The sequence below is a fragment of the Cupriavidus sp. FW305-27 genome, assembly GCF_058787995.1.
The window spans coordinates 1-43,167 of the sequence record NZ_JBYTAG010000062.1 but is presented as its reverse complement, the minus strand read 5'-3'; the positions used below and the strand labels follow the sequence as shown (position 1 = coordinate 43,167).

At 66.7% G+C, this 43,167-nt stretch carries 39 protein-coding genes and 2 pseudogenes; 22 read left to right on the top strand and 19 right to left on the bottom strand.

Going from position 1 to position 43,167, the window contains the following annotated elements; genetic code table 11:
- From AC3WRI_RS25525 to AC3WRI_RS25490, 8 genes and pseudogenes are all read right to left on the bottom strand, one after another.
- Positions 1 to 1,037, bottom strand: a 1,037-nt coding sequence (locus tag AC3WRI_RS25525) for a porin (protein WP_492294304.1), incomplete at its 3' end; no start/stop codon positions are given.
- A gap of 55 nt (positions 1,038 to 1,092) precedes the next feature.
- Positions 1,093 to 1,485 carry a 5-carboxymethyl-2-hydroxymuconate Delta-isomerase gene (locus AC3WRI_RS25520; RefSeq protein ID WP_011614610.1) on the bottom strand — a complete coding sequence of 131 codons (393 nt, stop codon included), beginning with the start codon at positions 1,483 to 1,485 and terminating at the stop codon, positions 1,093 to 1,095.
- Positions 1,486 to 1,521: 36 nt separating this feature from the next.
- On the bottom strand, positions 1,522 to 3,231 hold the full coding sequence (locus AC3WRI_RS25515; RefSeq protein ID WP_492294302.1) for an amidohydrolase: 1,710 nt from the start codon (positions 3,229 to 3,231) through the stop codon (positions 1,522 to 1,524).
- A gap of 58 nt (positions 3,232 to 3,289) precedes the next feature.
- Positions 3,290 to 4,270 (bottom strand): tripartite tricarboxylate transporter substrate binding protein, encoded by a 981-nt coding sequence (locus AC3WRI_RS25510; RefSeq protein ID WP_439671286.1) that lies wholly within the window; start codon positions 4,268 to 4,270, stop codon positions 3,290 to 3,292.
- A gap of 46 nt (positions 4,271 to 4,316) precedes the next feature.
- Positions 4,317 to 5,411 carry a porin gene (locus tag AC3WRI_RS25505; protein WP_492294300.1) on the bottom strand — a complete coding sequence of 365 codons (1,095 nt, stop codon included), beginning with the start codon at positions 5,409 to 5,411 and terminating at the stop codon, positions 4,317 to 4,319.
- A gap of 482 nt (positions 5,412 to 5,893) precedes the next feature.
- Positions 5,894 to 6,238: pseudogene (locus tag AC3WRI_RS25500) on the bottom strand (alginate export family protein); the annotation flags it as partial.
- A 14-nt stretch (positions 6,239 to 6,252) separates the two neighbouring features.
- Positions 6,253 to 6,879 (bottom strand): isochorismate family cysteine hydrolase YcaC, encoded by a 627-nt coding sequence (ycaC, locus tag AC3WRI_RS25495; protein WP_010811221.1) that lies wholly within the window; start codon positions 6,877 to 6,879, stop codon positions 6,253 to 6,255.
- 316 nt (positions 6,880 to 7,195) lie between these two features.
- Complete coding sequence (locus AC3WRI_RS25490; protein WP_011614607.1) at positions 7,196 to 8,251, bottom strand: medium chain dehydrogenase/reductase family protein; 1,056 nt, start codon at positions 8,249 to 8,251, stop codon at positions 7,196 to 7,198.
- 141 nt (positions 8,252 to 8,392) lie between these two features.
- Between AC3WRI_RS25490 and AC3WRI_RS25485 the strand changes: the two are divergent.
- From AC3WRI_RS25485 to AC3WRI_RS25475, 3 genes and pseudogenes are all read left to right on the top strand, one after another.
- Positions 8,393 to 8,566, top strand: a pseudogene (locus AC3WRI_RS25485) (integrase); the annotation flags it as partial.
- Between the two features lie 386 nt (positions 8,567 to 8,952).
- Positions 8,953 to 10,251, top strand: a complete 1,299-nt coding sequence (locus AC3WRI_RS25480) for a carboxylesterase/lipase family protein (protein WP_492294298.1) — start codon at positions 8,953 to 8,955, stop codon at positions 10,249 to 10,251.
- Between the two features lie 41 nt (positions 10,252 to 10,292).
- Positions 10,293 to 10,874, top strand: coding sequence for an NAD(P)H-dependent oxidoreductase (locus AC3WRI_RS25475; protein WP_010811218.1), 582 nt, complete (start codon positions 10,293 to 10,295; stop codon positions 10,872 to 10,874).
- A gap of 331 nt (positions 10,875 to 11,205) precedes the next feature.
- On the opposite strand, the gene AC3WRI_RS25470 is transcribed toward AC3WRI_RS25475, so the two are convergent.
- Together AC3WRI_RS25470 and AC3WRI_RS25465 are read right to left on the bottom strand one after the other, a co-directional pair.
- Positions 11,206 to 11,973: an HpcH/HpaI aldolase family protein gene (locus AC3WRI_RS25470; RefSeq protein ID WP_492294296.1), complete on the bottom strand. Its 768-nt coding sequence runs from the start codon at positions 11,971 to 11,973 to the stop codon at positions 11,206 to 11,208.
- 651 nt (positions 11,974 to 12,624) lie between these two features.
- Positions 12,625 to 14,133, bottom strand: coding sequence for an efflux transporter outer membrane subunit (locus tag AC3WRI_RS25465; RefSeq protein ID WP_052181670.1), 1,509 nt, complete (start codon positions 14,131 to 14,133; stop codon positions 12,625 to 12,627).
- A 101-nt stretch (positions 14,134 to 14,234) separates the two neighbouring features.
- Between AC3WRI_RS25465 and AC3WRI_RS25460 the strand changes: the two genes are divergently transcribed.
- The 3 genes from AC3WRI_RS25460 (at position 14,235) to AC3WRI_RS25450 (ending at position 19,241) form a co-directional block, all read left to right on the top strand.
- Positions 14,235 to 14,852, top strand: a complete 618-nt coding sequence (locus tag AC3WRI_RS25460; protein WP_010811215.1) for a TetR/AcrR family transcriptional regulator — start codon at positions 14,235 to 14,237, stop codon at positions 14,850 to 14,852.
- Between the two features lie 103 nt (positions 14,853 to 14,955).
- Complete coding sequence (locus tag AC3WRI_RS25455) at positions 14,956 to 16,143, top strand: efflux RND transporter periplasmic adaptor subunit (RefSeq protein ID WP_011614603.1); 1,188 nt, start codon at positions 14,956 to 14,958, stop codon at positions 16,141 to 16,143.
- A complete protein-coding gene (locus AC3WRI_RS25450) occupies positions 16,140 to 19,241 on the top strand; it encodes an efflux RND transporter permease subunit (RefSeq protein WP_492294294.1) in 3,102 nt (1,033 codons plus the stop codon). Before AC3WRI_RS25455 ends, AC3WRI_RS25450 begins: the two co-directional genes overlap by 4 nt.
- 186 nt (positions 19,242 to 19,427) lie before the next feature.
- Here the strand turns inward: AC3WRI_RS25450 and sodB are convergent, their stop codons facing one another.
- Together sodB and xseA are read right to left on the bottom strand one after the other, a co-directional pair.
- Complete coding sequence (sodB, locus tag AC3WRI_RS25445) at positions 19,428 to 20,009, bottom strand: superoxide dismutase [Fe] (protein ID WP_010812260.1); 582 nt, start codon at positions 20,007 to 20,009, stop codon at positions 19,428 to 19,430.
- Positions 20,010 to 20,220: 211 nt separating this feature from the next.
- The gene (gene xseA / locus AC3WRI_RS25440) at positions 20,221 to 21,606 is read right to left on the bottom strand and encodes an exodeoxyribonuclease VII large subunit (RefSeq protein ID WP_041687163.1); all 1,386 of its coding nucleotides are present in this window, start codon (positions 21,604 to 21,606) and stop codon (positions 20,221 to 20,223) included.
- A gap of 1,072 nt (positions 21,607 to 22,678) precedes the next feature.
- Here xseA and AC3WRI_RS25435 point away from each other — a divergent pair.
- The 7 genes from AC3WRI_RS25435 (at position 22,679) to AC3WRI_RS25405 (ending at position 28,035) form a co-directional block, all read left to right on the top strand.
- Positions 22,679 to 23,299: a MotA/TolQ/ExbB proton channel family protein gene (locus AC3WRI_RS25435; protein WP_010812258.1), complete on the top strand. Its 621-nt coding sequence runs from the start codon at positions 22,679 to 22,681 to the stop codon at positions 23,297 to 23,299.
- A gap of 21 nt (positions 23,300 to 23,320) precedes the next feature.
- On the top strand, positions 23,321 to 23,752 hold the full coding sequence (locus tag AC3WRI_RS25430) for an ExbD/TolR family protein (RefSeq protein ID WP_010812257.1): 432 nt from the start codon (positions 23,321 to 23,323) through the stop codon (positions 23,750 to 23,752).
- Positions 23,753 to 23,902: 150 nt separating this feature from the next.
- Positions 23,903 to 25,006 (top strand): tetraacyldisaccharide 4'-kinase, encoded by a 1,104-nt coding sequence (lpxK, locus tag AC3WRI_RS25425; RefSeq protein WP_010812256.1) that lies wholly within the window; start codon positions 23,903 to 23,905, stop codon positions 25,004 to 25,006.
- On the top strand, positions 24,987 to 25,193 hold the full coding sequence (locus AC3WRI_RS25420; RefSeq protein WP_439668562.1) for a Trm112 family protein: 207 nt from the start codon (positions 24,987 to 24,989) through the stop codon (positions 25,191 to 25,193). Before lpxK ends, AC3WRI_RS25420 begins: the two co-directional genes overlap by 20 nt.
- Before the next feature lie 9 nt (positions 25,194 to 25,202).
- Positions 25,203 to 26,012: a 3-deoxy-manno-octulosonate cytidylyltransferase gene (kdsB, locus tag AC3WRI_RS25415; RefSeq protein WP_010812254.1), complete on the top strand. Its 810-nt coding sequence runs from the start codon at positions 25,203 to 25,205 to the stop codon at positions 26,010 to 26,012.
- 382 nt (positions 26,013 to 26,394) lie between these two features.
- Positions 26,395 to 27,060, top strand: coding sequence for an adenylate kinase (gene adk, locus AC3WRI_RS25410; protein WP_010812253.1), 666 nt, complete (start codon positions 26,395 to 26,397; stop codon positions 27,058 to 27,060).
- 216 nt (positions 27,061 to 27,276) lie between these two features.
- Entirely contained in the window at positions 27,277 to 28,035 is a 759-nt protein-coding gene (locus AC3WRI_RS25405; RefSeq protein ID WP_011614598.1) for a 3-hydroxyacyl-CoA dehydrogenase, read from the top strand.
- An 18-nt stretch (positions 28,036 to 28,053) separates the two neighbouring features.
- Here AC3WRI_RS25405 and AC3WRI_RS25400 read toward each other — a convergent pair whose 3' ends face one another.
- Positions 28,054 to 28,866, bottom strand: coding sequence for an MmyB family transcriptional regulator (locus AC3WRI_RS25400; protein WP_010812251.1), 813 nt, complete (start codon positions 28,864 to 28,866; stop codon positions 28,054 to 28,056).
- 155 nt (positions 28,867 to 29,021) lie between these two features.
- Here AC3WRI_RS25400 and AC3WRI_RS25395 point away from each other — a divergent pair, with 155 nt between their 5' ends.
- Positions 29,022 to 29,801, top strand: a complete 780-nt coding sequence (locus AC3WRI_RS25395; RefSeq protein ID WP_010812250.1) for a class I SAM-dependent methyltransferase — start codon at positions 29,022 to 29,024, stop codon at positions 29,799 to 29,801.
- Between the two features lie 15 nt (positions 29,802 to 29,816).
- Here the strand turns inward: AC3WRI_RS25395 and AC3WRI_RS25390 are convergent, their stop codons facing one another.
- Positions 29,817 to 30,734: a LysR family transcriptional regulator gene (locus AC3WRI_RS25390; RefSeq protein WP_010812249.1), complete on the bottom strand. Its 918-nt coding sequence runs from the start codon at positions 30,732 to 30,734 to the stop codon at positions 29,817 to 29,819.
- A 103-nt stretch (positions 30,735 to 30,837) separates the two neighbouring features.
- Between AC3WRI_RS25390 and AC3WRI_RS25385 the strand changes: the two genes are divergently transcribed.
- Entirely contained in the window at positions 30,838 to 31,863 is a 1,026-nt protein-coding gene (locus tag AC3WRI_RS25385) for a bile acid:sodium symporter family protein (protein ID WP_010812248.1), read from the top strand.
- Positions 31,864 to 31,920: 57 nt separating this feature from the next.
- On the opposite strand, the gene AC3WRI_RS25380 is transcribed toward AC3WRI_RS25385, so the two are convergent.
- Both AC3WRI_RS25380 and tsaE read right to left on the bottom strand, forming a co-directional pair.
- Positions 31,921 to 33,423 carry an N-acetylmuramoyl-L-alanine amidase gene (locus AC3WRI_RS25380; protein ID WP_010812247.1) on the bottom strand — a complete coding sequence of 501 codons (1,503 nt, stop codon included), beginning with the start codon at positions 33,421 to 33,423 and terminating at the stop codon, positions 31,921 to 31,923.
- A complete protein-coding gene (tsaE, locus tag AC3WRI_RS25375) occupies positions 33,417 to 33,929 on the bottom strand; it encodes a tRNA (adenosine(37)-N6)-threonylcarbamoyltransferase complex ATPase subunit type 1 TsaE (RefSeq protein ID WP_010812246.1) in 513 nt (170 codons plus the stop codon). Before tsaE ends, AC3WRI_RS25380 begins: the two co-directional genes overlap by 7 nt.
- A 16-nt stretch (positions 33,930 to 33,945) precedes the next feature.
- On the opposite strand from tsaE, the gene queG reads away from it, so the two are divergent.
- Entirely contained in the window at positions 33,946 to 35,151 is a 1,206-nt protein-coding gene (queG, locus tag AC3WRI_RS25370) for a tRNA epoxyqueuosine(34) reductase QueG (protein WP_492294292.1), read from the top strand.
- Here the strand turns inward: queG and AC3WRI_RS25365 are convergent.
- Positions 35,148 to 36,041: an AEC family transporter gene (locus tag AC3WRI_RS25365; RefSeq protein ID WP_010812244.1), complete on the bottom strand. Its 894-nt coding sequence runs from the start codon at positions 36,039 to 36,041 to the stop codon at positions 35,148 to 35,150. The two genes, queG and AC3WRI_RS25365, sit on opposite strands and share 4 nt — an antisense overlap.
- A 187-nt stretch (positions 36,042 to 36,228) precedes the next feature.
- Between AC3WRI_RS25365 and AC3WRI_RS25360 the strand changes: the two genes are divergently transcribed.
- From AC3WRI_RS25360 to plsY, 6 genes are all read left to right on the top strand, one after another.
- Positions 36,229 to 36,900, top strand: a complete 672-nt coding sequence (locus AC3WRI_RS25360; RefSeq protein WP_234788248.1) for a chalcone isomerase family protein — start codon at positions 36,229 to 36,231, stop codon at positions 36,898 to 36,900.
- A 103-nt stretch (positions 36,901 to 37,003) separates the two neighbouring features.
- On the top strand, positions 37,004 to 37,972 hold the full coding sequence (locus tag AC3WRI_RS25355; RefSeq protein ID WP_010812242.1) for a tripartite tricarboxylate transporter substrate binding protein BugE: 969 nt from the start codon (positions 37,004 to 37,006) through the stop codon (positions 37,970 to 37,972).
- A 106-nt stretch (positions 37,973 to 38,078) separates the two neighbouring features.
- Positions 38,079 to 38,558: a methylated-DNA--[protein]-cysteine S-methyltransferase gene (locus AC3WRI_RS25350; protein WP_492294291.1), complete on the top strand. Its 480-nt coding sequence runs from the start codon at positions 38,079 to 38,081 to the stop codon at positions 38,556 to 38,558.
- On the top strand, positions 38,555 to 39,493 hold the full coding sequence (gene xerD / locus AC3WRI_RS25345; RefSeq protein ID WP_010812240.1) for a site-specific tyrosine recombinase XerD: 939 nt from the start codon (positions 38,555 to 38,557) through the stop codon (positions 39,491 to 39,493). The genes AC3WRI_RS25350 and xerD overlap by 4 nt, the downstream gene beginning before the upstream one ends.
- Positions 39,494 to 39,516: 23 nt before the next feature.
- Complete coding sequence (locus AC3WRI_RS25340) at positions 39,517 to 40,008, top strand: aminoacyl-tRNA deacylase (RefSeq protein WP_058698355.1); 492 nt, start codon at positions 39,517 to 39,519, stop codon at positions 40,006 to 40,008.
- Positions 40,009 to 40,118: 110 nt separating this feature from the next.
- Positions 40,119 to 40,727 carry a glycerol-3-phosphate 1-O-acyltransferase PlsY gene (plsY, locus tag AC3WRI_RS25335; protein WP_058698356.1) on the top strand — a complete coding sequence of 203 codons (609 nt, stop codon included), beginning with the start codon at positions 40,119 to 40,121 and terminating at the stop codon, positions 40,725 to 40,727.
- 29 nt (positions 40,728 to 40,756) lie between these two features.
- Here the strand turns inward: plsY and AC3WRI_RS25330 are convergent, their stop codons facing one another.
- A complete protein-coding gene (locus AC3WRI_RS25330) occupies positions 40,757 to 42,028 on the bottom strand; it encodes an ATP-binding protein (RefSeq protein WP_010812237.1) in 1,272 nt (423 codons plus the stop codon).
- 52 nt (positions 42,029 to 42,080) lie between these two features.
- On the bottom strand, positions 42,081 to 42,824 hold the full coding sequence (locus AC3WRI_RS25325) for a response regulator (protein WP_011614591.1): 744 nt from the start codon (positions 42,822 to 42,824) through the stop codon (positions 42,081 to 42,083).
- Positions 42,825 to 43,167: the final 343 nt, after the last annotated feature.

The following is a 43,167-nucleotide window of genomic DNA, read 5'->3' as shown; positions in this document are numbered from 1 at the left end:
GGATTGGACCCCGCCGCCCCGGCACTGACTGACTGGGCAAGCTGCCCACCGTTATCGATGAATCCAGCCGTGGCATAGACCGAAGTCCGCTTGGAAAAGGCATAGGCACCGCGCAGCGCATACAGCATGGCCTTGTTGGCGCTGTCATGGAACTTGAGGTAATAGACCTGCCCGGCCAGCGTGAAGGCCGGCGTGATGTCGTAGGCCATGCCGCCATACCAGAGCTCGCTGCGCGGCGTCGCGCTGCCTTCGTTGTCGCGGCGGATCACGCCCACGCCCAGCTTGGCGCGCGACAGCAGTACATAGCCGCTCAGCGACAGGCGGTCGTCGGTCAGCGACTTGTTGCCAAGCCCGCCGAATGCGCCGGGCCCGCCGCGCAGCGAGTCATAGGCAGCGGTGACGCCCCAGCCCTTGTGCTCATACCGGATCAGCGCCGACCATTCCCGGCAGGCAGACTTGCTGGCAGGGTTCTCGCCCGCGCAATTGGTGCCGGCCGGGCTGGGGCCGGCGTTGATCGCATCGCGCCCGAAGCTGTAGGTGGCACCGACGGTCAGCCCGCCGAAGGTGCCCTTGTAAGCCACCGCATTGTCGGCACGCGTATTCGGCAGGTAGCTGTCGAGCGACGCCGCGCCGTACACGTTGGGGCCGAGGATGTCCGAGTCCAGGTTGGCCCAGAACAGCATGGTGTACTGCCGCCCCAGCGACAGCTGGCCCCACTTGCCACTCAGCCCCACCAGCGCCTGCCGCCCGAACAGCCGTCCGCCCTGGTTGGCACCGCCGGTATCGGGGGCGAAGCCGGACTCCAGCACGAACACGCTCTTGAGCCCGCCGCCCAGATCCTCGGTGCCGCGCAGGCCCCAGCGCGACGGCACGGTGCCGGTGAGGGTCGGCATGCGCACCAGGCTGTCGCCGCCCGCGCCGACCTTGTTCACGTATTCCACGCCGGTATCGATCACGCCGTACATCGTCACGGACTGCGCCGCGGCCAGCGTCGGGCTAAGCGCAAGCAGCGCGGCCCCCATGGTTCCGATCTTCATTTGCTGTCTCCTCCGTGGGTCTTTCTTGTCGTTGTGGTGGTACGCGGCCGCCGCCCTATGCAGCCGTGGTGTTGTAGCGCTGATGGATGTTGTTGAGGCTCCGGTAGGCACCGGCAAACTCCCGCAGCTCCAGCGACAAGGCCAGGTAGCGGCGCCGGTATGGCTCGGCGAAATGCGCGGTCAAGGTATCGAACAAGGCGCTGACGGTACGGTCGAGCACGTCCTGCGAGCGCCCCCGCGCGACGGCCAGCGTCACGTGCACGAAGGCATCGTCGCTGCTGCCGTCGGCCATGCGGTAGGACTCCAGGCATAGCGCGCGCGCACGGATGCCGCCCACCGGAAACGCGCCGTCCTGCGCGATCAGGACCGCGCTCAGTCCGGCCAGCAAGGCATCGATGCGCACGACCGGCGCGAGGTTGTGGGTGTATTCGACGATCAGGTGCGGCATGGCGTATTCCCTCCTGTGCGCTTGCGGCGCCGATGGCTAGCGCGCCTTGCGCGCGGCAAAGCCGCCGTCGGCATGGACCACCTTGCCGTCGACCATCGTCAGCACCGAGCGGATGCGGTGGATGTCTTCAACGGGGACGGTCAGGTAGGGCTTGTCGAGCACCGCCAGGTCGGCCAGCTTGCCGGCCTCCAGCGTGCCGCGCGAGGCCTCGTCGAATGAAATCCACGCGGCATTGGCGGTGTACAGCCGCAGCGCCTCCAGCCGCGACAGCCGGAAGTCCTCCTTGCGCCTGACTTCCTTGCCGATCGAATAGCCGCCGACGTGGAACTCCAACGCGCGCCAGACGCCGGGGATGCCGATGCGCGTGGCATCCGTGCCGCCCGCCACCTTCAGCCCGTGCCGCAGGGCCAGGCGCACGGGCGGCGCGGCCTCGGCCACATGGTGGTCGTTGGCGTGGCCGATGGCGCCGGCCTCGAAGTACGGCCCCATCTGCACCGTGTAGGAAAGCCCAAGCGCCTTCATGCGCCGGAACGTCTCCGGCTTGCCGGTATTCAGGTGGGCCATGGCCCAGCGCAGCTTGCCCAGGTCATGGCGCTTGCCCACTTCCTCGAAGACATCGAGGATCGCGCTGGCGGCATCGTCGGTATAGGCATGGATCTCGACCGGATAGCCGCGGCTGGCGGCGAACGTTGCCACCTTGAGCAGTTCCTCGCGGTCCTTCGCCGACGGCTGGAAACCAGGTCCCATCTTCACGCCGTCGTCCATGCCGAACACCAGCATCTCGCCCGGGCCGAGGAAGCGCAGCTTGCCGTCGCCCAGGCGCGGCGGCAGGTAAGCCAGCGTATTGCGGAACCATTCGGCCTCGTTGCCAGCGACCACGGTCGGGATGCGGTAGCCGACCCGCAGCGACAGGCTGTCCTCGCGCCACAACGCGTACAGCGGATCGTAGGCGGGGCCCGGTCCCGCGGTGGGATCGATCAGCGCGGTGACTCCCAGGCTGTTGAGGCGGCTGAAAAAGGACTGCAGGCTGGCCTTGGCGTCGACCTGGCTCTGCGCCAGGATGCGGCCGAACAGCGCCGACAGCGGCCGGATCGCGCCGAAGATCCGGCCGGTGGGGCGCCCTTCGCTGTCGCGCTCCACGCGGATGCCCGGCGGCAGCGCATCCGGCTGGTCGAGCTTGAGCGCTTCGATCGCCCTGGCGTTGACCAGTGCATAGTCGTACAGGTACTGCACATAGGCCGGATTGTCAGGCAGCAGCGCGGTCAGCTCGGCAGGGGTCGGCGCGCGCTTCTCGGTGAACTGGTCGGGGTGCCAGGAACCTGTCACGGCCACCCATTTGCCGGGGCCACGCGACAGCGCGGTCTTGCGCAGCAGCTCCAGCCCCGCGGCCAGGCTGGTAGTCTCGCCTTCATACCAGTAAGTCTCGAAGGCATAGCTCTGGCCGCCGCGAATGGCGTGGATATGGGTGTCGATCAGGCCGGGGATGACCGTGCGCCCGCCCAGGTCGATCACCTCCGTGCGCGGGCCGGCCAGGCGCCGGATGTCCCGGCTGGTCCCCACCGCGGCAATGCGGTCGCCGCGGATGGCCAGGGCCTGCGCCACTGTGTCCGTGGCGTTCATGGTGAGTACCGTGCCATTGACCAGGATCCGGTCGGCATACGCGCCGGCTTGCGCCTGCGCTCCCGAAGCCGCCACCAGGCAGCCGACGGCCATGGCATGCGCCAGGGCCCGTGCAATGCAACGCATATCGATGTTTCCTTCGTGCAGGAGAGGTGGCGCCCGGCCCCCGGGCGCCGTGGCGGCGTTACTGGCCCGGCTGTGCGCCCGAGCGCTTGACGATGGGCTCGAGCTTGGCGATGTCGGCGGCGATCAGCTTGTCGAAGGCAGCCGGCGTCGAGGGCTTGGCCTCGGCGCCTTGCGCAATCAGCTTCTCCTTGGTCGCCGGCGCGCTGAGCGCTTGCTGCATCGCCGTGTTCAGGCGGGCGACGACATCCTTGGGCGTGCCCGCGGGCGCCAGCACGCCGAACCAGGCATCGAAGACATAGCCCGGCACGCCCGCTTCGGCGATGGTGGGCACGTCCGGCAGCGACGGCACCCGCGCCGCCGTGGCCACGCCCAGGATGCGCAGCTTGCCGTCCTTGACGAACTGCAGCGCAGTGATGGACGGCGCGAAGAACATGTCGACGCGCCCGCTCATCACATCGGTGATCGCCGCCGGCGCGCCCTTGTACGGGATATGCCGGGTCTGCACGCCCGCGGTCACGTTGAACAGCTCGCCGCTCAGGTGCGAAGAGCTGCCGCTGCCCGCCGAGCTGTAGGTGACGGAATCGGGCCTGGCGCGCGCAGCCGCCAGCAGGTCCTTGAGCGTGCGGTAGGGGCTGGAGGCGCTGACCACCAGCAGGTAGGGCATGGTCGCCACCGTGGAGATGCCCTTCAGGTCGCGGGCGGTGTCGTACGGCAGCTTGGGATAGAGCGTGGGATTGACCGCATGCCCGGCGGAGGTCAGCAGCAGCGTGTAGCCGTCCGCGGGCGCCTTGGCCACCACCGCGGTGCCGATGGTCCCACCCGCGCCGGGGCGGTTGTCCACCACGATCTGCATGTTCGAGCTGGTGCCGATCTCGGCGCTGACGATGCGTGCGAGCAGGTCGGTGGCGCTGCCGGCAGCAAACGGCACGATCATGCGGATCGGCTTGTCGGGATACGCTTCGGCTTGCGCCGCGCCGTGCAGCAGCGGCAGGCAGAGCGCCGTGGCAAGCGCCGCGCGCAGGATGTTCTGGAATTTCATTGGGGTACTCCTGGAATCGTGGGGGATGGCCTGACGTGCGCCGTGCTCAGAAGACGTGGCGCATGCCCAGCGCAACGGTCTGCGGATCGGCGCCGGCGGAAATGCCCAGCTCATTGATCGCAAAGTCGTAGGTGGCATTCTTCTTGTTGAAGATGCGGCTGTAGAAGCCAAACACCGAGGTGCGCTTGGACAGCGGGTACTCATAGCCCAGGGTGGCCTGGACCGCGCCGGTATCCGCTCCGCTGCGGAAGAAGCCGACAGTCTCGGTGGCGTTGCCACGGCCGTTGCCGGCCACGCCGACGCCGGCGCGCAGGCTGCCCGCCCATAGCTTCTGCACCACAGACGCGTAGTAGGCATCGCGCTTCAGGTCGCCGGTGGCGGTGCGGTAGTGCAGCCGCTCATAGATGGCCGAGACCTTGGTGGTCGGGAACTGGTACGACAGCCCGATCTTCATACCTTCGTCGTCGCGTCCCGCGGTCTGGTAGTTGTTGTGGCGCTCATAGGCCAACACGACATTGAGCGGGCCGTTGTCATAGGCCCCCGCGAACGACCACAGGCTCGGGTTGCGCGGCACCGTAATGCGCTCTTCGTTGATACCCCAGGTCACGCCGCCGCTGAAGCCGTTCCACTTCGGGCTGCGGTAATGGACACTGTTCTTCTGGCGGCGATCGAAGGAGCTGGTGTCCTGGACATTGTCGGAGGTCGGGGTCGAGCCATTGCCGATCAGCGCCATGTAGCCGGCCGTGGTCGGATAGAACGGATCGTAGGACGAGGTGGCTTCCAGGTAGGGCGTGGTCCAGTTGCCCATGAAAAAGCTGCCAGCTGAGCCGGCCAATCCAATGCGGGTGTTGCGGCTGGCCAGTTGTCCGCTGCCCGTATCCAATGAGATATTGCTCTCGATCTGCCAGATCGCCTTGAGGCTGCCATACAGCGATTCCTCGCCGCGCATGCCGAAGACCGAGCGGTTGTTGGTCAGCCGGCCGGTGCCGCCCAGCTTGGTGCCGTCGGAAGCCGTCGACGCATCGGAATACTCCATCGATGTATTCAGCCGGCCATAGAGCGTGACATTGCTCTGTGCGAAGGCGCCGGTGCAGCAGGCCGCAAGCGCCGCAAAGGCGGCACCCGCAAGGGGGTTCTTCATATTGTCTCCAGTGTCTTGCGCCTGTCCGAACCGATACGGGGATGCCTGCCCCGCCCTGTGCACGAAACCGCGGGCAACAACGACCCCTGCCCCATTTACGGCATCAGCATCTGGTGGATTCTTGGTGGCGCTCTTTTAGTGCGGCGGATTTACGCGACCATTCAGCGTGAGGTGATTCTAGAAATGGCGAATCACAGCGTCCATTCGCATTTTCTTTTCGTCACCATACCGATTTGTTATTGGAATACCGGGCCCGCGCCACGCCTTGCCAGTGCCGCAAAAGCCGACGCTGTCGGGCTTGAGCATAGGTACTTGGGGACGTGCCTGGTAGCGGGTGTGGCTGTACCACTGCGTTCCAGGCATAGGACGCTGGACGCCGGAAGCCGTGCGCTATGCCGCGCATTCCCAGGCGCGGCCGCAGGCAGCCATGACCGCTCGTCGCGCTCAATAGCTTGTGGATGTGTCGCATGGCACCCGCCGCATCAGAACGTATAGCCGAGCGCCAGGTAGAGAAAGCGCGTGTTGTGTCCGCCAACGGCCTTCAGCGTGCGGCTCTCATCCACATACACGGCGCCGCCATTGACCAGCACATGCCGGCTCGCCTGCCATGCAACATCCACAGAGAGCTGGCTGCTGCTGTACTGGCCGGAGCGGCCCGCGGTGCCGGGAACCGGGATGCCCGCCGAGGTGTAGACCGCGTCGTGCGTGGTTGCCCGCCAGATGAAGTCACAGGCGAAGGTCAGCTTGATGCCGGCCGCGGGAACCAGCGTCAGCGACGGCTGGATATCCAGCACGTTGGAGGCGCCGATCAGGCCGGCTTGATTGAAGTAGGCCTCTTGCGTTACTGGCCTGCCTTTACGGTCGTGTAGCTCGTGATCAGATTTCGATAATCAGGGATGTGATTCGAAAATAGCGTTCCAAGTCCCTCGATATCATTCCTCCAGTCGCGGTGCAGTTCGCAGGCGATACCAAACCACGTCATCAACTGTGCCCCAGCCTCTGCCATCCTGTTCCACGCCGAGTGGCGCGTTACTTCATTGAACGTACCCGATGCATCCGTGGCGACGAACACATCATAGCCTTCGGCCATCGCGGAAAGCGCTGGAAAGGCAACGCAGACCTCAGTGACCACGCCGGCAATTATCAACTGCTTCCTTCCCGTGGCCTTCACTGCTTTGACAAAGTCCTCGTTGTCCCACGCATTGATTTGTCCTGGCCGAGGAATGAAAGGTGCATCGGGAAAAATCTGCTTCAACTCCGGGACCAGTGGGCCATTTGGTCCATCCTCGAAACTGGTGGTCAGAACGGTGGGGAGCTTGAAATACTTGGCAAGGTCTGCAACGGCCAGAACATTGTTCTTGAACTTGTCTGGCTCGATATCGCGAACGAGGGAGAGAAGACCGGCCTGATGATCGACCAAGAGAACGGCTGCATCATTCTTGTCCAACCGCTTGTAGGGCTTGCTCATGGCAATCTCCTTTGTAGCAGGATTGAGCCAAATTCGGCACTTTCTGTGGGTGACGGCGACTCACCGCCGACTCCTATTCTTGTCGATCGAACCAGAATTTGAAAGCCGGGGCGGCCGTGGATCTTTCCTCCGACTAACGGGGTATGATCATTTGTCCGTAGAGACGGCATGAACGGTCGTTGAATCGACACCCAGTCGATGGCGGAGATGGGTCGCAAACGGAAGTCTGTGGTTGCGGCAGGCCAGCGTTACATGCTCGCCCTTTCCGCCTCAGTCAGGCCAATCCTGACTTGCGAGTTTTCGGGCTTGGCGTCGGTCACCCCATCAATGCCTCGTTGGTCATGAGCACGATTTTGCCGGCCACGCCTTTCTCACCGAGCAACTCGTGCGCAAGTTTTGCCTCGCTAAGAGAGAATTTCCGAGCAATCAGCGGCTTGATTCTCTCTTGTTGAAGTAGGTCCAGCAGAACAGTCAAGTCCTGCCGGAACAATGCCGGTTTCATCCGCTTGAGCCATTGAATGCTGTAGGGGACCACCCGCTTCCGGCCCGGGAGGAGCCAGCCTCCAACAATGCACACACCGAAAATCGCAAGTCGCTGGAAGCGGTTACGACGCCCCGAGCGACCTGATGCCAGGCGTCCCCCACGTAGCGAGGCAGTAAGGCCATAGGCTACGACTTTCCCGCGGGGATGGAGAGCGTCGCGGGAACGCCAGATGTTGCTGCCGCCGATCCCGTCGAAGACGACGTCTACGCCGTCACCCGTCAGGCGGCGTATCTCTTCCACGAAATCAAGCCTTTGATAGTCAATGGGTATGCCGCCCAGGCCAGAAACCGCCATCGCATCTTGCGATGAACAGGTCCCGTACATTTGCAGCCCGGCGAGGCGCCCAAGCTGCAATAGTGCCGAGCCAACTCCGCCCGCCGCACCGTGAATCAAGACCTGCTGACCCGGCTCGACTTTGGCGCAGCGATGCAACATCTGGTACGCAGTAACGTAGTTCAGTACGAGGCTGACAGCCTCGGCCACGTCCACTCCCGGAGGCACGGGAACCAGTTCGCGCTGAGCCAGACAGACGAACTCGGCGTATGCGCCGCTGATCGGCAAGGCTGCAATGATCTGACCGGGTTCAACCCCGGAGACCCCACTGCCTAGTTTGTCCACCATGCCGACCAGATCCCAACCGGGCGTAAAAGGCAGCGGGGGCGTTTCGGGGTGAAAGCCCTCGCGCATCATTAGGTCCGGTTGGCCCACACCGGCTGCCAGCACCCTCACCCGCACTTCGCCGACCTTGGGTTCGGGGCATTCCTCCTCCACTACGTGAAGCGCATCGGGCCCGCCGTAGTTGGTGACTATGATGCGCCTGTGTTTCATAGCGTTGGAGAGTATCCGTCTCGTACCACAACAACGTCGCAGATCGGCGACACTAGCGACAAAGCCTTGAGACTAGCGGCTCGTATGTACGCAGCCTCTGCATTAAAACTAGGTGCTATCTCGCCAGCGCGGTTGACCTAAGTCAACGGGGTTGGCCTTGACGATTCAGCCTACAGAATGCATTCCATCCGACGCACCAAAGAGCATCACTGATCTATCGACGGACCAAGAATCTGCGTGCCGTTCAATTGTTTGTCGGCCATACCACTTGAGAGCACAGCGCGCTATCTTGGAGTGAGGTGCGTGGCCGGATAGCGGTCGCTTGCCGGCCTAGTAACTGCCAGTTTCTGCCATCCAACAGGTGGCACCCAACGGCGGAAGCTCCTTCTAATGTGGCCACTCGCGCGACCGCCCTGAGTTCGTCCCCAAAGCGTACGCCGCCAATACCGTTGAGGCGGGCGACTTGCGTGGACAAGCAAGAATTCAGGGCAAGCCAGGCCAATTCTGTCCTAATGGGTTTTTCAAAACGGTGCGAAGCGCCGTTCCCGACCTTGAAACGGTCGGTGATCCGCAGCAATTGGAACGCGCCGATGTCGGAGCGGGGACATCCAGGACTCGCTTTCTCTTGATCCGGCGCAAAGCAGCCACGGCCCTTCATGACTATTCACTATCCAAGTGCCAACCTTTCGGGGGAGCCGGCCATGTACCCGATTGTCGAAACGCGTCTTGGCAAGGTGCGAGGCCTCCGCTGCGATGGCGTGTACGCGTTCAAGGGCATCCCATATGCTGGCCCACCGTTCGGCATGAACAGGCTGCGGCCGCCGCAATCCGCAGCACCCTGGCGTGGCGTGCGGGATGCGCTCTCGTTTGGGCCGAAATCGCCACAGATTGCGTACCCGCCCGGCATCGCGGAGGCACTCGGACAACTCGTTGGCGGCGGCGAGGATTGCCTCGGCGACGGTCTCGCCAATCTCGGACTACTTGACCAGATCGCCGCGCTCGAGTGGGTGCAGCAGAACATTGATGCATTTGGCGGGGACCCAGGTCAGGTCACTATTTTTGGGCAGTCGGCCGGCGGGATGAGCGTCGCAACCCTCCTTACCGTGCCACGCGCGCAAGGGTTGTTTCGGCGGGCAATCGTGGAAAGCGGAAACACACCCCGTGTCACTTCGGCCAACACGGCGAAACGCATTGGCCACAGGCTGGCGGCGCTCCTGAAGGTCGATCCCACCAGGGAGGCGATTGCCTCAACCACGCCCGCGCAGGTTCTGCAGGCACAGGCGCAATTGCGCGAGGAACTGACTGCCGATCCGGACCCGGCTTTCTGGGGGGAGGTTGCGCTTAGCAGCCTCCCGTGGGCGCCTACGGTCGATGGAGCAATTCTTCCTGCCCCCCCAATCGACGCCATTCGCGCGGGCGTGGCCGCGAACACAGCACTGTTGGTCGGTTCGAATACCAAGGAGACCCGGCTCTTCCTGGTCCCCAGCGGAGCCATAGATCGCATTACCGAGGCCTCCGTCCTGGCGCTGGTGGCCGCGTACGGCCTGTCGGCCGGAGGCCTGAGCGGCTACCGCGCAGCACATCCCACGGCCACCGCTGGTGAGCTGTTCTCGGAAATCCAGACGGATTGGTACTGGCGCATCCCTGCCGTTCGACTCGCAGACGCCCACGCGGCGAATGCCCGGATTTCGACGTACATGTATGAGTTCGCGTGGCGTTCGCCTCAGTTGGGAGGTCGTCTGGGCGCGGCGCATGGGGTGGAGATACCATTCATCTTCGATACTTTGGGCCCCGGAGCAGAGGCGCTGGTCGGCCCAACACCGCCACAGTCGCTCGCCGACGCGATGCACCGGGCCTGGGTTGCGTTCGCCGTCAACGGCGATTGCGGCTGGCCCACCTACGATCCGGTCCACAGGTCAACGATGCGCTTCGACACGCCGTCTGCCGTGGTAGACGACCCGTTGGCCGTGAGGCTTGCCCTCTGGCACGGCGTGCCTTAGTGCGTCGTACCGCTGGCCTTCCGAACAGCTCCACCCGCAACATGTCCAAGCGCATCGTGATCATCCAGGGGCATCCAGACCCATCGGGCCAGCGCTTGCTGCATGCGCTGGCGGACGCCTACGCTCAAGGCGCGACCACGGCAGGACACGGCGTACGGCGCATCGAGGTGGCGAAGCTCGACTTCCCGCTGCTTCGCACGCAGGCTGAGTTCGAGACTGGCACACTGCCTCCTGCATTGGAGCAGCCAAGGGAGGACATGCGCTGGGCGGAGCATTGGGTTTTCCTGTTTCCGCTATGGCACGGAACCATGCCGGCGCTATTCAAGGGTTTTCTCGAACACATCTTTCGGCCCGGATTTGCCATGGATTACAAGGAGAAAGGGTTCCCCAGACGACTGCTCGCCGGCCGCTCGGCACGCATCATCGTGACCATGGGAATGCCGGCGCTGCTGTATCGCTGGTACTTTGGCGCATACGGAGTCCGCGGCTTCGAGCGCAGTATGCTGAGTTTCGCCGGGATCAAGCCGATCCGCGAGAACCTGTATGGGCTTACCTTTGCCAACGAGAGGACACGTACCCGGTGGCTGGAAAACATGCGTGCACATGGTGCGCACGGGAACTGACCGGAACTCGGCAGACACATGCGCGCTCCTGGGCGGTTGCCGTCGTTGTGGTGGCTCCCTGCCACCGTCCGTTCATCGGCCAAACCGGCCCTTCGCCTTCGGGAGTCTGAATGGCTCAGAAGGGTCGGTGGCCTAAACCGCTCGCGCGGTAACCCTCCGGCCATCAAGAGACGGTCGCCGACCGAAGCCTAAGGGCTGTTGTGCGGCCATCACGGTCACTGATAACCCACGGCTGAGATGCCGAGTATGGCGGCTTCGCGAAGCGATGGGCGAGGACTCGCCGCTTAGGGAGGATTTGTTGATTGTGACGAACTTCTACCGACTGATGCCGTCAACGACTGATGCTAGCCCCCTTTGGAGCAGGGACCAGTCCATACCGATGACGACCGCGGTAGCCGCGTGCGATCATGGCATTTGCCAGGTCGGTAGTCGGCGCGACGCCGCCGAGCAAAACCCGGCTCTTTAGAATTGGGGTCTCAAGTTGTGCGATTACCGCTTGCACCTCGGGGAGATCCGTCCGGCCCCGGTATCCCATGCTGGTGGCAAGGTCCCCGGGACCGATGAAAACAAGGTCAAGTCCGGGCGTTGCGACAATGTCTTCAATATTGCCAATGGCATCGACGTGTTCAATCGTGCCAATGGCAAGCACCTCGCCATCTGCGCAATCCAGATATTCGCGCATGGTTAGACCCCATCGCGGCGGGGCATAGAACGGGCCCCAGAAGCGATCTCCTTCGGGCGGGTAGCGGACAGCCCGCACTGCCGCCTCTGCAGCGGCCCGGGTCGTCGTCATCGGAAAGCAGACTCCCAAAGCGCCGAGGTCAAGAGGGACCTTGGCCTGCCACGCATTGGTTGATGCAACCCGGACCAGCGGCACGAGCGGGGTGCCGGAAGTCGCGCAAATCATCGCGTGAGCAGTGCCGGCATCGATTGCGCCGTGCTCCATGTCGATGAGGACCCAATCGAGACCGGCATGAGCCATGATCTGGATGGTCTGAACCGAAGGTATGGTCGCGATGGCGCCAAGCGTTGCTTGGCCATTTCGCCACATCGATTTCAGCCGGTTGATTCCTTTGGCGGCAGGGACGGTAGTTGTCATGATGGCTCCTGGGCACGGGCGCCATCGTAGTCTATGTATCTCGTGCCGGCCTTGCCAAGGAGACCTGTTGGGTCAAAAGCTGATATAGAGGAAAGCTGCAGTTTCCGCGAAAGGGTGGCGTCGGATATGGGCCCGCAGATTCTGCCGTTCAGCGCGTTGCCTCGAACGCCTCTTTGGGGTCGCCTTCTGTCCTATGTGGATCGGTGCAGGACGAGCACTCGGCTGTGTTCAGCGTCGGGCCGTAGTCGGCCAATTTGAGTCAGTCATCCCAACATTTTGGGTGACCGCGTCGGCCGATTCACGGCCCTTCGCGAATTACCAAGCTTCGGCCGGTGTCGGGCCATGATGTGACATTCGTCCACGCCAGCGCGTCGAGCGTCCAAGCGTCGCTTCTCGCTTCCAGGCGGCCGTAGTGGGTGCGGCGAGTCAACCCGGTTCCTGAACCGGCACGCCCGTCAACTGTTGAGTCGCACGCCCGCTACAGACCACCCACAGTCGGCAGGAATGATGGCGCCGGTAACATAGGCTGCAGCCTCGAAGGCCGGAAACAAGCGTTTGCCTGATAAAGATAGTGAACCTCGGACGAGACAGTATGGCGCGAGTCATGTCATGCCGTGCCCTCAACACACGCGCAGGCCGGTCGCAGCCCGCCTACAGCACCGTACCCCCCGGCGCCGGCGGCACCGCAGCCGCCTGCCACCCCCCGCCCAAGGCCTTGAATGCCGCGATGGCCGCGCGGGCTGACTGCGCTTCGGCCTGCGCCTTCGCATCGGATGTCTTCAGCAGGTTCTCGTCGGCGAGCAGCACCTCGATCAGGCGGACAACGCCCTTCTCGTAGGCCGCGAACGACGAATTCCGCGCCTGCCGGAGCGCCTGTTCCCCACGTTCAAGGGCATTGGTCTGTTCCTCGCGCTTGACCAGCGCCGTGAAGGCATTCTCGACATCCTCCGACGCATGCAGCACGGCCAGTCGATAGCCCGCCAGCGCCTCGGCCTCCTGCCCCTTCGCTTGGTCGATCTGCGCCCCGATGCGCCCGAAGTCGAACAGTCGCCAGCGCAGCCCGGCCACGCCGGCAGCCTGGTTGGCACTGGCCGAGAACAGGTTGCCGCTGGCCACGGTCGTCGCGCTGCCCAGCAGCCCGCTGAGCGAGACCTTCGGGTAGTACTCGGCGATGGCCGCGCCGATGCGGGCATTCGACGCCGCCAGCCGGCGTTCCGCCACGATCAGGTCGGGGCGCCGCCGCAGCAAGTCGGCGGGCGTGCCGGTGGCTTCGATCCGCGGCGCGGCCGGGATCACCTTGATGTCGGCGAGTTCGGCGCGGTAGGTGCCCGGCTGGCTGCCGAGCAGCACGTCCATCGCGTTCAGCGCGGCGTCGAGTCCGGCTTCGAGTTCCGGAATGGTGGCCTCCACCTGCGCGAGGGCACCTTCCGCCTGCTGCACCTCCAGCGCGGCGGCCAGTCCCTTGGCGTAGAGCAGCCTGACGGTCGAGACCAGCTTCTGCTGCGTATCCACCTGCTGCCGCGCGATCGACAGCCGGGCCTGCAGGCCACGGATGGTCACGTAGGTGTCGGCGGCCTGTGCCGCCACCTCCACGCGGGTGGCAGCCAGCCCGGCCTCCGACGCCTGATACTCCGCCTGCGACGCCTCGCGCTCCCGCCGCAGGCCGCCGAAGATGTCGATCTCCCAACTTGCGGTGAGGTCGGCCTCGTACAGGCTGCCATGCCGGTCGAAGTTTGGCGTTGCATTCAGCACCCGGCCCAGCGGCGTCTCCAGGGACTGGTACTGCTTCGCGGCCTGGGCGCTGACGGCGCCCGAGGGCAGTAGCGCGGCCGTGGCGAAGCGCAGTCCGGCCCCGGCCTGCGTGACCCGGGCGGAGGCGACCGCCAGGTTGAGGTTCTGGTCGAGCGCCAGCCGCACGAAGCGCGTCAGTTGGGGGTCGCCAAACCCTTCCCACCAGACTTCGAGATCCGCCCGGGTGGCGGCCCGGCGCTGCTCCACGTCGCGTTGCCCGAGGAAGCGGTCGGCGGTGGGCACCTCGGGCTTGCGGTAGTCGGGGCCGACGGCACAGCCGGCGAGCGCCGCCAGAGCAGTCACGGCGGCAACGAGGCCGGACAGGTGAGTGAGCGATCGGGAACGGGAAGGGAGGCGTCGGGAATGCATGGGCTGCCGGAATAACATGGTCGAACTTTTTTCGTGACTTGTGACCATAATACAAACTGGTCACTCTTTGTCAATGACGATTCAACGTGTAAGCTCACGACATGACCGATACCCAACCCACCACTCCCCAGCCGCGCGGTCCCGTGGACCACGGCGTGCGCAACCAAATCGTGGAGGCGGCCACCGAGCACTTCAGCCTCTACGGATATGAAAAGACCACGGTGTCCGACCTGGCCAAGGCCATCGGATTCTCGAAGGCCTACGTCTACAAGTTCTTCGACTCTAAGCAGGCAATCGGCGAGGTCATCTGCTGCAACTGCCTCAACCAGATGCGGCAGGCCGTGGACGAGGCGGTGGCCGGCGCCGACTCGGCCTCCGAGCGGCTGCGACGCCTCTTCGGCACGCTGGCGGAGGCTGGCAGCCGGCTTTTCTTCCAGGACCGCAAGCTGTACGCCATTGCCGTGGTGGCCTGCGAGGAACAGTGGGCTTCGGCCCGCGCCTACGATGCCCATATGCAGCAACTGATCCTGCAGATCGTGCGCGAGGGGCGCGAGTCGGGTGAGTTCGAGCGCAAGACGCCGCTCGACGAAACGGCTCACGCCATCTACCTCGTGATGAAGCCCTACCTCGACCCGCTACAGCTCCAGCACAACCTTGACTTCGTCGAAGTGGCGCCGGCGCAGCTCAGCAGCCTGATCCTGCGCAGCCTGGCACCCTGATCCCTCCGAGTGTGCGCAGGTCCTCGGGCGCGAAAATGAGAGTGACCATTGACTAAATTGGTCACTGTTACTACAGTGAAGGCCATCTGTATGGAGGGCCCTCATGCTTCAGCGCCGATTTTCCGCATCCACCGTCACCCACGCCGCCACCAGTGCTCCTGCCTTCGCGGCCATGTGCCTCCTACCGCTCGCACTTGCGGCATGTAGCGGCAAGCCACAGCCCGATCCCCGCGTGCAAGCGCCACTGGTGAGGGTGGAAAATGTGCAGGACGCGTCAGCCGCCCGGCGCGCCTTCACCGGCATCGTCGCCGCACGGGTGCAGAGCGACCTGGGCTTCCGCGTGTCGGGCAAGGTGCTGGAGCGCCTGGTCGACACTGGCCAATCCGTGAAGCGCGGCCAGCCGCTAATGCGGCTCGACCCCGTCGACCTGAAGCTGGCAGCACGCGCGCGGCAGGAAGCCGTGGCCGCCGCCAAGGCGCGCGCCACGCAACTGGCGGCTGACGAGGAGCGCTACCGCGACCTCGTGGCGGCCGGGGCGGTATCGGCATCTGCCTATGACCAGATCAAGGCCTCCGCCGATTCGGCGCGGGCGCAGCTCAGGGCGGAAGAGGCACAGGCCGACGTGGCGCGCAACGCGTCCGACTACGCCGTGCTACTGGCCGATGCCGACGGCGTCGTGGTCGAGACCCTCGCCGAACCCGGGCAGGTCGTGAATGCCGGCCAGGTGGTGGCGCGGCTGGCCCGCGCCGGACAACGCGAGGCCATCATCCACCTGCCCGAAACCCTGCGCCCGCCGGTAGGCTCCACAGCCCGCGCGACGCTCTACGGCAAGGACGGCATGGCAGTCACCGCGACCCTGCGGCAGCTTTCCGACGCCGCCGACCGCCAGACCCGCACCTATGAGGCGCGCTACGTGCTTGGCGGCGCACTGACCGATGCGCCGCTCGGCGCCACCGTCACGCTGCAGGTGGCCGATCCACAGGAAGCGTCGCAATCCGGCCTGCAGGTTCCCATCGGCGCGCTCCACGATCCGGGCAAGGGCCCCGGCGTCTGGGTGCTCACCGGCACCCCGGCGCACGTGACGTGGCGGCCGGTCACCGTGCGCGCCATCAGCGACGATGCCGCGAAGGTCGAGGGCCAGATCCAGCCCGGCGACCGCGTGGTGGCGCTGGGGGCGCACCTGCTGAACGAAGGGCAGCAGGTCAGGTTGGCGTCGGAGGTGAAGGTGGCCGAAGCCGCCACCGATGGTAAAGGCCGCAACCCCGTCAACGGCGTGCGGGAGCAGCAATGAGTGGCTTCAATCTCTCGGCACTCGCCGTGCGCGAGCGTGCCGTCACCCTCTTCCTGATCATCCTCATCTCGGTCGCCGGCTTCGTCGCCTTCTTCCAACTCGGCCGCGCGGAGGACCCGCCATTCACCGTCAAGTCGATGATCTTCATCACGGCATGGCCCGGCGCGACGGCGCAGGAAATGCAGGACCAGGTCGCTGAAAAGCTGGAAAAGCGCATGCAGGAACTGCGCTACTACGACCGCACGGAAACCTACACGCGGCCCGGACTGGCGTTCACCACCGTCACGCTGCTCGACAGCACGCCGCCAAAGAAAGTCCCCGAGGAGTTCTACCAGGCCCGCAAGAAGCTCGGCGACGAGGCGCGTTCCCTGCCGGCCGGCGTCATCGGCCCGCTCATCAACGACGAATACTCCGACGTGACCTTCGGCCTCTTCGCGCTGAAGGCCAGGGGCGAGCCGCAGCGGCTGCTGGTACGCGAGGCGGAGACCATCCGCCAGCGCCTCCTGCATGTGGCCGGCGTGAAGAAGGTCAACATCATCGGCGAGCAGGCGGAGCGCATCTACTTGTCGTTCTCGCACGACCGGCTGGCCACGCTCGGCGTGACGCCGCAGGACATCTTCGCCGCGCTCAACAGCCAGAATGTGCTCACCCCCGCGGGTTCCATCGACACTGACGGGCCGCAGGTCTTCGTGCGGCTCGACGGCGCGTTCGACAAGCTGCAACGCATCCGCGACACCCCCGTGGTGGCACACGGCCGCACGCTGAAGCTGTCTGACATCGCCACCGTCGAACGCGGCTACCAGGACCCGGCCACCTTCGTCGTGCGCAACAAGGGCGAGCCGGCGCTGCTGCTCGGCATCGTGATGCGCGACGGTTGGAACGGCCTCGACCTCGGCAAGTCGCTCGAAGCGGAAGTAGCGAAGGTCAACGCCGAGCTGCCGCTGGGCATGGAACTGAGCAAGGTCACCGACCAGGCCGTCAACATCAAGTCGGCCGTCGAGGAGTTTATGGTCAAGTTCTTCGCCGCGCTGATCGTGGTGCTGGTGGTGAGCTTCGTCAGCATGGGCTGGCGGGTGGGTATCGTGGTCGCGGCGGCCGTGCCGCTGACGCTGGCCGCCGTCTTCGTGGTCATGGCCGCGACCGGAAAGAGCTTCGACCGCATCACGCTGGGCTCCCTGATATTGGCCCTCGGACTGCTGGTGGACGACGCCATCATCGCCATCGAAATGATGGTGGTGAAGATGGAGGAAGGGTATGGACGGATCGCGGCGTCGGCCTATGCCTGGAGCCATACAGCCGCGCCGATGCTGTCTGGCACGCTCGTCACCGCCGTGGGCTTCATGCCGAACGGCTTTGCAAAGTCTTCCGCAGGCGAGTACACCGGCAACCAGTTCTGGATCGTGGGGATCGCGTTGATCGCGTCGTGGATCGTCGCGGTCGTTTTCACGCCCTATCTCGGCGTGAAGCTGCTGCCCGAGATGACGAAGGTGGAAGGCGGCCATGGCGCCATCTACGCCACGCCGAACTACCAGCGCTTTCGTGGGCTGCTGGGGCGGGTCATCGGGCGGAAATGGCTCGTGGCGGCAATCGTCGTCGGACTGTTCGCCACGAGCGTGGTCGGCATGGGCGCCGTGCGCAAGCAGTTCTTCCCGACCTCTGACCGTCCCGAGGTGCTGGTGGAGGTGCAGATGCCCTATGGCACGTCCATCGAACAGACCAGCGCCGCGGCGGAGAAGGTGGAAGCGTGGCTCGACAAACAGCCAGAAGCGAAGATCGTGACGTCCTATATCGGCCAGGGGGCTCCGCGCTTCTACCTGGCGATGTCGCCGGAACTACCCGACCCGTCCTTCGCCAAGATCGTGGTGCGCACCGACAACCAGGAAGAACGCGACGTGCTCAAGGGCCGGCTCCGCCAGGCCATCGCCGAAGGCCTTTCGCCGGGCGCGCGGGTGCGCGTGACGCAACTGGTGTTCGGGCCCTACTCGCCCTTCCCGGTCGCGTTCCGCGTCATGGGCCCGGACCCCGACAAGCTGCGCGCCATCGCGGAGCAGGTAGAGGGCGTGATGGACGCCAGCCCGCTGATGCGCACCGTCAACACCGACTGGGGCCCGCGGGTGCCGGGGCTGCACTTTACGCTCCAGCAGGACCGGCTGCAGGCGGTCGGCCTGACCTCCCACGACGTGGCGCAGCAGCTTGAATTTCTGCTGACCGGCGTGCCGGTGACCGAGGTGCGCGAGGACATCCGCTCGGTGCAGGTGGTGGCGCGCGCCGCGGGCGACATCCGCCTCGACCCGGAGCGCATCGCCGGCTTCACGCTGATCGGCGCCAACGGCGGGCGCGTTCCCCTCTCGCAGGTCGGCACGGTGGACGTGCGCATGGAAGATCCCATCCTGCGCCGACGCGACCGCACGCCGACCATCACCGTGCGGGGCGACATTGCCGACAACCAGCAGCCGCCCGACGTATCGAAGGCCATCCTGGCGCAACTGCAGCCGGTCATCCAGAAGCTGCCCTCCGGCTACCGCATCGAGATGGCCGGTTCCATCGAGGAATCGGGCAAGGCGAACAAGGCGCTGGCGCCGCTGTTCCCCATCATGCTGGCGATCACGCTGCTGATCATCATGTTTCAGGTGCGGTCGATGGCGGGCATGGTCATGGTCATCCTGACGAGTCCGCTCGGCCTGATCGGCGTGGTCCCGACGCTACTGCTCTTCCACCAGCCGTTCGGCATCAATGCGCTCGTGGGGCTGGTGGCGCTGTCCGGCATCTTGATGCGGAACACGCTGATCCTGATCGGGCAAATCCAGGGCAACCTGAAGGAGGGACTGTCGCCGTACGACGCGGTGGTGGAAGCTACCGTGCAACGGGCCCGGCCGGTGCTACTGACGGCCGTGGCGGCCATCCTCGCCTTCATCCCGCTCACGCACTCGGTGTTCTGGGGCACGCTGGCCTATACGCTGATCGGGGGGACGCTCGCCGGCACGCTGTTGACGCTGGTGTTCCTGCCGGCGATGTATGCGATCTGGTTCCGGATCCGGCCGCCGGCGCAGGTGGCGGTGCAGGAGGCCCCCGTGGGCGAGGTGGCGGAGGTGGCGTAAGCGGCTTGCATTGCAAGCATGCGATGGGGCATCACTTGCGAAATTCGGATACCCAAAAAAAACAAGGCCCTCTGCTTATGGAGGGCCCTGCTCTGATTGCACTTTCTCGACTTTAGCGCGACAGCCAGCTTGGTTTTTCCAAACTATTGCGCCGCTTTCCAAACTAAATTGTCACGCTACAGCGGATCAGCCAGCGAAATTCTTGCCGGCGAAGTCCCAGTTCACGACATTCCAGAATGCCTCGACGTACTTCGGGCGGGCATTGCGGTAGTCGATGTAGTAGGCGTGTTCCCACACGTCGCAGGTCAGCAGCGCCTTGGCGTCGGTGGTCAGCGGGGTGGCGGCGTTGGAGGTCGAGACCAGGTCCAGCGAGCCGTCGGCCTTCTTGACCAGCCAGGCCCAACCCGAACCGAAGGTGCCCACGGCGGTCTTGGTGAACTCTTCCTTGAACTTGTCGAACGAGCCCCACTTGGCGTTGATGGCATCAGCCAGCGCGCCGGTCGGCTGGCCGCCGCCGTTGGGCTTCATCGAATCCCAGTAGAAGGTGTGGTTCCACACCTGGGCAGCGTTGTTGAAGATACCGCCCGACGACTTCTTGACGATCTCTTCCAGGGTCGAGTTCTCGAACTCGGTGCCCTTGATGAGGTTGTTCAGGTTGGTGACGTAGGTCTGGTGGTGCTTGTCATGATGGAACTCCAGCGTCTCCTTGGAGATATGCGGAGCCAGGGCATCATGCGCGTACGGCAGCGGGGGGAGCTTGTGTTCCATTGTTCTGTCTCTGTGGGTTGGGGTTGTGGGTCCGGAATTGGCGATTGTAGGGGACTTGCAATACCCGCGCAAACCGCGGGACAAAGCCCCCAGCTCCGATGTTAGTTTGTCCTGGCAGGGGTTTCCGGGGGGATTTCCGCCCGGCTTGCCTGAGCGTTTCGCGCCCGCCGCGGCATCGCGAATGGGAGGCGTTCCCGGGCCGCGCAGGCGCTCAGAAATCCGGCAGCTTGGCCTGCACGCCGGCAATCGCCAGGTCGGCCACGCCCTTGGCCAGGTGCGCTTCGACCACGCTGCCCGCGCGGATCTCGGCGGGCGAGCGCAGCGCGCGTCCGCGCTGGTCCAGCAGCACCGCATAGCCGCGTTCCAGCGTACGCTGCGGCGCCAGCAACTCAAGCGCGCCGGCGCTGCGCGCCAGGCGCTGGCCGGCGCGCTCGTGCTGGCGCACGGCGGCGGCCTGCAGGCGTTGCCACAGGCGGGCCACGTCGGCATGGGCGGCGCTGGCATCGGGACGGCACGCGCTCCAGCGCATCGCCAGCAATTGCTGGCGGTGGCGCTGCGACACCACCGTGTCGCGCAATGCCGAGCGCAAGTGTCGCGCCAGATTGTCGACGCGCGCGCGCCGCTCCTGCAGCTGCGCCTGCGGGCTGCGCACTCGCCGCGCCAGCCAGTCCAGGTGCTGCGCGCGCAGGTCCAGCCCGCGCCGCATGCACTGCGTGAGCGCGTCGCGCGCACGCATCGCCTGTGCCAGCAGGTGCGCGCGATCCGGGCTGACCAGCTCGGCCGCGCCGGTCGGCGTGGGCGCACGCACATCGGCGACAAAGTCGGCGATGGTGAAGTCGGTTTCGTGGCCCACTCCGGAGATGACCGGCAGCGCGCAGCGCGCAATCGCCTGCGCCACCACCTCTTCGTTGAACGACCACAGGTCTTCGATGCTGCCCCCGCCGCGGCACAGGATCAGCACGTCGCACTCGCGCCGCGCGCTGGCCGCATCGAGCATGTCGGCGATCTTCTGCGCCGCGCCCGCGCCCTGCACCGGTACCGGATAGACCAGCACCGGCACATGCGGCGCGCGCCGGCGCAAGGTGGTCAGCACATCGCGCAGCGCCGCCGCCTGCAGCGAGGTGACCACGCCGATGGTGCGAGGATGCGCCGGCACCGGGCGCTTGCGCTCCGGCGCGAACAGCCCCGCCTGCGCCAGCTTTTCCTTCAGGCGCAGGAAGGCTTCGTACAGGTTGCCCAGCCCGGCCCGGCGCATTGCCTCCACGCCCAACTGCACCTCGCCGCGCGCCTCATACATGGTGACCACGGCGCGCACCTCCACCGCTTCGCCCTCGCGCGGCTGGAAGTCGACATGCTGGTTGCGCCCGCGGAACATCACGCAGCGGATCTGCGCGCGTGCATCCTTGAGCGAGAAATACCAATGCCCGCTGGCGGCGCGCGTGAAATTGGAAATCTCGCCGCGCACCCAGGCCAGCGGAAAACTGCGTTCAAGCAGCCTGGCGATTGTGTGGTTCAGCTCACCGACAGGGATGACATCGCGGCCGCTGCGCGGCGCGGTGGAGGAAGGGTCACGCGAAAAATTCGGCAAGTCTGGCATGGCGCACTGGTGGCAAGCGGCGTGAATGGGACATGTCCACAGCATAACCTCTATGTCAAGGGGGTAGCGCTGATGCCGGCGGCCTCCCCCGAAAGGCGCATGGGTTCGTGCAACCCTTTGATTCTTATGAGCTTTACGCGTAAAACAAAAATTAGGCAATATAACCAATTCTCTTTTGCATCAATCACTTACAAAGTGCCCGGCAGGCTTGTTCACAAAGTTATCCACAGCTTCTCTGGATAAAACGGGCCGCAAACCACACTTTTCCAGCACAAGTGGCCCCAACCCCGCTTGCGGTCCCATGGAAAGCGACCAACGCGGCGCGTGGCGTATCGCAGCGTTGCCGGCCGTCCGCGGCGCAGCGTCCATGCTGCATTTGCACAATTTCTGAGCAGGACCCTGTGAGGCTATAAAAATCAATGGGTTAACCGGCTTCTCCCGGATTTGTCCACAGGCCGTCCACAGTGCTCTCCCTGCGGAATGTGGAAAAATCCGGTTTTTGTCCTGCCTGCCGCCACATCGACCGCGCGCTGCACTGATACACCCCTTTGCCTGTTTTTTAAGCAATCCATGGTGCCACCTTATAAATCAACGACTTAGATGACCTCTCAGGCAGCTTTCCACAAGCGCTCCACAATCCTGTCCCGGCGCTGTGTGGAAAGCCGCACCGCAAGGTGCGCCAGCACACCGACGCGCCTCCTCAGGTTGTGGAGAGCGGTGCCTGGCTGCGTGCACCATGCGCCGCAGGGCTTGCGGCGGGCATTTGCACAAAATTTAGGCAGGAACATCTTTGCCCTTATGGATCAATGTGTTAGCACGCTTGTCAGGCGGCTTTCCACAATCGATCCACAACACTGTCCCGCTTTGCTGTGGAAATGGACCGGCACGAGCGATGCGTGGCCGAGACAGCGCCGGGTGCCGTCTTGCCGTGCGACAGGGCGCAGGTTAGAGTGGCGCCTGATTTTTCAGAGCAATGCCGGAGCGCGCGCCGCCAGCGGCCAGACGCGCATCAAGGCATGCCGTCCAGGTGGTTTGGGGTTTTGTTATTCGGTTGTCGATCCCGGGGGTCCAATTGTTTTCCATCATTCAAGCGGCCGGCTGGCCGATCTGGCCGCTGTTGCTCGCCTCGGTCATCGCGCTGGCGCTGATCGTCGAACGTTTTCTTACCCTCAAGCGCAGCAGGGTCCTGCCCGCCAGGCTCTATGAAGAGGCGCTGGCGGCCGCGCAGCAGCGCCGCGCCACGCCGGAAGTGGTCAACACGCTTGAGCAGAACTCGCCGCTGGGCCGGGTGCTGGCCGCCGGGCTGCGCCACGTGGTGCTGCAGCCGCACACCTCGCGCGATGCCGCCAAGGACGTGGTGGAGGAAGCCGGCCGCGTGGTCGCGCATGAGCTCGAGCGCTACCTGAACGCACTCGGCACGATCGCCTCGGTGGCGCCGCTGATGGGCCTGCTGGGCACGGTGATCGGCATGATCGAGATCTTCGGCAGCCAGGGCGGCACCGGCGCCAGCCCTGAACAGCTGGCGCACGGCATCTCGGTGGCGCTGTACAACACCGCCTTCGGCCTGATCGTGGCAATCCCGGCGCTGATCTTCTGGCGCTACTTCCGCCGGCGCGTGGATGACTACGTGGCCGAGCTGGAATTCCGCGCCACGTCGTTCCTCGACGCGATCCTGCCGCAGCGCCGCGCCTGATCGCCGAACGGAACGAACGCCATGCACTTCCGTTCCCGCCAGCGGCGCGAAGAGCCAGAGATCAACCTGATCCCGCTGATCGACGTGCTGCTCGTGATCCTGATCTTCCTGATGATCACGACCACCTACTCGCGCTTTACCGAGCTGCAGATCCAGCTGCCCACCGCCGACGCCGAGCGCGCCCAGCAGCGGCCGCAGGAGATCGTGGTGTCGGTGTCATCGCGCGGGGTCTACTCCGTCAACAGGCAGGTGATGGAGCAGAAGGACGTCACCAGCCTGGCCGACCAGTTGCGCGCCGCCTCGGGCACCAGTGCCGGCGGCCAGCCGCCGGTGGTGATCGTCAATGCCGACGCGCAGGCCAGCCACCAGGCCGTGATCAACGTGATGGAGGCCGCGCGGCTGGCCGGGCTGTCGCGCCTGACCTTCGCCACGCAGAGCGCGCAGCCGCGCTGACCCCGGGCGCCGTGGCGCATGCGGCCGGCGGGCTTGCCGCATGCGCTGTGCAATGCCCATAATGGTTGAGCCGCCTGCGCCCCCAGGGAGCGAAGCCGCGGGCGCACTACAATCCCATCCCAACCACCGACTCCACCGCCCGCCGCGCCCATGCCCGTTCCCCGACATGCCCTTGCCGACTTCGTGACCGCCCAGTGGCAACGCCGCGGCTGGTTCGCGTGGGCGATGCTGCCGTTCTCGCTGCTGTTCGGGCTGATCGCGCGGGTGCGCCGCCATGGCTACCAGCGCGGCTGGTTCAAGTCGACGCGGCTGCCGATGCCGGTGGTGGTGGTCGGCAACGTGACCGTGGGCGGCACCGGCAAAACGCCGGCGGTGATCGCGCTGGCACAAGCGCTGACCGAGGCGGGACTGCGCCCCGGCGTGGTGTCGCGCGGCTACGGCGTGGAACTCAAGCACCCGCGCCGCGTGAAGCCGACATCAAAGGCGTCCGACGTAGGCGATGAGCCGCTCCTGATTGCGCGCGCCACCGACGTGCCGGTCTGGGTCTTCCCCGACCGCGCGCTGTGCGCGCAGACCATGCTGGTATCGCACCCGGGCGTCAATGTGCTGCTGCTCGACGATGGCCTGCAGCACTACAAGCTACAGCGCGACTTCGAGATCGTGATGTTCGACTCGCGCATGGGCGGCAACGGCCTGCTGCTGCCGGCCGGCCCGCTGCGCGAGCCGCTTTCGCGCCCGCGCGACGCGACCCTGATCAACGACCCCAACTTCCGCGCCACGCCCGACCGCCCCGGCATGTACGGCATGCGGCTGGAGCTGGACGATGCCTGGCAGCTGGCCGACCCCACCATGGCGCGGCCGGTCAGCGCCTTTGCCGGCCGGCGCGTGCTGGCCGCGGCCGGCATCGGCAACCCCGAGCGCTTCTTCGCCAGCCTGCGCGGCGCGGGCCTGACACCGAAGACGCTGCCGCTGCCGGACCACTATGACTTTGTCGCCGACCCGTTCGTCGACCATCCCGACGCGCTCGACGCCGACGTGATCCTGATCACCGAGAAGGATGCCGTAAAATGCGAGCGCTTCGACGACCCCCGCATCTGGGTCGTCCCCACCAGGCCCGTGATCGATGCCGGCCTGATCGAAAAAATCCGCCGCGCCGTGCTGGCGCAAATCAAACCCGCGCCGACCGCGCCGGCAACCACGCCCGGCGCCGCAGGGCGCAACGAGGAACACCGAGATGGACAACCGGCTGCTTGAAATCCTGGTCTGCCCGCTGTGCAAGGGCAAGCTGGAATACGACCGCGCCGCGCAGGAGCTGATCTGCCACGCCGACAAGCTGGCGTACCCGATCCGCGACGGCATCCCCGTGATGCTGGCCGACGAGGCCCGCCAGTCGGTGCCGGGCCGCGCGGTCAACCCGGACGCCCCTGCCTCCGGCAACTGAGTGCGCGCCATGACCGTCCCGGCGTTCACTGTTGTCATTCCCGCGCGGCTCGCTTCGACGCGCCTGCCTGACAAGCCCCTGGCCGATATCGGCGGGCGTCCGATGATCGTGCGCGTGGCCGAACGCGCGCATGCGTCGTCGGCGCAGCGCACCGTGGTCGCCACCGATGCGCCCGCGGTGGCGCAGGCCTGCGCCGCGCACGGCATCGAAGCCGTGCTGACCCGCGCCGACCACCCTTCCGGCACCGACCGCCTGTCTGAAGTGGCCGCCCAGCTGGGGCTGGCCGACGACGCCATCGTGGTCAATGTGCAGGGCGACGAGCCGCTGATCGAACCGTCGCTGATCGACGAGGTGGCGCTGCACCTGGCGCACCACGCCGACTGCGCCATCGCCACCGCGGCGCATCCGCTGCAGGACATCGCCGAAGTCTTCAATCCCAATGTGGTCAAGGTGGTATGCGACGCCGCCGGCCGCGCACTGTACTTCTCGCGCGCACCGATCCCGTGGGCGCGCGATGCCTGGTCGGGCGTGCCGGCCGTGCCCGCGGCGCTGGCACAGGTGCCGCTGCCCGGCATGCCGGTGCTGCGCCATATCGGGCTGTACGCCTATCGGGCGGGCTTCCTGCGCCGCTTCCCGACGCTGGCGGCGGCGCCGCTGGAGCAGACCGAGGCGCTGGAGCAACTGCGCGCCATGTGGCATGGCGAGCGCATTGCGGTGCTGCAGACCAGCGCCGCGCCGGCCCCCGGGGTCGACACCCCGGCCGACCTGGAACGGGTGCGCGCGCTGTGGGCGCAGTCGATGGCCCAAGAAGGGCCCTGACCAAACCGCCGGAAAGTGACCCGCGCGGGCGCCTGCCCGCTCAGGTTCATACAGCTGCAACCTGAACCAGGGGGCGGATTTCGGGCCGATTTGGCGCCGCCTCATGGCATAATGCTTGCCGATACAGAGCCGCCCGGCCGGCATGCGCAAGCGTGCCGCCGGCCAAGGCTCGGTGGGGAGATAAAGATAGAGCCCGTCCGGTTTGCCGCGCCGCCATCCCCCTGGCAGCCGCCGCCGGCCGTATGCGTGGGTACGCCTGAGCAGTGCCCGCGCTGAACGCAGTCAGAACGCATCAGGACCGCAGTAAGTCCTGCGTCAAGTTACGGCGTTACCCTCCTTCTGATCTCCCGCCATACAGATTAAAAACTCTGAGGACCCGTAAATGCGTTTGATCCTGTTGGGTGCGCCCGGCGCCGGCAAAGGCACGCAAGCCAAGTTCATCTGCGAGAAGTTCGGCATTCCGCAAATCTCCACGGGCGACATGCTGCGCGCCGCGGTAAAGGCCGGCACCCCGCTGGGCGTAGAAGCCAAGAAGGTCATGGACGCGGGCGGACTGGTGTCGGACGACATCATCATCGGCCTGGTGAAAGACCGCCTCAAGGAAGACGACTGCAAGAACGGCTACCTGTTCGACGGCTTCCCGCGCACCATTCCGCAGGCCGAGGCGATGAAGGAAGCGGGCGTGGCAATCGACTACGTGCTGGAAATCGACGTGCCGTTCGACGCCATCATCGAGCGCATGAGCGGCCGCCGCGTGCACGTGGCCTCGGGCCGCACCTACCACGTCAAGTACAACCCGCCCAAGACCGAGGGCGTGGACGACGAGACCGGCGAGGCGCTGATCCAGCGTGACGATGACAAGGAAGAGACGGTCAAGAAGCGTCTTGATGTCTATTCGCAGCAGACACGTCCGCTGGTGGATTACTACTCGGAGTGGGCTGCCAAGGGAGATGCCTCGGCCAAGGTGGCGCCGCCTCAGTATCGGAAGATCCTGGGGGTGGGTAATGTCGATGAGATTACTGCGCGGGTGTTTGAGGCGTTGAAGTAATCGTTTCGACTGCTCAGTTTTATGCGTCATGAAAGCGGCCTTTGGGCCGCTTTTGTTTTGGCGATTGAATGGGGTCGCGCCTGGCAGGGATGGTTTCTGGCTTGGCGCCTAGCAAACCCACCCCTTGCACATCCCCCACCACCCCGTAAAATACCGCCAACGAATTGACGTTTACGTAAACGGCAACAAATACCCAATCCAAGGAGACAAGCCCAAATGCAAATCCAAGGCAACGTATTCATCGTCACCGGCGGCGCCTCGGGCCTGGGTGCAGGCACCGCCCGCATGCTGGCCGAAGCCGGCGCCAGGGTCGTGATCGCCGACCTGAACGAGTCCGCCGGCCAGGCACTGGCAACTGAACTGGGCGGCCAGTTCGTCCGCTGTGACGTCACCTCCGAAGCCGACGGCCAGGCCGTGGTAGCGGCCGCCCAGGCACTGGGCCGGCTCTCCGGCATCGTCAACTGCGCCGGCATCGCCACCGCCAACAAGACCGTCGGCAAGAACGGCCCGCATCCGCTGGAAGCCTTCGACAAGACCATCCGCATCAACCTGGTCGGCACCTTCAACATGATCCGCCTGGCCGCCGCGGCCATGGTGCAAAACACCCCCGACAGCGAAGGCGAGCGCGGCGTGATTATCAATACTGCCTCGGTGGCGGCCTTTGACGGCCAGATCGGACAGGCCGCCTATGCCGCATCCAAGGGCGGCGTGGTGGCGATGACGCTGGCGATCGCGCGCGACCTGTCGCGCGACGGCGTGCGCTGCATGACCATCGCCCCCGGCATCTTCGAAACGCCGATGCTGCTGGGCATGCCGCAGGAAGTGCAGGACGCGCTCGGCAGGATGGTGCCGTTCCCGCCGCGCCTGGGCCGCCCGGCTGAATACGCCAAGCTGGCCCGCTCGATCATCGAGAACACCATGCTCAATGGCGAAGTAATCCGCCTGGACGGCGCGATCCGGATGCAGCCCAAGTAAAGCCCCGGCGCTGCCCGCTCAGCCGGGCAGCAGCATTACCAGCATCAAACCGGGCGCCGCCGCCGGCACCAGCGTCAGCTGCTCGAACTGCAGCGCGCCCTGCTGCGGATGGTGAAAGCCGCGGCGGCCGCCCTCGCGGTCTTCCACGTCCTGCGACAACCAGGCATCGCGGAAGGCCGCGCTCTCAGCCATCAGCCCCTCGATCAACGTACGCGTCGGCGCCTCGTCCGCATGGCGGATGCTGTGCGCGCGGAATTCCGCCACCAGCCGTGCCGCGCGGTGCGGCCAGTCTTCCACCAGCGCCATCAGCCCCGGCGACACGAACATCGCGCGCAGCAGGTTGCGCTCGGCGCTGGCGGCATCGAGCCAGCCGATAAACAGGTCCGCGGCGGCGTCGTTCCAGGCCAGCGCGGTCCATTGCCGGTCGAGCAGGTAGGCCGGCCCGCCGATGGCATGCACGCTGGCCAGCACCACCGGCGGCACGGTTTCGTCCGCGGCCTGCTGCGGGTCGCGGCGGCCCGCCAGTTCGAACAGGTAGGCGCGCTCGGCGCGCGACAGCCGCAGCGCGGCAGCCAGGCTGGCCAGCGCGCGTGCCGACAGCGATACCGGCCGCCCCTGCTCCAGCCACGTCACCCAGGTCGCGCTCAAGCCCGCCAGTTGAGCGACTTCCTCGCGGCGCAGGCCGGGGGTGCGGCGGCGCCGGCCCGGTGCGAGCCCGACATCGGCCGGCGCCAGCCGTTCACGGTGCGCACGCAGGAAAGCGCCCAGCACGGATTCGCGCGACGATGGCGATGCAGACGGGACAACAGCGGGATCGGCAGACAAGGGCATGACAGGCTGGTGCCGCTTATACCAGGATAAATCGGTAACTTGTACCGGGAAAACTGCCCGCCTACAGTATGCCGAACCCGCCTCGCGGGCAAGTCCCCTCCCCCAACAAAGAAGGCCGCCCGCCGATCTGGGCGTGGCCCAAGGAGCCCAGCACCATGCAACAGCAGGAACTCGTCGCCGCCCAGTTCGGCGCCACCGCCAGCGCCTACCTCACCAGCGCCGTCCACGCCAGCGGCGCGGACCTGCAGCAACTGAAAGACGAACTGGCCGCGCTGATCCCCGCAGCCAGCCGCCCGCGCAGCCGCGTGCTGGACCTGGGCTGCGGCGCGGGCCATGCCAGCTTCGCCGCGGCAGCGATTGCGGGCGAAGTGACGGCTTACGATCTGTCGGCGGACATGCTGGCCGTGGTCGAGGCCGCGGCGCGCGAGCGCGGGCTGGCCAATATCCGCACGCGCCAGGGCGCTGCCGAGCAGCTGCCGTTCGACGATGCCAGCTTCTGCGCGGTGGTCTCGCGCATGAGCGCGCACCACTGGCGCGACGTCCCGTCGGCACTGGCCGAGATCCGGCGGGTGCTCAAGCCCGGCGGCAAAGTGGTGCTGATCGATATTGCCGGTGCGCCGGATCCGCTGCGCGATACCTGGCTGCAATCGGTGGAACTGCTGCGCGATCCCTCGCACGTGCGCGATTACACGCCGGCGGGGTGGCAGTCGATGTTCGAGGCGGCAGGCTTTGGCGCCGATGGCATCGCCGTATCGGACATCTGGCGCATCGGCATCGAGTTCGACAGCTGGGTCAGGCGCATGCGCACCGCGCCGGTGGCCGTGGAGGCCATCCGCCACCTGTGGCAGATGGCGCCTGCGGAAGTGCGCGCGCACTATCGCGTACAGGCCGACGGCAGCTTTGAACTGGAAGCGGTGATGGTCACCGCGCGTTGACAGAGTGTGACCGGGTCAGGCCGCGGCGCTCATTGCGGGAGCCTCGGCGCGCACGGTCAGGCGGCGCACCAGGTCCCACACCGCCGCCGCGGCCGGCGACAGTGAACGGTCCTCGCGCCGGACCATGACGATGCTGCGCTCCTCGCACGGCACCAGCGGGCGCCACACCAGCGGCGACGCCGCCGGCAGCGGCAGCGAGAACGACGGCAGCACCGATGCGCCGATGCCGGCCTCGACCATGCCGAACACGCTCGCCGAGTGGCCCAGCTCCTGCACCACCAGCGGCACCACGCCATGCCGGCCGAACACGCGGTCGATCAGCGGCCGGCTGCCGGAGGCAAAGTCCAGCAGCACCAGTTGCATTCCATGCAGCGCCGCCCATGGCACCGAAGGCGACTGCGCCAGCGGATGGTCGCGCCGGCAGACAAAGCAGAACGGGTCGGTCGCCACCGGCTCCACCACCAGCCCGTCGCGCACCAGCGGATCGATCAGCACGCCAAAGTCCACGGCGCCGGCGCGCACCTGCTCCAGGCCGTCGGCCTGCACGTTGTCACGCACGGTCAGGCGGATCTCGGGGTACTGGGCGGCGCAGGCGGCCACGTACAGCGGCATCAGCCGGGCCGAGATCGTCGGCGCACCAGCTATCACTACGCGACCGCGATAGCGTTCACCAAGCTGGCGCGTCTCTTCCAGCGTGTCGTCGAGCTGCCCGAGCAGCCGCTCCAGCGCTGGCGCCAGCGCGTGGCCGGCCTCGGTCAGCACCACCTCGCGCGTGGTGCGGTCCAGCAGGCGCACGCCAAGTGCCTCTTCCAGCTCAGCCACGCCGCGGCTGACCGCAGGCTGGGTCAGGCCGACCACATCGGCGGCCCGGCTGAAGCCGCCGGTATTGGCCACGGCCAGGAAGACGCGCAACTGGCGCAGTGTGTAATTCATGCAACGGCCGGATAAATAGATTCTATAAATGAATTTGCATTCTAGACTTGGCTGGCGTCCAATACTAGGCAAAACCCTAACATCGCAGGATCCACCCGCAGTCATGTCTCGCATTGTCCGCAAGCTCAAGAAACTCTATGACCTGATCGACGGCTTCGTTCTCGTCATGTTGACGGCCATCGCCATTGCGCTGGCCGCCCCTGAAATCGGCGCCGGCGACGGCCCGCTGCACCTGGGCGTGGTGACCAGCCTGGGCGTGGCGCTGGTGTTCTTCCTGCACGGCGCGGCGCTCTCGCGCGACAAGCTGGTGTCGGGTGCCAAGCACTGGCGCCTGCATGTGTTCGTGCAGACCTTCACCTACGTGGTGTTCCCGGTGGTGGGCGTGCTGCTGATGCTGTCGCTGCGCAATACGCTGCCGCCGGACCTGCTGCTGGGCGTGTTCTTCCTGTGCGCGCTGCCGTCGACGGTATCGTCGTCGGTGGCCATGACCTCGATGGCGCGCGGCAATGTGTCCGGAGCGATCTTCAACGCCACCATCTCGGGCCTGATCGGCATGCTGGTCACGCCGCTGCTGATGGGGCTGGTGATCAGCGCCAGCGGCGCCTCGATGCCGCTGGGCAAGGCGCTCACCGGCGTGGCGCTGCAACTGCTGCTGCCGTTCGCGCTGGGGCAGATGCTGCGTCCGCTGATCGGCAGCTGGCTGGCGAAAAAGAAGCACATCACCAACAAGATCGACCGCGGCGTGATCGTGCTGATCGTCTATTCCTCATTCTGCGATGCCACCGCCCAGGGCCTGTGGCACCAGTACCAGTGGCAGACCATCGGCGCAGTGATGCTGATCGCCGCGGTGCTGCTGTTCGTGGTGCTGGGCTTTACCACGCTGACCGCGCGCCGCCTTGGCTTCTCTGTCGAGGACGAGATCACGGCGGTGTTCTGCGGCTCCAAGAAGAGCCTGGCCAACGGCATCCCGATGGCCAAGATCCTGTTTGCCGGCCATCCGGCGCTGGGCCTGCTGGTGCTGCCGCTGATGGTCTATCACCAGCTGCAGCTGATCGTGTGCTCGGTGATCGCGTCGCGCTATGCCGACCGCGATGCCTTGCAGGAGGACCAGGCCGCGGCGCGGGCCTGAGGCACGCAGCCATGAAAAAGCCGGGGCATGCCCCGGTTTTTTTTGTGCCCGCCAGACTCACACTGACGGATTCTTCGACAGCGGCGGATTGCGCGCGAAGTACGACCGGATCCCCTTCAGGATGGCATTGGCCAGCTGCTCCTGGTGCGCGTTATCGTTGAGCTTGCGCTCTTCTTCCGGATTGCTGATAAAGGCCGTCTCGATCAGGATCGACGGGATATCCGGCGCCTTCAGCACCGCAAACCCGGCCTGCTCGACGCTGCCCTTGTGCAGCTTGTTGATGCCGCCGATCTCGCCCAGCACGGCCTTGCCGACCTGCAGGCTGTCATTGATCTGCGCGGTGGTGGACAGGTCCAGCAGCACGCGCGCCACCTGCGCATCCTTGTTGCCCATGTTGGCGCCGCCGATCAGGTCGGAAGCGTTTTCCTTGTTGGCCAGCCAGCGAGCCGCGGTACTGGAGGCGCCGCGCTCGGACAGCGCGAACACTGACGCGCCGCGTGCCTCGGGCGACAGGAAGGCATCGGCGTGGATCGATACGAACAGGTCGGCCTGCACCCGGCGCGCCTTCTGCACGCGCACGTTCAGCGGCACGAAGAAGTCGGCGTCGCGCGTCATCATCGCGCGCATATTGGGCTGGGCATCGATCTTGGCGCGCAGGCGGTGCGCGATCTGCAGCACCACGTCTTTCTCGCGCGAGCCGGCGGCGCCGATCGCGCCCGGGTCTTCGCCGCCATGGCCGGGATCGATCGCCACGGTCAGCAGGCGGCGCATCTTGAAGGGCCGTTCGGCGGTGGGATTGTCGCGTGCGACCGGCGGCACCACCGGGGCATTGGGGCTCGGCACCGGCGGTGCCGACGGCCTGGGCCGGGCCGAGGCCACCGGCGGCGGCAGCGGCGCGGTGGTGGGCGGCACCTCGCCCTTCTCGTCGAAGCGGCGCACCAGCGCGCCGATCGCATCTTCCTCGGCACCGGCCGGCGCGCCGGCGATGCCATCGTTGCCCGGCGCCGGGTCCGAGGTGGCGAAGCGGCGCTGCTTTTCCTCGGTGTCGCGCACCAGCTTCCACAGCGGATCGGGCGGATTGACCGGGTACAGGTCGAACACCAGGCGGTTGCGGTAGCTGCCGATCGGCGCCAGCGTGAACACCTGCGGCGCCACGTTTTCCTTCAGGTCGAACACCATGCGGACCACGCGCGGGCGGTTCTGGCCGACGCGCACGGTCTGGATATAGGGGTCGTTCGGGGTGATCTTGGCCACCAGCTCGCGCAGCGTGGGCGACAGGTCCAGGCCGTCGATGTCCACCACCAGCCGGTCGGGGTCGCGGATCATCTGGTGCACGGCGGCCAGCGGGGAATCGGATTCGATGGTGACGCGGGTGTAGTCCTCGGCCGGCCACACGCGCACCGCGACGATGCCGGCGCCAAACGCGATCTGCGGGCCGGCCAGGGTCAGCACGGCCGTGCCCGCGCCCAGCTTCAGTGCCTGCGCCATCCATTTGCGGCGCGCCTGCAGCAGGCCGTCGGGTCCATCGGGGCGGTCGGTGGCAAGTCGCTTGATCAGCATGCGTTCAGCAGGGTAAGTCCAGTGTGAGTATAGGCGCGCATCGTCGCGATCCGCCGCTCGCCGGCATCATCCGCCCCGGCCATGTCCGATTGGAGCAACATATGGAGATCCGGTTCCCCGAGCAGGCGGCCGGCCTTTTCCGGCCACTCGACCAGGTTGAAGGCCGGTTCGGCGAAGCAGTCGCGAAAACCCGCGTCGATCCACTCTTCGGGATCGGCAAAGCGGTACAGGTCGAAGTGGTAGACAGTCAGCGGCGAGCCGTCGGCGCGGGCCACCTCGTAGGGCTCGCACAGCGTGTAGGTGGGGCTGCGGACCTTGCCCGCATGGCCGAGCGCGCGCAGGATCGTGCGCGTCAGCGTGGTCTTGCCGGCGCCCAGGTCGCCGGACAGCTGCACATGCACCGTGCGCGGCGGCATGGCCTGCACGGCGGCGGCCAGCGCGGCGCCCAGGCGCGCGGTGGCGGCTTCGTCGGGCAGCGTCAGGGTGCGTTCTTCGAGCAAGGGCATTGCGTACAATTCAGGGATGATCGACCGAGTCGCCCCAGGGCAGGCAGATGCGCCACCTACCCCCGTTCCCGGCACCGCCGCCCACCTGGCCGCGGGCCCCGGGGAACTTGCGGCACTGGCCGCGTCGATCCGCGCATGGGGCGCGGAACTGGGCTTTGCCTCGGTGCGCATCGCCGATGTCGACCTCAGTCATGCCGAGCCGGGGCTGATGGCGTGGCTGGCGCAGGGCTACCACGGCGACATGGATTATATGGCGAACCACGGCCTGCGGCGCGCCCGGCCGGCCGAACTGGTGCCCGGCACCGTGCGCGCGATCGTGGCGCGGATGCCGTACCTTCCGGCTGCCGGCGCGCAGGCCGGCGCCACCGACTGGCGCCGGCACGAGCTGGCGCGGCTGGACGATCCGGCCACGGCGGTGGTGTCGCTGTATGCGCGCGGCCGCGATTATCACAAGGTGCTGCGCAGCCGTTTGCAGCAGCTGGCCAGCCGGATCGAGGCCGAAATCGGAAAATTCGGCTACCGCGTCTTTACCGATTCCGCACCCGTCATGGAAGTGGCGCTGGCCAGCCAGGGCGGGCTCGGCTGGCGCGGCAAGCATACGCTGCTGCTGGACCGCGACGGCGGCTCGACGTTCTTCCTGGGCGAGATCCTGGTCGACATCCCGCTGCCGGCCGACGCCCCCGAGTCCGGCCACTGCGGCAACTGCCACCGCTGCCTGGACATCTGCCCCACGCGCGCCATCGTGGCGCCGTACCGGCTGGACGCGCGCCGCTGCATCTCCTACCTGACCATCGAGCACAAGGGCCCGATTCCGGTGGAGTTCCGCGCGCCCATGGGCAACCGCGTCTACGGCTGCGACGACTGCCAGCTGGCCTGCCCGTGGAACAAGTTCGCGCATGTGGCCATGGTGCCGGACTTCGACGTGCGCAACGGGCTCGACGCGCCCGACATGGTGGCGCTGTTCCAGTGGACCGAAGCGGAATTCAACCAGCGGCTCGAAGGCAGCCCGATCCGCCGCATCGGCCATGAGCGCTGGCTGCGCAACCTGGCTGTGGGGCTGGGCAACAGCCTGCGCGCGGCGCTGTCGGGCACGCGCGCCGAAGACGCGGCCCTGGCCGCGCGCATCCGCGCAGCACTGCTGGAGCGGCGCGAGAGCGCCACGCCGCTGGTGCGCGAGCATATCGACTGGGCCCTGGCCCAGGGCGGCCCGCCGCCGGACTAGCTGACCAGCGCCAGCCACAGCGGCGTGGTCACGATCGCCGCCACCGTCATCAGCGAAATCGTCGCCGCCACCATCGGCCCGTTGCCGCCCATGCGCACCGCCAGGATATACGCGCTGGAGGCCGTGGGCAGCGAGGCATACAGCACCACGATCTGGTACTGCAGCGCGGTCAGCGGCAGGTGCCGCCCCACCAGCCAGGCCACGCACGGCATCGCCAGCAGCTTGACCCCGGTCCACCAGGCCACCGGCCCCGCGGTACCGGTGGCACCGCTCATCTGCAGCCCGGCGCCCACCGTCATCAGCCCCAGCGCGGTCGAGGCCGAGCCCAGCCGGTTCAGCGTCATGCCCAGCACCTCGGGCGCATGCAGCCCCATCAGGTTGGTGAGCAGGCCGCCGGCAGTGGCCAGGATCAGCGGGTTGCGCGCCAGCTCTTTCCACAGCGCGGTCTGGCCGTGCCGCGCCAGCGCCCACACCGCCGCCACGTTGCACAGCGGCACCGTGCAGCCGACGATCACCGCCATCAGCGCCAGCCCCTCGGAGCCGCCCAGGCGCGAGGCCAGCGCCAGCCCGATATAGGAATTGAAGCGGAACGCGGTCTGCAGGCCCGAGGCAAAGCTCAGCGCATCCGGCCGCAACACCCATTTGACGGCGTAGCCGCCGGCCATGCCGGTGGCCATCACCAGCAGCGCCAGCCCCAGCATGGCCGAGGTCGACGAGAAATCCAGCACCGCGGTATTGGTCGACTGCAGCAGCAGCGCCGGGAACAGCACGAAGTAGACCAGGCGCTCCACCCCGCCCCAGAAGGCGCGGTCGAACGGGGTATACCGCACCAGCAGCCAGCCGATGAGGATCAGGCTGAAGTCCGGGACCAGCAGGAGAGCAGAAGACATTTATCGTTGTTTTGGTGGCGGTGGCATGACGCGGCAGCTGCCCTGCGGGCCGTCGCGCGGGATTGCGGCGGCGGTGGCGGGGGGTAGATAACGGCAAAAAACCGTAATGTGCGGACTAGGGCAGATACGGATAGGTATTTTTCCAGATTTAGGCCAGCATGGCATGCCAAGTTGTACGCCTGCCGCCATGTTGTCCCGCACCCGGTCCGCGCCGTCGCGCCCGGACACCCACCTCCGAGCCCCCTTCCGCCCTGGTCTGCACCCGGGCCGCTGCCTGCGCCTGGCCGCCGTGCTGGTGGCGCTGTGCGCCGCCACGGCCGCGGGCGCCGTACCGGTGCCGGCACGCTCGGTGGAAATCGAAGGGATACGTTTTGACGATGCGGCGCGCGTGGGCGGCAAGGAACTGCAGCTCAACGGCACCGCCCTGCGCGCGGGCTTCCTGGCCAAGGGCTACGTGGCCGCCCTGTACCTGCAGGAGAAAGCCCGCAACGCGGCCCTGGTGCTGGGCACGCCCGGCGCAAAGCGGCTACAGTTGCGCATGCTGCGCGAGACCGAACCGCCGGACGTCGTGCGCGCCATCCGCCAGGGTATCCGCAACAACCACAGCGAGCAGCAGATGCAGGGGCTGGTCACGCGGCTGGTACAGTTCGAGCGCACCCTGGGCGAGGTCGGCACCGCGCACAAGGGCGACGTGATCAACCTGGATTTTTCCCCGCAGACGGGGACCGTCATCGCCATCAACGGCACGCCTCGCGGCCGGCCGATCCCCGGCGAAGACTTCTACCAGGCCGTGCTGCGGGTCTTCCTGGGCGAGCGCCCGGTCGACGCCGAGGTCAAGCGCGGGCTGCTGGGCGGCTGACACAATTACGCTGCCGGCGCACGGCCCCACCTGTGGCACGGCGACGGCTTCTTTTCTTCCGGGCGGCACCCTGCCCGGATTTCCTGACGGGAGACATGATCTCATGCAAGCTGGCAAACTCGCACTGACCCTGGCCCTGGCCGCCGCCGCCACCGCGGCGCAGGCCCAGAGCTACCCCACCAAGCCGATCCGACTGATCATTCCGTTCGCACCCGGCGGCACCACCGACATCGTCGGCCGCGGCGCCGCGGACCAGATGAGCCGCATCCTGGGCCAGCCCGTGGTGGTGGAGAACCGCGCCGGCGGGGGCGGTTCGATCGGTGCCGACGCGATCGCCAAGGCCGCGCCGGACGGCTACACCATCGGCATCTCCACGGTCTCGACCATGGCGGTGAACCCGGCCTGCAACCCCAAGCTGTCGTACGACCCGATCAAGGACTTCAAGCCCATCACCAACCTGGCCAACGTGGCCAACGTGATCGCCGTGAACCCGAGCTTCCCGGCCAAGGACTACAAGGAGTTCCTGGCCGTGCTGAAGGCCAACCCGGGCAAGTATTCGTACGCCTCGTCGGGCACCTGCGGCTTCGGCCACATGCTGGGCGAGCAGTTCAAGGTCTCGACCAAGACCTTCATGGTCCATATCCCGTACCGCGGCGCGGGCCCGGCGCTGAACGACGTGCTGGCCGGCCAGGTGCCGATCATGGTGGACAACCTGCCCTCTTCGATCCCCTACATCAAGGCCGGCAAGCTGCGCCCGATCGTGGTGGCCTGGAACAAGCGCCTGGAATCCATGCCCAACGTGCCGACCTTCGGCGAAATGGGCCTGAAGGAGCCGAACGACCCGGCCTGGTACGGCCTGGTGGCGCCGGCCGGCACGCCTGACGACGTCATCAAGAAGCTCAACGAGGCCGCCGTCAAGGCCCTGCAGGACAAGGACTTCCAGCAGCGCCTGCGCACCGCCGGCGCCGAGCCGTCGGGCAACACGCCGGCGCAGCATGCGGCCGAGATCAAGAAGGAATTCGACAAGATGAAGAATCTTGTGAAGGTGCAGAACATCAAGCTGGAGCAATGATCCGGCCGGTGTGACGCCACCCGCAAAGGGCCGCCGCGAGGCGGCCCTTTTTTCTTGCCCGCGCCAAAAAGCACTAAAATCCAGCATTCGCCCCAGCCTGACCGCCATGCCCGCCACCTATGACGCCATCCTCCCCGCCCCCTTCGGCAAGATCGGGGTGCGCACGGACGGCGCGCGCATCCGGGCCATCGTGTACCTTCCCGGGCACGTCGAGGCGCGCGCCCCGGCGGACGCGCTGACGCAACAGCTCGCGGCGCAACTGGAGGCCTACTACGCCAACCCCGACGCCGCCTTCGACCTGCCGCTGGCCCCGGCCGGCAGCGACTTCCAGCAGCGCGTGTGGCAGGCCATCAGCGCGGTGCCGCGCGGCGCGGTGACCACTTATGGCACCCTCGCCGAGGCCATCGGCGCGATGCCGCGCGCGGTGGGCCAGGCCTGCGGGCAGAACCCGTTCCCGATCGTGATCCCCTGCCATCGCGTAGTCTCGGCGCGCGGCATCGGCGGGTTCTCGCACCATGCCGAAGACGGCTTCTACCTCGACGTCAAACGCTGGCTGCTGCGCCATGAGGGCGCCATGCTGATATGAGCGGCGCCGCCCAGGCACCTGACATCGCCGCCGCGCCCAGCGACGCCGACGTGGCACTGGTCAGCCGCTTCTGCGACGCGCTGTGGCTGGAAGACGGCCTCTCGCGCAATACCATCGATGCCTACCGGCGCGACCTGACGCTGCTGGCGCGCTGGTTGCAGCATGAGCACCGCGGCGAGTTGCCGGGCGCGGACGACGGCGCGCTGTCGGCCTACTTCAACGCACGTCACACGCAGAGCCGCGCCTCGTCGGCCAACCGTCGCCTGGCGGTGTTCCGCCGCTTCTACCAGTGGGCGCTGCGCGAACACCTGGTCGAAGCCGACCCCTGCCTGCTGCTGCGCCCCGCCAAGCAGCCGCCGCGCTACCCCAAGACCCTGACCGAGTCCCAGGTCGACGCGCTGCTCGAAGCGCCCGACACCGACACGCCGCTGGGGCTGCGCGACCGCACCATGCTGGAACTGATGTACGCCAGCGGGCTGCGCGTGTCGGAGCTCACGCAGATGAAGACCATCGAGATCGGCCTGAACGAAGGCGTGGCGCGCGTGGTCGGCGGCAAGGGCGACAAGGAGCGGCTGGTGCCGTTCGGCCAGCAGGCCGGCGACTGGCTGCGCCGCTACCTGGCCAGTGCGCGCCCCGCGCTGCTGGCCGGGCGCGCCTGCGACGCGCTCTTTGTCACGCAGCGCGGCGAAGGCATGACGCGGCAGGCGTTCTGGCACCTGATCAAGCGCCATGCGCGCGATGCCGGCGTGCACGCGCCGCTGTCGCCGCACACGCTGCGGCACGCCTTTGCCACGCACCTGCTCAACCACGGCGCCGACCTGCGCGTGGTGCAGCTGCTGCTGGGCCACGCCGATATTTCCACCACCCAGATCTATACGCACGTCGCCCGCGAACGCCTGCGCGAGCTGCACCAGCAGCACCATCCGCGCGGCTGAGCAAGCGGGCGGCGACCACTGTCATGAGCAAGACCAGGCACGTATCAGAAACCCCCGCGACGCAGTACCTGCGCAAGCATGGCGTCGCCTTCGGCGAGCATCCGTATAACTATGTCGAGCACGGCGGCACCGGCGAATCGGCGCGCCAGCTGGGCGTTCCCGAGCACGACGTGATCAAGACCCTGATCATGGAAGACGAGCGCGCGCAGCCGCTGGTGGTGCTGATGCACGGCGACTGCTCGGTCTCGACCAAGAACCTGGCGCGCCAGGCCGGCCGCAAGAGCGTGCAGCCGTGCAAGCCCGAGGTGGCGCAGCGCCACAGCGGCTACATGGTGGGCGGCACCTCGCCCTTCGGCACGCGCAAGCGCATGCCGGTCTACGTCGAATCGACCGTGCTGGAGCTGGCGCGCATCTATATCAACGGCGGGCGCCGCGGCTACCTTGTCAGCGTGGACCCGAAGCTGCTGCCCATGCTGGTGGACGCCCAGCCGGTGCAATGCGCACTGCCTGACTGAGTGCCCCCGCGCAAACCGAGGGCAGCCTCGATGCCAATCCGGGAAGTCACGGACGTAGCGAGGCCCCTGCCGCGCTACAATCGCGCCAGCCTGAAAACACCCCACTACACATGGCCAATCTGCTATTCGCCCTCGCCGCCTACCTGATCGGCTCCGTTTCCTTCGCTGTGGTCGTCAGCAAGCTGATGGGGCTGCCGGACCCGCACTCCTATGGCTCCGGCAATCCCGGTGCCACCAACGTGCTGCGCACCGGCAACAAGAAGGCCGCCATCCTGACGCTGATCGGCGATGCCCTGAAGGGCTGGCTGGCGGTATGGCTGGCCGCGCGCTTCGGGCCGGCCTACGGGCTCAACGAAACCGGCCTGGCCATGGTGGCGCTGGCGGTCTTCCTGGGGCACCTGTTCCCGGTGTACCACCGCTTCGCCGGCGGCAAGGGCGTGGCCACCGCGGCCGGCATCCTGCTCGCCATCGACCCGATCCTCGGCCTGGGCACGCTGGCCACGTGGCTGATCATCGCGTTCTTCTTCCGCTACTCGTCGCTGGCGGCACTGGTGGCGGCGATCTTCGCGCCGTTCTTTTATGTGCTGATGAACGGCGTGGATGTGATGACGGGGGCGATCTTCGTGATCAGCGTGCTGCTGATTGCGCGGCACCGGCAGAATATTGCCAAGCTGCTGGCCGGGAAGGAAAGCCGGATCGGGGAGAAAAAGAAGGTCTGAAAACGGCCTGAGGCAGCCCTGACGCCGGCTCAGGCCTCGGCTGCCCCGAACAGCATCTCCACCCGGAACCCGCCACCATCGGCATTCACCAGGTTCAGCTTCCCACCCGCCTGCCGCACCAGCCGGTCCACGATCGCCAGCCCCAGCCCGGAATGCGCATTGCCGCCCCGGGCCGGGTCCAGCCGCACAAAGGGCAGCGTGGCGCGTTCCTTGTCATCCTCGGGAATGCCGGCGCCCTGATCCTCCACCACCAGCAGGTAACCCTCCGGCGTGCGCGCGGTCGCGATGCATACCGGCGGCTTGCCATACGCGTAGGCGTTGTCGACCAGGTTGCCGACGATCCGGTCCAGCTGCGTGGCGATCATGCGGAAGCCCTCGCCCGCGCCCAGCGACAGCACCACCTGGCGCTCCTGCTCGGCCAGCGACGCGGCCAGCTCATTGACGCGCCGGTCCACCGGCACCGGGCGCGCGGTCGACTCGCTGGTCTGCGCGAAGCTCAGGAACTGCTCGACGATGGCCGACATGGACTCGACGTCGCGCGTCACCCCCGCGGCGGCCTTGGGATCGGCCAGCATCTCGGCGCGCAGGCGCAGCCGCGCCAGCGGTGTCTTCAGGTCATGCGCGATGCCGGCCAGCATGGTGTTGCGCTCCTGGTCGATGCGCGCCAGGTCGGCCACCATGCGGTTGAAACGCTCGATCAGCTGGCGCAGCTCATGCGGGCCGCGCTCGCGCAGCGGCGGCACGGCGTGCTGGCGCGACAGCAGCTCTGCCGCATTGGCCATGTCGCGCACCGGCCGCTGGATCTGCCAGGCGATCAGCACGGCAAAGACGATGGCCACGCCCACCACCAGCATCACGCCAGGCACCAGCCGGTTGTCAGGCGGCGGATTGTGGACCCAGAGGATCGGCATGGCGATCCAGCGGGCCCGGCTGGGCAGCTTGATCCAGATGCGCGGCGTGGTCTCGTCCTCCAGCCGGATCTCGGTGCCCTGCGGCAGCCTGCCGATGAACTGCTCGACCAGCCGGCGCGAGCGCCCGCCCTTGGGCACGACGGCATGCTCTTCGGCGTCGGCCGTGTTGGCTGTCTCAACCAGGCTGGGCAGCTTCGCCGGCGGACGCGCGTCGAGCGCGCGCTCGATGCTGTCGAGCTGGAACAGCATCTGCTCGACTGAATAGTCCACCTGCTGCTGGCGGCGGTCCATGCGCAGGATGGCCAGCCATGAGAAATGGCTGATCACAAGCACGGCGGCAATCAGCAGCGCAATGCGGCCGAACAGGGTGTCGATACGTCGCAACTTCATCGGAAAGCAGGCTCTGGTGGCATGCGGCGCCAGGGGGCGGGCGCCGCGGCCATTATTCGGGGAGTCCCGCGGACATCTCTTCCGCTTCGTCGGGCACGAAGGTATAGCCGCGCCCGCGCACGGTCTGGATATAGCGCGGGCGCTGCGCGTCTTCATCGAGCAGCCGGCGCAGGCGCCAGATCTGCACGTCGATACCGCGGTCGCTGATGCCGCTGGCGCTGCCGTACATCAGCTCGACGATGCGCTCGCGCGACAGCACTTCGAGCGGATGCATCAGCAGCAGCTTGAGCAGCGCGAACTCGGTATCGCTGATCGACAGCGTCTGGCCGGCACGGCCCAGCGTGCGCTGGCGGAAATTGACGCGGAACGGGCCGAAGGCGACCGATTCGCGGTCCTCGGGCGCGGCCGCGGGGCGTGCCAGCTTGCGGCGCAGCACGGCGTTGATGCGCGCCAGCAGCTCGCGCGGCGAGAACGGCTTGCCGAGGTAGTCGTCGGCGCCGATCTCGAGCCCGACGATGCGGTCGATCTCGTCGCTGCGGGCCGTGAGCAGGATTACGGGGATGTCGTCGTTCTTGGCGCGCAGGTTGCGCAGCGCGGTCAGGCCGTCGACCTTGGGCATCATCAGGTCCAGCACGATCAGCGCCGGGCGCTCGCGCTCCAGGCGCGCCTGCAGGCCGTCGCCGTCATGCATCACCGAGACGGCAAAGCCCTGCTGGGTCAGGTACTCGCGCAGCAGGTCGCGAAGTTCGGGATCGTCGTCGACGACGAGGATCTGGGTAGGCTGGTTCGTTCGCATAGGCACATGATAGTCAGCCCCGGCGCCACACATGCCGGTTTGGCCGGGCGGTTTTGTTTCCGGAGGTTACACCCGGGGCGCTGGTAATCCGCTGTAATAAAAGCGCCGGGCGCCGAAATACGGGCGTCCGGGCCCGCACATTATCCTTGCGGCATGACGTGCCACCGGCGCCGCCGCATTGCGCGCCACACGGCACTTGCCGGCCTGCCGGCCACCCGCGGCGTGCCCCTCCACGCGGCGGGCCGGCGCCCGTGGCGTTGCGGCATACTGCTGCATCGTCACTTGCCAGACCGAACATTGCAGGCGCGCCGCGCGCGCCGCCCCCAGGATTTGCGGCCATGTC

What these genes read in the sequence shown, in the direction of transcription:
- AC3WRI_RS25450 (WP_492294294.1), top strand. Translation starts at nt 16,140, where the DNA reads ATGAGTGGCTTCAATCTCTCGGCACTCGCCGTGCGCGAGCGTGCCGTC.
- xerD (WP_010812240.1), top strand. Translation starts at nt 38,555, where the DNA reads ATGAGCGGCGCCGCCCAGGCACCTGACATCGCCGCCGCGCCCAGCGAC.
- tsaE (WP_010812246.1), bottom strand. Translation starts at nt 33,929, where the DNA reads ATGCCCTTGCTCGAAGAACGCACCCTGACGCTGCCCGACGAAGCCGCC.
- AC3WRI_RS25380 (WP_010812247.1), bottom strand. Translation starts at nt 33,423, where the DNA reads ATGCTGATCAAGCGACTTGCCACCGACCGCCCCGATGGACCCGACGGC.
- AC3WRI_RS25325 (WP_011614591.1), bottom strand. Translation starts at nt 42,824, where the DNA reads ATGCGAACGAACCAGCCTACCCAGATCCTCGTCGTCGACGACGATCCC.
- AC3WRI_RS25360 (WP_234788248.1), top strand. Translation starts at nt 36,229, where the DNA reads ATGTTGTCCCGCACCCGGTCCGCGCCGTCGCGCCCGGACACCCACCTC.
- AC3WRI_RS25490 (WP_011614607.1), bottom strand. Translation starts at nt 8,251, where the DNA reads ATGAAACACAGGCGCATCATAGTCACCAACTACGGCGGGCCCGATGCG.
- AC3WRI_RS25505 (WP_492294300.1), bottom strand. Translation starts at nt 5,411, where the DNA reads ATGAAGAACCCCCTTGCGGGTGCCGCCTTTGCGGCGCTTGCGGCCTGC.
- AC3WRI_RS25350 (WP_492294291.1), top strand. Translation starts at nt 38,079, where the DNA reads ATGCCCGCCACCTATGACGCCATCCTCCCCGCCCCCTTCGGCAAGATC.
- AC3WRI_RS25405 (WP_011614598.1), top strand. Translation starts at nt 27,277, where the DNA reads ATGCAAATCCAAGGCAACGTATTCATCGTCACCGGCGGCGCCTCGGGC.
- AC3WRI_RS25510 (WP_439671286.1), bottom strand. Translation starts at nt 4,270, where the DNA reads ATGAAATTCCAGAACATCCTGCGCGCGGCGCTTGCCACGGCGCTCTGC.
- adk (WP_010812253.1), top strand. Translation starts at nt 26,395, where the DNA reads ATGCGTTTGATCCTGTTGGGTGCGCCCGGCGCCGGCAAAGGCACGCAA.
- AC3WRI_RS25420 (WP_439668562.1), top strand. Translation starts at nt 24,987, where the DNA reads ATGGACAACCGGCTGCTTGAAATCCTGGTCTGCCCGCTGTGCAAGGGC.
- xseA (WP_041687163.1), bottom strand. Translation starts at nt 21,606, where the DNA reads ATGCCAGACTTGCCGAATTTTTCGCGTGACCCTTCCTCCACCGCGCCG.
- AC3WRI_RS25400 (WP_010812251.1), bottom strand. Translation starts at nt 28,866, where the DNA reads ATGCCCTTGTCTGCCGATCCCGCTGTTGTCCCGTCTGCATCGCCATCG.
- AC3WRI_RS25460 (WP_010811215.1), top strand. Translation starts at nt 14,235, where the DNA reads ATGACCGATACCCAACCCACCACTCCCCAGCCGCGCGGTCCCGTGGAC.
- AC3WRI_RS25390 (WP_010812249.1), bottom strand. Translation starts at nt 30,734, where the DNA reads ATGAATTACACACTGCGCCAGTTGCGCGTCTTCCTGGCCGTGGCCAAT.
- AC3WRI_RS25395 (WP_010812250.1), top strand. Translation starts at nt 29,022, where the DNA reads ATGCAACAGCAGGAACTCGTCGCCGCCCAGTTCGGCGCCACCGCCAGC.
- AC3WRI_RS25430 (WP_010812257.1), top strand. Translation starts at nt 23,321, where the DNA reads ATGCACTTCCGTTCCCGCCAGCGGCGCGAAGAGCCAGAGATCAACCTG.
- ycaC (WP_010811221.1), bottom strand. Translation starts at nt 6,879, where the DNA reads ATGAGCAAGCCCTACAAGCGGTTGGACAAGAATGATGCAGCCGTTCTC.
- AC3WRI_RS25330 (WP_010812237.1), bottom strand. Translation starts at nt 42,028, where the DNA reads ATGAAGTTGCGACGTATCGACACCCTGTTCGGCCGCATTGCGCTGCTG.
- AC3WRI_RS25385 (WP_010812248.1), top strand. Translation starts at nt 30,838, where the DNA reads ATGTCTCGCATTGTCCGCAAGCTCAAGAAACTCTATGACCTGATCGAC.
- AC3WRI_RS25355 (WP_010812242.1), top strand. Translation starts at nt 37,004, where the DNA reads ATGCAAGCTGGCAAACTCGCACTGACCCTGGCCCTGGCCGCCGCCGCC.
- lpxK (WP_010812256.1), top strand. Translation starts at nt 23,903, where the DNA reads ATGCCCGTTCCCCGACATGCCCTTGCCGACTTCGTGACCGCCCAGTGG.
- plsY (WP_058698356.1), top strand. Translation starts at nt 40,119, where the DNA reads ATGGCCAATCTGCTATTCGCCCTCGCCGCCTACCTGATCGGCTCCGTT.
- AC3WRI_RS25520 (WP_011614610.1), bottom strand. Translation starts at nt 1,485, where the DNA reads ATGCCGCACCTGATCGTCGAATACACCCACAACCTCGCGCCGGTCGTG.
- queG (WP_492294292.1), top strand. Translation starts at nt 33,946, where the DNA reads ATGATCGACCGAGTCGCCCCAGGGCAGGCAGATGCGCCACCTACCCCC.
- AC3WRI_RS25470 (WP_492294296.1), bottom strand. Translation starts at nt 11,973, where the DNA reads ATGACAACTACCGTCCCTGCCGCCAAAGGAATCAACCGGCTGAAATCG.
- AC3WRI_RS25515 (WP_492294302.1), bottom strand. Translation starts at nt 3,231, where the DNA reads ATGCGTTGCATTGCACGGGCCCTGGCGCATGCCATGGCCGTCGGCTGC.
- AC3WRI_RS25475 (WP_010811218.1), top strand. Translation starts at nt 10,293, where the DNA reads ATGTCCAAGCGCATCGTGATCATCCAGGGGCATCCAGACCCATCGGGC.
- AC3WRI_RS25480 (WP_492294298.1), top strand. Translation starts at nt 8,953, where the DNA reads ATGTACCCGATTGTCGAAACGCGTCTTGGCAAGGTGCGAGGCCTCCGC.
- sodB (WP_010812260.1), bottom strand. Translation starts at nt 20,009, where the DNA reads ATGGAACACAAGCTCCCCCCGCTGCCGTACGCGCATGATGCCCTGGCT.
- AC3WRI_RS25340 (WP_058698355.1), top strand. Translation starts at nt 39,517, where the DNA reads ATGAGCAAGACCAGGCACGTATCAGAAACCCCCGCGACGCAGTACCTG.
- AC3WRI_RS25365 (WP_010812244.1), bottom strand. Translation starts at nt 36,041, where the DNA reads ATGTCTTCTGCTCTCCTGCTGGTCCCGGACTTCAGCCTGATCCTCATC.
- AC3WRI_RS25465 (WP_052181670.1), bottom strand. Translation starts at nt 14,133, where the DNA reads ATGCATTCCCGACGCCTCCCTTCCCGTTCCCGATCGCTCACTCACCTG.
- kdsB (WP_010812254.1), top strand. Translation starts at nt 25,203, where the DNA reads ATGACCGTCCCGGCGTTCACTGTTGTCATTCCCGCGCGGCTCGCTTCG.
- AC3WRI_RS25455 (WP_011614603.1), top strand. Translation starts at nt 14,956, where the DNA reads ATGCTTCAGCGCCGATTTTCCGCATCCACCGTCACCCACGCCGCCACC.